This is a genomic window from Microlunatus sp. M237, assembly GCF_056896895.1.
In genome coordinates this window covers 223,688-280,656 of the sequence record NZ_JBXHBL010000004.1, presented here as the reverse complement: position 1 = coordinate 280,656, position 56,969 = coordinate 223,688, and the positions used below count along the sequence as shown (strand labels likewise).

Here is a 56,969-nt window from a genome sequence, read left to right as displayed (position 1 = left end):
CAACGCTGTGACCATGGCGGTCGACCTCGGCAAGTCGTCCTGCCGGGTGGCGCTGATGACCTCCACGGAGGTGCTGTTCCTGGGCCGCAGCCCGGGCGCGCCTGGTCTGGCCGCCGGCGATGGCGAGGAGCTCGCCCTGGCTGCGATCCGTGCTGCGCTCCGCGGAGCACCGACGGACCTCCTGGGCGGCGTGATCGGGGTCGGCGTCGGCGCCGCGGGCGCCGACGCGGAACCGACCCGCGCTCAGGCATTGGCGGAGGCACTGGCCGGCGATCATGACGCCCCTGCCGTCGTCATCTCGGATGTGCTCACCGGCCATATCGGAGCCCTGCAAGGCGGTCCCGGAACCACTCTGGTCGCCGGCACCGGATCCGTCGCCTTCTCCCTGGACGCCCTGGGTCGGCTGTCCCGTGCCGACGGCTGGGGCATGTGGCTCGGCGACGACGGCAGCGGACGGTGGCTCGGCCAGCAAGGGCTGACAGCAGCACTGCGGGCCTACGACGGGCGGGGTGCGGCGACGACGCTCCACGACGCCGCGGCCGAGCTCGTCGGCGGCCACCTCCCCCGGCTGCCCAGCTTCGTGTACGGCCAGGGCGAGCCGTCGCGTACGCTCGCCGCCTTCGCCCCGACCGTCCTGCGTGAGGCCGAGGCCGGTGACCGGGTGGCGAGGTCGATCATGACCGAGGCAGTGGCCCTGCTGACCCGCACCGCCACCACGGTGGCCGTCGCGTCCGAGCCAGTCTGCGTCACCGGTGGCCTGATGGGTCATCATGGGTTCGCGACGGCGCTGACCGCCTCCCTCACCTCGGCCGGCCTCAATGTTCGTCCTCCCCACGCCGACGCCCTCACCGGCGCAGCCATCCTGGCGTCGCGTACCGACCTTCCCCATGAGAGGCATGCCATCCGTGTCCTACCGCAACGCTGACATCTCCCCCAGCTCCGATCGTGCTGATCTGCGCGCCCAGCTCGGCGGCCTTGCCACCGAGGCGGTGGACCCGGCCGGAGCGGCGGTGGACTCGCTGCCCACGCACGACCTCGTGCTCGCGATGAACACCGCAGACGCGACGGTCCCCGCCGCAGTGCGCCAGATCGCCGATCGGATCGCCGATGCGGTCGACGACATCGCCGCCCGGCTGGGCCGAGGTGGCCGGCTGATCTACGTCGGTGCAGGAACGCCCGGACGACTCGGCGTCCTCGACGCCAGCGAGTGCCCGCCCACCTTCGGCACCGACCCGTCGATGGTGCGGGGGGTCGTGGCCGGTGGCGAGAAGGCCATCCGCAACGCAGTCGAAGGGGCGGAGGATGACGAGGAGGCGGGCCGGCACGACCTCGAAGCCTTGGGCCTGGTCGAGGCGGATGTGGTCGTCGGCGTCTCGGCCTCGGGACGTACGCCCTACGTCGCCGGCGCCTTGGACTACGCGAACACGCAGCAGGCGCTGACCGTGGCGCTGGTGTCCAACGCCGGATCGAGGATCGCAGACCTGGCCGACCACAAGCTGGAGGTGGTGGTCGGGCCGGAGTTCATCGCCGGGTCGACGCGGCTCAAGGCAGGCACGGCGCAGAAGCTGGTGCTCAACATGCTGTCGACCTTGAGCATGATCAAGCTCGGCAAGACGTACGGGAACATCATGGTCGACGTACAGGTGACGAACGAGAAGCTCCTCGCCCGCGCAGAGCGGATCGTGATGCAGGTGGCCGGAGTGTCGGCCGAGGAGGCGTCATCGGCCTTGGTGGCGGCCGATGGCTCGGTGAAGGTCGCGCTGTTCACGCTTCTCTCCGACGTCGAGCCGGATTCGGCCCGGGAGCTGCTGGCCCAGCACGGCGGTCACCTCCGTGCCGCCCTGGCCGACTCGCAGCCCCGCGGGCGGCTCTGAGCCGGGCCGACGGGGCGGTCCTTTCTCGCCGACGGGGCGTGTCAGGCTGGGACCGTGCAGCCGGACGCGGACCCGCCCGTCGCGGGATGCCCGAAGAAGATGGTCTTCGGGCCGTGCGGCGGCGTCCGCCCGGACGGCGGCTGCGAGATGGTCCCGGCTCCGTGTGTCTTTCCCACCCTGCCCGACTCCGGCCCGGCTCCCTTGAACCGCTCGGTGGACGTCCAGGCGCCGCTGGTGCTGACCGATCTCAGCGCTCCCCCGGCCGACGCCGCCACCCTGACGGCCACCGCCCGGATCCTGGCCGGCAGCTGCGACGCCGCACTGCTCGGCGACCATCAGGACCGCGCCGACTTCCCGCCGACGATGCTGGCCCGGCTGCTGGCCGAGGTGGACGTCCGACCGTGGGTGACGCTCGCCTGCCGCGACCGTAACCGGGTGGTGTTGGAGCAGGAGCTGCGAGGCCTGCACCACGACGGGCTGGCCACTGTGCTGTGCGTGACCGGCGACGGACGCGCCTTCGACATCCGCCCCGACGTGACCCAGGTGTTCGATCTCGACGGGCCCCGGCTTGCGTCCCTCGCCTCGTCGCTTGGCCTGCCGGTGGCAGTTCCCGAGACCCCGACCGCGCCGCCGCTGCACCTGCGGCCGGCCCGGCTGGTGCAGAAGCAGCGCGCCGGCGCGGGAGCGGCTGTGCTGAACCATGTCCGGACCCCGGCTCAGGTGGCGGCGTTCATGGCGGCTGCGCAGGCCGCCGGGCTGAGCATCCCGGTCGTGGCCTCCGTCGCGGTCTACACCGACGTCCGCTCGGCCGCCGTGCTCACCGCCCTGCCGGGGCTGGAGCTCGATACCGTGACCGTCGACCGGGTGCTGCAGGCACCCGACGCGGTGGAAGCGGGGATCGCGGCGGCGGTCGCGGAGGCGCGGGCGCTGCTGGCTATCGACGGGGTGGTCGGGGTGAACCTGTCCGGGATGGCCTCCGCCCGGGGTACGGCGTACGCCGCGGGGGTACAGGCCGAGACGGGACGACGTATTCAGGAGGAGTGGCGCCGATGAGCGAGGCGATGCAGGCGGAGTTCGACACGGTCGCGGCCTGGACGGCCGACGCCGCCGTTGAGCTCGGCCCCGAGCACTTCCTGCCCGCGGGGTGTCGGGGCAGCGGCAGTCCGGCCGCGCTGCGGTGGTTCGTCGACCGGCTCGGTATCACCCGTACCGATCGGATGCTCGACTGCGGAGCCGGGGTGGGTGGGCCGGCCGCCTTCGCCAACGACGAGACCGGGGTACGCCCGATTCTGAGCGAACCTGAGGTGGGCGCCTGCCGCGCGGCGCGACGGCTGTTCGGCCTGCCCGTGGTCCAGGCGGCCAGCGACCTGCCCTTCGCCACCGGGTCCTTTGACGTGGGCTGGAGTCTCGGCGTGCTCTGCACGGTGCCGGATCAGCCGCGGCTGCTGGCCGAGCTGCGCCGGGTGCTGGCTCCGCAAGGACGGCTGGGCCTGCTGGTGTACGTCGCCCAGCAGGAGCTGTCGGACTCCCCGGATGGCAACAACTTCCCCACCGAGGCGGGGCTGCGGACCATGCTCGATGACGCCGGACTGCGGATCGTCGACAGCGCCACCACCGCCGACTACACCGAGCCGCCCCCGCTCTGGCAGGACCGGGCCGACGCCGTGGACGCATTGCTCGAGCGCCGGCACGGGGATGACCCGGCGTGGCAGACCGCGGAGCGACAGTCGGCGACCATCGGCAGATTGCTGGCCGGTGGTGAGCTGGCCGGCACCATGATCATCACGCTTCCGGCACACTGACCAGGTGATCAGACCTCGCGCTGTCCTCGCCGGCGGTTCCGGCTTCCTCGGCCGTCGCCTCGCCGACGACCTGACGGAGCGGGGCTACCAGCTGGCGTACGTCGGCCGGACCGGCCCGGATGCCCGCTGGGGCGAGGCTGACCGTATCCAGGCACTCGTCGACGGCGCCGACCTGGTGATCAACTTGGCGGGCAAGAGCGTTGGCTGTCGCTACACCGACCGCAACCGCGATGAGATCTATCGATCGAGGATCGACACCACCGCCGAGCTGCACGCCGCCGTCCGAGCCGCCGCCAATCCGCCGCGGCTATGGATGAACGCCAGCACCGCGACCATCTATCGGCATGCGATGGACCGGCCACAGACCGAAGCCGACGGCGAGCTCGGCGAAGGCTTCTCGGTCGACGTCGCCCGCAACTGGGAGCGGGTGTTCTTCGACGGCGAGCTGCCGACCACCCGGCGGGTCGCGCTGCGAATGGCCATCGTCCTCGGGAACGGTCCGGCACTGACCATGCTGGCTCGGGCCGCGCGGTTCGGCTTGGGTGGCCCGCAGCACGACGGCTGGTGGTTCCGGCACGACCGCTACCGCGGCATCGGGCCGGATCCGAGCCCGTCCGCCGGCGCCGGTCACGGCCGGACTCGCGGGGAGCAGAAGTTCAGCTGGATCCATCTTGAGGACCTGGTCGCGGCTGTGACGTTCCTCGACCGGCACGACGACCTCGTCGGCCCCGTCAACCTGGCCTCACCCGGCACCTCCACCAACCGCCGGCTGATGGCTGCCCTGCGCACAGCCGTGCACGCACCGGTCGGGCTGCCGGCATACCGGTGGATGCTGGAGCCGGGGATGTTCGTGCTGCGGCAGGAGTCGGAGCTGGTGCTGAAGAGCCGCTGGGCGGTGCCGGACAAGCTCGCGTCCGCCGGGTTCGCGTTTCGCTGGGACGATCTGGATGCGGCGGTTCGCGACCTCCTCTGAGCTGTCGCCGGATTGGCGCCGATAGGCTGACGGGCATGGGCAAGATCATGCGATTAGTGCTGGGTGACCGCCGCGATCCCCGCAGTGTCTTGGACGAGATCTTCGGCACCCGGACCGATGCGGGCAGTCCCCCACCCCAGGCGCGTGCGTGGGCGGGCGACGTTCTCCGCGCCGCGGGCGTGGACCCGGCGGCGTCGCCTCTGAAAGCGATCAAGGTGCTGCGCGAGGCGGAACCGCGGCTGGAGCTTCGGCCCGCCCAGTATCTCGTGCATCACCTCTGAGCTCCGAGAGACGCCTGGATGACGCCGTTCAAGGCTATAAGCATCCGGTGGTCTGCACCCGATGAGTTCTGCTCCGGGCAGCTGTCTCTCTCGCAGGTGCCCAGCTCGGGCCCGTCGCGAAGGGAGAACCCGCATGTCGACCCAGTCCGCCACCGAAACACCCACGGTCGTCCACCGACCGGCGCAGCCGTACGCAGCCATCCGGCGCGAGGTCGCCATGGCCGACCTGGCCCAGGCCATGCCGCCGCTCAACGATGCCGTCGAGGCTTGGCTGTCCGCTCGAGACGTACGCCCGAGCGGTGCGCCGTTCTGGCGCTATCTGGTGATCAACATGGAGACCGCCTTGGTCCTGGAGGTCGGCAGCCCGACCGCTGAGCTGGCTGTCGCCGACGGCGAGGTGATCACCGGCACACTGCCGGCCGGCCGGTACGTCGAGCTACGGCACACCGGTCATCCGGACACGCTGCTGCAGGTGACCGGAGATCTGTTGGCATGGGCGGAGCAGCAGGGCCTGACTTTCGACTACACCGACACCCCGCAGGGGGAGGAGTGGGGGTGCCGACTGGAGATCTACGAGACCGACCCCGCGGACGAACCGGACCTCAACCGGTGGGTCACGATCTTGGCCTTCCGCCTCGCCGACGACTCCCGCTAGCCCCGACGACCTTCGGAGCGACGCGCCTGAGGTCGTCGTCGACGTCGTCCGACGGGTGCTGACGGCGGACCCGTAGGGGATGCTGGTGCGGTGGAGATCATCGCGGAGGTGTGGCGGCGGGCGCTGTCTGTGCAACCTGTACCCGAGCCCAAGACCGTGGCCCTGATTGCGCTGGTCGCGCTGGCTGTCGTCGTCCTGCCGATGGTGTGGCCACTGACCCGGCTGCTGGTGACGATCACCCACGAGGGCGCCCACGCCGTCGCGGCGGTGCTGGTCGGGCGGCGCCTGCAGGGCATCCGGCTGCACTCCGACACCTCGGGACTCACCGTCTCCCGGGGCCGCCCGTCCGGGCCCGGCATGGTGGCCATGCTCGCCGCGGGCTATCTCGGACCTGCGCTGGTGGGTCTTGGCGCCGCGCTGCTGCTGGTCGCCGGACGCAGCCTCGGCCTGCTCTGGCTGCTGCTGGTGGTGCTGGCGCTGATGCTGTTGCAGATCCGCAACTTCTACGGGCTGGCGGTGGTGCTGATCTGCGGCGCGGCGGTGTTCTACGTCAGCTGGTATCTCTCCCCTACCGCCCAGTCGACGGTGGCGTACCTGATCACCTGGATTCTCCTGCTCGCCGCGCCCAAGCCGGTGCTGGAGCTGATCGGCGAGCGCCGCCGCGGCCGTGGTGGGCAGTCCGATGCCGACCAGCTGGCTCGCCTCACCCGAATCCCCGGAGCGGTGTGGACCGCACTGTTCCTGGTGGCCAACCTCGCCGGTCTCGGGGTCGGCGCAGCGCTGCTGTTGCCCGGCCTGACCGAGCTCGCCGCCACCACTGTCAGCCGCTTCGCCGGCTGAGGTCGCGGCACCGCGGCTACGCGCCGCCAGGCCAGCAAGGGGCGACAGAAACAACTTCGAACAGCACCGGGCTCCCGTCCAGCTGGACGGGAGCCCGGTGCGATGGTGCGGAGATCAGCGGTGAATGCCGATTCCGGTGTTGCGCTGCGCAACGATGACCAGCTCGTCCCGCATGGCGGGGGTGGCGGCGTTGGCGATAGCGCGGTTGAGTTCGTGACGGGCGCGGCGAGTCTCACGGCGGCTCCGGACTACCTTCGCGAGGCGTGACATGGCAGAACGTTCCTTCTTTGGGTCGGCGGCTTCGGAATCGAAACCTTTGATTTCGAACTAATCGTACAACGCTTCGCCGCCGCTCAACATTCCCGAACGATCCGGCTACCGGTGCGGCAATTCCACCGGCAGCCGGCCGGCCGGTCGATGCGTCGGGTCGGTCAGCGCCAGCGCCAGTCCGGCCGCGCTGACGGCGCTGTCGCCGTACGTCAGCAGGACAGTGCGGTCGGGCCCGACCAGCGACGCGTCGTACGGCGCACCGGCGGCGACCAGCACCGCATCCGGCAGCAGGCGCAGCAGCCCGAGTGCCCGTTCCGCCTCAGCAGGATGGCGGCGCAGATCCTTGCCGACCACGAGCACCGCCGCCTCCGGCGGAACGTCAGCCGGTGGCAGGTCGACCAGAACGTCACGGTCGCCCGCCAGCAGCACCGAGGCCAGCCGCACCACGAACGGACTCTGGCCGAACAGCACCACCGGGCGCCCGGGCTCCAGCGAGAAGGTGGGACCGAGCACGGTCACCGCCCGCGCCGCCAGCTCGACGCCGCGGGCCTGGGCAGCCCCCACCTCGACCAGGTCGCCCACCGTCGTCAGCTCCCCCGCCAGCGCAGTCAGCAGACCGAGGCGCTGCTTCAGCTGCAAGACCCGGAGACAGGCCTGATCCACCCGCTCGAGTGGCACCCGACCGTCCTCGACAGCGCGCAGCAGCGCGGCGTGGGCCGCGGCGACGTCCACCGGCATCAGCAGCTGGTCGACACCGGCCAACAGCGCGGCCACTGCGGCCTCGGCAGGGTCTCGCCCCTGCAGCGCCCCAGCCATCTCCAGCGCATCCGAGACCACCAGTCCGCCGAAGCCCAGCTCGTCGCGCAACAGGGTGGTCAGCACCGCCGTCGAGTAGGTCGCCGGCCGGTCGTCGCACCACGGCATCACCAGGTGACCCGACATCACCGCATCGACCCCGGCGTCAATGGCGACCTGAAACGTGGGCAGGTCGCTGCGCCGCCAGGACGCCTCGTCGCGCTCCAGGCTGGGCAGCCCGTGGTGCGAGTCGGTGGCGGTGTCGCCGTGGCCGGGGAAGTGCTTGACGGTGGACGCGACCCGCCCGGAGGCATAACCGGCGATGGCGGCCCGGATGCAGTCCGACACGCGATCGGGATCGCTGCCGAACGAGCGGACACCGATCACCGGGTTGTCGGGGTTGGTATTGACGTCTGCCACCGGCGCGAAGACCTGATGGATGCCCACGGCGCGCAGTTCGGTCGCCACCACCGCGGCCGCCCGCTCGATCGCAGCGAGATCGTCCAGCGCGGCCATCGCCATGGCCGAGGGGAACTGGCTGAACCCCCGCCGCAGCCGGGCGACCGGTCCGCCCTCCTGGTCCACCGAGACCAGCAGCGGGTACGCGGCTGCGGCCTGCAGAGCCGCGAGCGTCTCGGCCACCTCCTCGGGCAGGTTGCCGTCGGGCCTGCCGGCGAAGTAGCAGACGCCGCCGAGCCGCAGGGTGGCGATCTCCTCGGCCACCCGCTCCCGGTCGCGAAGCAGCGCCGCCCGGTGCTCGCGGTCGGTCAGCGTACGTCCGTTGCCGGCATCGATCTGGGCACCGGAATGGTGTCCGACGGAGGTGCAGAGGAGCTGCCCGAGCTTCTCCGCCAGGGTCAGCGAGTCGAGCATGATGGCGGCCGTGGTCACGCGTGTCACCGTACTCGCGGCTGGGCGCCCTTCTCACCGACCCACCAGGCCCTAGGCTCAGGCGCGTGTCCGCTGACCTCTCCGTCTCGATCGACCGGCTGCTCGACTCCGGTCTGGCCGGCTCGCCGCCCACCTTCCCGGGTGCGGTGGTGGCGCTCGACCTGCCATCGGGGTCGGGCCGGACCACCGTGACCCGCTGGGCCGGCCAGGCCCGGCGCTACGCGGACGCCGACGGCACCCTGCTGCCCGCCGACGAGCAGGTGCCCACGGCAGCCGACACCTTGTATGACCTCGCCTCACTGACCAAGCTGTTCACCGCGACCGTGGTGACCCGGCTGGCCGCCGACGGCGTGCTTGATCTGGACGACCCGGTCACGCAGCACCTTGAGGGTTACACCGGGGCCGACAAGGCGATGGTGACGGTCCGCGAGCTGCTCACCCACAGCTCAGGCCTGCCGGCCGAGATCGCCATCTGGCGCGACCAGGCGCCAGCCGACCGCCGCAACGCCGTGCTGCACTGCCCGCTGGAGGCAGCACCGGGGTCGCGTTTTCGTTATTCCTGCGTCGGCTACATCACTTTGGGCCTGCTGGCGGAGCGGCTGACCGGGGAGTCGCTGGACGTCCTGGTCGACCGCCTGGTGACCGCGCCCTTGGGCCTGTCGAACACCGGTTATCGCCCCCGCGGCTGGGCCGACCGCGCCCGGATCGCGGCCACCGAGGTACGCCCGGTGTGGTGGTCAGACCAGATGGACGCCGACGACCTCGACTCCCGCGGCGTGGTGCACGACGAGAATGCCGCCTCGCTGAGCGGCATCTCCGGCAACGCCGGGCTGTTTGGCACGGCCGCCGACGTCGTCACCCTGGGCCGCGCCTTCCTCGACCCGCATCACTCGCCGCTGCCGGCGGAGGTGGTCGCCGCCATGCTGCAGCCCCAGCTTCCCGACGGACTGAACCCCGACTATCAGGCGGGGCTCGGCTTCCGGATCGACGACGCGTCGTTCATGGGCGCCCTGGCCGGGACGGACACGGCGTACGGACACACCGGGTTCACCGGTACGTCGCTGGTGGTCGATCTCGCCCGCGACGCCGTCGTGGTGGCGTTGACCAACCGGGTGCACCCGAGTCGCGCCTGGTCCCAGCTGAGCGACTTCCGTCGTTCGGTGGCCGAACTGGTGCAGGGTTAGGCCGCTCGCCCGTACCGGGGGGTGCTGATCACCAAGCCGGCCCGCTCGAGCTCGGCCTCGATCCGCAGGCGTTCGATGTCGCGCTCCATCCCGCCGGTGTCCGCGGCCAGCTCATGCGGCACGCTCAGCATCGTGCAGGCCTGGATCAACACCCGGTCGTACGCCAGCCGGTTTCCGGTGTGATGGGCGGCGGAGCGGGCGGCGTCGGCGGAGATCAACCGGCGCAGCCGGCGGAGATCAGCGGCCACCTGCTCCAGCGGTACGCCACGCTGGTCCCGCAACGCCCGCACCTGACGCCGGTGCTCGGCGTTCTCCGCGTACGCCTGCCGATAGCGCCCGATGGCCTTGTCCCAGCGACCGGTGACGAGGTCGAAGGCGACCACGCACAAGATGGGGACGCCGATGATCAGCACCACGGCGATCAGGCCGCGGACCACCTCGCCGATGTCCACCATGAACAAACCCTAAGGCTGCCTCTCAGGGTCCACAAGGCGGTTTGAAAGACGCGGTGATCCTCGTGACCAAAGGTTTCTATGAGGTTGCGGAGCTCCCGTAGACCGTGACGTGAACGTGATCGTAATGGTTGGCCGAGGCCGACCCACGGTCCGGCATCGAGCGCCAGCCCTCGGAGCTGCGCTGCACGGTCCAGATCTGCTGGGCGTAGAGCACCTCGCTGACGCCGAGCTTCGCGGCGTTGGCACGTACCCAGCGGGCGATCTCCCAGCCCAGGGCCGAGTCCGACACCATCGCGTCCAGCGCCCGACCTGACGGGTGCTCGGGGAGCGAGTCGGCACGGACGCCGCCGAAGGATGTGACCCCGGGGAACTGCGCGCAGATCGCGCGGTGCACGCGGATGGCATCCGAGGTCAACCCGGACTCCACCGATGAGCCGGACGGACAGGTGCCGTTCGCCAGTCCCTTCGGCGCCGCCTTCTTGGTGGCGAGGTATTGCGCCCGGACCCAGCCGCGCCGGCCGTCGTGGACCACCTGGCGCCACTCGTCGTCGGTGTTGGCGGTGACCGAGACCTTGTCCCCGCTGTCCAGGACCGTCAGCAAGGCGGCCGACGCGCTGGCGTCTTTTCGGAGGTTGAGGTCCACGGTGGCGTAGCGAGTGCCGACGACCTTGGCCTTGGCGAGCTCGGCAGCCTTCTTCTTCTTCTTGGCGGTGTCCGCAGCGGCCTTCTTCTCCGCCGCCTTCCGCTCGGCTGCCTTCCGCTCGGCTGCCTTCCGCTCGGCTGCCTTCCGCTCGGCCGCCTTCTGATCCGCAGCCTTCTGGTCGGCAGCCTTCTTGTCCGCAGCCTTCTTCGCCGCAGCCTGCTTGTCCGCAGCCTTCTTCGCCGCGGCCTGCTTGGCCGAGGCATCGAGCGAGGCCCGGGCGGTGCCACGGTTGGCGCGCTCGGCGGCTGCGGCCCGATCGGCGGCGGAGGGGGTCGACACCGCGGGAGAGACGATCGACGACGGCGCCGGCTCGGCCGCGATGATGTCGGGCTGCGCCCAGGCGACCACCGCCCCCGTCGCGAGCAGGGCCGCCGTTGCGGTCGGAACTCCGACACGGATTGCTCGCGACCTCCAAGAAGGCCTCAGCGCCCGTCGGGGCTGGGGTCGAGACACCGTTACACATCCTCACGCTTCGAGACCGAATCGTTATCTGCGGTGGAGTCTAAGCAGGGATTTCCCCTATCGACGAATCGAGCGCCCTAGATTGTGGATATGACGACGTACGACGCGATCGTGGTGGGCGCCGGCCAGGCCGGACCGGGAGTAGCCGCCGCTTTGGCGGGCGAGGGCAAGAAGGTGGCTCTGATCGAGATGGACAGGGTCGGCGGCACCTGCCTCAACCACGGCTGTCGGCCGACCAAAGCGCTCCGAGCCAGCGCGGTGATGGCGCACCAGGCCAGGCGCGCCGGTGACTACGGAATCGGGACCGGCGAGGTCACCGTCGACTTCGGGGCGGTGATGGCACGGATGCACACCATGATCGACGCGATGCGTGGCAGCCTGACCGACTGGCTGTCCGGCAACGACAACCTTGAGTTCCTGCACGGGACCGCCGAGCTCGTCACCTCGGCGGACGGTCTGCACCAGGTGCACCTGGCCGGCGAGACCCTGGAGTCGACCCAGATCTATCTCGACCTCGGTGCACGGGCTCTGGTCCCGCCGATCGACGGGCTCGACACGGTCGACTACCTGACCGAGGTCGAGCTGCTCGCGCTGGAGGAGCTGCCCGAGCATCTGATCGTGGTCGGCGGTGGCTACATCGGGTTGGAGTTCGGCCAGATGTTTCGCCGGTTCGGGTCCGAGGTGACGCTGGTGGCCGGCGGTGGAGTCGCACCGCGCGAGGACGACGACGTCTCGCAGATCCTCACCGACCTGCTCATCGACGAAGGAGTACGCGTCGTCGCCGCCCGGACGGAGTCAGTAGCACCCGACGGCGACGCGATCGTCGTCACGCTGAGCGACGGCAGCACGGTCACCGGCAGCCACCTGCTGGTCGCCACCGGGCGGGTCTCCAACCTCGATCTGATCGGCGACCGGCACGGGCTGGACGCCGACGACCGCGGGTTCGTCACGATCGACGGGCGGTTCGCCACCTCCGTACCCGGGGTGTGGGCCCTCGGTGACGTCAACGGGCACGGCGCCTTCACCCACACCGCCTACCAGGACAGCCAGATCCTGCTCCAGCCCGACCGCACCGTTGAGGGCAGGGTCAGCACCTACGCCGTGTTCACCGACCCGCCGCTGGGTCGGGTCGGGATGACCAGCCGCGAAGCTCGGGAGTCGGGCCGGCGGGTGCTCAAGGCCGAGGTGGCGATGGACCGGGTCAGCCGCGCGGTCCTGGACAGCGAGACGACCGGTCTCCTCCGGATCCTCGTCGACGCCGACACCGAGGAGTTCCTCGGCGCGACCTTCCTCGGCATGCACGCCGATGACCTGGTTCAGATCATCGGCGTCGCGATGCAGTCAGGCATCCGCTATCCCGCAGTGCGCGATGCCCTGCCCATCCACCCAACGGTCGCCGAGTTCATCCCCTCGATCCTGGGCTCGCTCCAGCCTCTCGACTGACGACCCGTTGGTGGTGCACAGCGTGATCGCCTTCGTCTTCAACACGGTGATCGTTGCCCTGCTGGTGTCAGCGCTGCTGACCATCCCCAGCTGACGTCGCAGCCGCCCGCGGGCTGCGGCGGTAGTCCGACACGTACCGGTCGTCGGTCAGCCAGAACCGCCACGCCACGTCGGCGGCGATGGACACCCCGACGCGTGGTCCCCGGCTGACGGGCCCCACCGATCCGGTCGGCGGCTCCAGCCAGACGTCGTCCGGGCCCGGCTGCCACGACGGGTCGCCCCGCAGCGCAGCCAGCACGTCGGCCCCGCGATGGCGTCCGTCGAGGCCGAGTGCCTGGGTCAGCCGACCGGGGCCGCGAGCCAGGTCGCGGTCCCGAGCGCGGCCCCGCCGTTGCCGGGCCACCTCGATCCCCTGCACCACCTCACCGGAGCGCAGCAGAACGCCCGCGGCGGTGCCGTCCGGCCCGCAGACGACGTTGGCCGCCCAGTGCATCCCGTAGCTGAAATAGACGTACAGCCGACCGGGCGGGCCGAACATCACCGCAGTGCGGTCGGTCGGCCCGCGGAAGGCGTGCGACGCGGGATCGGAGTCCCCGCCGTACGCCTCCACCTCGGTGATCCGGACCGCCACCGGGCCGGCGCAAAGGAAGGCACCCAACAGCCGGGGCGCGACGTCGGTGACCGACCCGGCGAAGTCCGCAGCTCTCAGACCGTGACCCACTGCTTCTCGGCATCCGAGCGCAGCATGGCGTCGCAGATCGCGGCGGCCCGCGCCCCGTCGGCGAAGGTCGGCAGACCCTCGGGCACCTCACCCGAGCCGTTCTGCGCGTCGATCGCCGCGTAGGTGTCAGCGACGAACCCCTCGAAGCACTGGGCGTACCCCTGGGCATGGCCGGCCGGCAGGCTGGACAGTCGGCGCTGCTCCGACGATCCGTGATTCGGATCGCGGACCAGCACGGTGGCACCGCCCTCGGACCCGACCCACAGCTGCTCGGGCAGCTCCTGATCGAAGACCGCACTCTGCTGCGCGCCGTCGACCTCGAGCCACAGCCGGTTCTTGCGGCCGGCGCTCAGCTGGCTGATCACGGCCGAGCCGGCGATGCCGCCGTCGGTCTGGAACAGGATCAGCGCGCTGTCCTCCGTGGTCACGTCGACCAGCGGCGCGTCGCTCTGCACGGCACTGAACGCCTTGGCGGTCGACGCCGGCCGCTGCGGGATCGTGATCGACGTGGTGGACACCAGCTCGGTGATCCGCTGACCGGTGACCCACTCCGCCAGGTCGCACCAGTGCGAGCCGATGTCACCGAACGCCCGAGACGGCCCACCGGCGGCGGGGTCGACCCGCCAGCTGGTGGCCAGCGGGTTCAGCAGCCAGTCCTGCAGATAGGTGCCGTGGATCAGGTTCACGGCACCGAACTCATCGCTGCCGACCCGGGCGCGCATCTCCCGCGCCATCGGGTGGAACCGGTACGCGAACGGCATCGTGTTGACCACGCCGGTCCGCTCCGCGACCGCAGCCGCGTGCTGCGCATCGGCCAGGCTGACGCCCAGCGGCTTCTCGCAGATGACGTGCTTGCCGGCCTCCATCAGCTGGATCGCGTAGGGCACGTGCGAGGCGTTCGGCGTGCAGATGTGGACCACGTCCACGTCCGAGGCCGCAACCTCGTCGATGTCGGTGAACGCACGTTCCACCCGCCATGACGAAGCCACCTCCTGTGACCGCTCGGGGGTGGAGGCCATGACCCCGACCACCTCTGCCCCACCCAGCACCGCGGCGCGTCGGTGGACCTCGCCGATCATGCCGGCGCCAAGAATTGCTACTCGTCGATGAGTTGTGTCTGCCATGGTGCACAGCGTAGGGGGTCTGGATCGACTTATCCTGACCGCGTGACCACTCACAGCCGCCCCGTCCGCGGTCGCCAGACGCTCGTCTTCGACGCGGACGACACCCTGTGGGAGAACAACCGCTACTTCAACCAGGTGATCGAGGACTTCGTCACCTGGCTCGCCCATCCCACCCTCGACCGCGCGGCGATCCGGGTCGTGCTGAACGACATCGAGCGGGTCAACGTCCACACCACCGGCTATGGCACTGCCGCGTTCTTGGACAACCTGGCCGAGTGCTTCGAGCGGCTGCACGCCCGACCGGTGACCGCCGAGCATCGAGGAGAGATCCTGGCGCTGGCGCGGGCACTGACCCACGCCGAGGTCGAGCTGATGCCCGGCGTCGCCGACGTGCTGGACGAGCTCGGTGAGAGGCACGACCTGCTGCTGCTGACCAAGGGATCGGCCGACGAGCAGCAGCGCAAAATCGACGCCTCGGGTTTGGCCGACCGCTTCCAGGCGGTGCACGTGGTGGCCGAGAAGAACCCCGACACGTATCGGTGGCTCACCGCGCACCACCTGCTGACCCCGGCCAGCACGTGGATGATCGGGAACTCACCACGCTCCGACGTCGTCGCCGCCCGGCATGCCGGGCTGAGGGCGGTCTTCATCCCGCACCCGGCCACCTGGGAGCTCGAGCACGCCGAGGTCGACCACACCGACGACCAGGTCCTGGTGCTCGACGCCTTCACCGAGCTGCCGCGTCACTTCTGACGCGTCAGGACAGCGCCACCTCAACGGGCGGCAGACCATACGGCGACAGCTGCGTGACCCGGTCCCCCGGGTGCAGCCGGTCGTCGCCGCGATAGCGAGCCGCCAGCTCCGTCTCGGCCGTCTCGTCACCGGCGTCCGCCCGGACCAGGAGCGCGGCCAGCTGATCGGTCAGCTCGGCGTCCGGCTCCAGCGTCGCGCCCCACTCGTCCCACAGCAGCAGCTCGTCGCCATAGCGGTGCGCCACCTCGAAGATGACGTAGCCCGCGATGAAGTCCGGCCCGCAGAGCTCCGTGCCCCGCCCCACCCCGTACGTCCATGGATCCACCTCGCCGGCCCGATACCGACGCCACACCTCCGCCGCGGTCTCGAACGGCGTTCCCGGACCGGTCGGCATATCGCGGACATCGAAGTCCCGGCTGCCCCTGGCCAGCTCGGGGTCGGTCCGGACCCAGCGGCTGCCCTCGACGTAATCGACCACCACATGGTCGTGGGAGAAGCCATCCTCGAAATAGTTCGCGAAGCCGATCCGGTTGCGGGCCGGCACCCCACGCTCACGCAGCGCGCCGACCAGGAACAGCGAGTGGTCGCGGCAGCAGCCGGCGACCCGCTCGGGCAGCGGCCGCGGGCTGTCCAACGGCAGGCCGAACCGCTGCTGGTCGAGCTCGAGGATCCGGCGCAGCCAGCGGCTGTCGATCTCCCCACGTCGCTCCACGGCCAGGTCGGGTACGTCGCCGCGGTAGTGCGCGATCACGTTCCGGCTGGCGGCGCACAGCGACTCCACGTCATCGGGGAGCGCGCGCAGCAGTTCCGCGTACTGTCCCGGGTCGGAATAGGCGGAATGGCGCGCGGACGAAGCGATTGCGGTCATGCTCGGCATTCTGCAACAAGACCCCGACATCCACCGATCCTGCGGCCTAGCCTGGGGAGGTGACGTCCTCCCCGCACACCACCGGGCGCTGCCCGGTCCGCAAGCTCACGCCGGCAGGCGAGACACCGACCGACCCGTCCGCACCGGGCGTGGAACGTCAAGGCGACGGCTGGGTGGTCCGCGCCTTCGAGCCGGCTCGGACCGTGATGCGTGCCTCGGAGTCGGTGCGTCAGGCCGGCTTCGGCGCGGACACCATGGACCGGGCCGGATCCGGCATGCGACCGCCGATCCTCTACCTCGAAGGTGACGCGCACCGGACCCAGCGCCGGGCCGCGGCCCGGCTTTTCGCCCCCAAGGTGACCGAGCAGTACCGGCCGATGATGGAGTCGCTCAGCGACGAGCTGGTCGGCCGGCTGCGGGCCGACAAGGCAACCGACCTCACCGCCTTGTCGTTGCAGATGGCCGTCGAGGTCGCGGCCCAGGTCGTCGGGCTGCTCAACTCATCCCGGGCGGGGATGGCTCGGCGGCTGGACACGTTCTTCGAGGGCGACCCGACCGAGAGGAAGCGCGACCCGGCGGCGGTGATCGCCATGCTGAGGCGCAACTCCGCTCTGCTCCGCTTCTTCTACCTGGACGTGAAGCCGGCCATCCGGGCGCGACGGCGACACCGGGGCGGCGCTGCGAACCGCGACGACGTGATCAGCCAGCTGATCGACGCCGGCTTTCGCGACCTGGACATCCTCACCGAGTGCGTCACCTACGGCGCGGCCGGGATGGTCACCACGCGCGAGTTCATCACCGCCGCGGCGTGGCATCTGTTGGACGACCCGCAGCTGCTGGACCGCTACCGTCGAGCGGAGATGGACGAACGGCTGGACATCCTGCACGAGGTCCTTCGGCTGGAGCCCGTCGTCGGCCACCTCTATCGGCGGACCACCGCCGCCTTCGAGCTGACCGCCGGCGGCGACACCCACCACCTGCCGGTGGGCACGTTGATCGACCTCGACGTCCGGGCCATCAACGCCGAGGCGGCCACGGTGGGGGCCGAGCCGCTCGGCCTGTGCCCCGGCCGGGCCCTTCCACGGACGGTGCCACCCACCCTGATGGCCTTCGGCGACGGGCATCACCGCTGTCCGGGCGCGCCGATCGCGATCATGGAGACCGAGGTGCTGCTGACCACCCTGCTGCGCCACGACGTGGTCGCCGACGCTCCGCCGAACGTACGGTGGAACCCCGTCACCCAGGGCTATGACCTGGACAGCTTCTTCCTCCGCCTCCGCAGCTGAGGCTGGGCCGGGAGCCTTCAGTCCCGCAGCGAGGCCATCCGTCCGAGGAGATCCTCGAGGGCGTCCTCGAAGTCGTCGCGATAGTCACCTCTGGCGAGCTCATCGGCGAGCCGTCGGATCTCCGGATAGTTGTCGAGATCGCTCTCCTGCGGCTGGGAGTCCTGCTCCAGCGCAACGCCCATGTCGGCGCCGAGCGAGGCCGACTCCAACAGCAGCTCGCCGAGCAGGAAGGTCGAGAAGCCGCGATAGACGGTGGCCCGCTGGGCGTCGCCGAAGCCGTAGCGGCCGAGCGCGTTGAGAAAGGCTTCGACCCAGTCCAGGCTGCGCAACGGTGGCCGCAGCCATGGCGCGGACGGCGGCCGGGTGGCGACCAACGGGAAGATCTGCGGATGGGCCAAAGCCACGTTGCGCACCCCATGGGCCAGCCGTTGCAGATACTCCTGCCACGACGGCGCGTTGGCCTCGGCGTCGGCGTCGACGTACTCGTCCAGCACCGTCTCCACCACGCCGTCCAACAGCTGTTCGCGGCTGGGGACGTAACGGTAGAGCGCCATCGCCTCGACCCCGAGGTGGGTGCCGAGTCTTCGCATGGTCAGCTGCTGCAGACCGTTGCGATCGATGAACCGCACAGCTTCGGTCAGGATCAGCTTGCGGTCGAGTGACCCGCGGGAGGAACCGGTGTCGGCGTCCCGCCGGGTTAGGGTGTCGGACGAGTGCTCCGCACTGTCGCGACTCATGTCCCACTTCCGATCGGTTGAGGGTTTCGCTCTCGGTGGGACACTTTACAAGACGACGTCGCGGCAGCGCCGATTCCCCCGGCGGGCCCGATATCGGAACCTGTGCCCTGGCCTCTGCAGCGACGTTTCTCCCCGATGGACGCTTCGGAGTCCGCTGGTTCGCCGTCGTGACCCGTAGGCTATGCGGATTCAGTTCGCGACGAGAGGCTCGGCATGGCAGGCACGACAGTAATCACCTTCGGTACCTTCGACGTCCTGCACGTCGGTCACGTCCGCGTCCTCAACCGTTCGGCCGAGTTCGGTGACCGCCTCGTCGTCGGCGTGTCCTCCGACGCGCTCAACTTCTCCAAGAAGCAGCGGCAGCCGGTGTTCACCCAAGACGAACGACTCGAGATCGTGGCCAACCTGAAGGTGGTCGACGAGGTCTTCCTCGAGGAGAGCCTGGAGCTGAAGCGTGAGTACGTCCTGCAGCATCAGGCCGACGTCTTGGTGATGGGTGACGACTGGGAGGGGAAGTTCGACTTCCTCAACGACATCTGCAAGGTGATCTACCTGCCTCGGACGCCGTCGATCTCCACCACGGGGATCATCGAGCACATCTCCACCTCAGCGAGCTGACCCATAGTGGCGCGGACCGTCGCCGCACCCACCTGGGTGGAGCACGTCATCTGGTGGCAGGTCTATCCGTTGGGCTTCGTGGGTGCAGAGAAGACGCCTCCGGCGTCCGGCGACGTCCAGCACCGGCTGCCCGGCACCGCATGGCTGGACTACCTCCTCACCCTGGGCGCGAACGGTCTCGCGCTGGGCCCGGTCTTCGCTTCACAGACGCACGGCTACGACACCACCGACTATCTGCGGATCGACCCGCGACTGGGTGACGACACCGACTTCGACCGGCTGGTCGCAGCCTGCCGCGAGCGCGGCATCCGGGTGCTGCTCGACGGGGTGTTCAACCACGTCGGACGCGCGCACCCCCGGTTCGCCGCCGCGGTGGCGGACGGACCGGAGTCGGCGGCGGGCCAATGGTTCCGCTTCGACGGCGACCAGCCCCGAGTCTTCGAGGGCCACGAGCAGCTGGTCGCCCTCAACCACGACCACCCGGCGGTGGAGGACCTCGTCGTCGAGGTGATGTGCCACTGGTTGGAGCGCGGCGTCGACGGCTGGCGCCTCGACGCCGCCTACGCGGTCCCCGCCGGCTTCTGGGCGAAGGTACTGCCCCGGGTCCGCAAGCGCTTCGGCGACGCCTGGTTCGTGGGCGAGATGATCCACGGGGACTACGCCGGCTACGTCGCCGAGTCGGGTCTGGACTCGGTCACCGAATATGAGCTGTGGAAGGCGACCTGGAGCAGCATCACCGAGCGCAACTTCTTCGAGCTGGACTGGACCCTGCGCCGGCACAACGAGCTGTTGGCCCACTTCCTGCCACTGACCTTCGTCGGCAACCACGACGTCACCCGGCTGGCGAGCATCATCGCCGACAACCGGCACCTACCGCATGCAGTGGCGCTGCTGATGTTCCTCGGCGGTGTTCCCAGCATCTACTACGGCGACGAACAGGGCTTTCTCGGGATCAAGGAGGAGCGGTTCGGCGGCGACGACGCCATCCGCCCGACCTTCCCGTCGTCTCCCGACGAGCTGACCGGCTGGGACCACTTCGCCCTGCACCAGCAGTGGATCGGGCTGCGCCGTCGCCACCCGTGGCTGACGCACGCGACGAGCGAGGTGGTGCAGGTCAGCAACACCGCGCTCGCGGTCACCGCCCGGGCGCCCGGGAACGCCGAGGTGTTGACCTTGCTGCTGAACCTCGACGACCAGGAGACGACGTTCGAGGCGGACCTGGGGACCGTTCGCGTGCTCGAGCAGTCGCCGGGCAGCCGGGGCGATGCACAGGTGGTGGCCCCCCACGGCTGGGCCGTGGTCGCGCGCGTAGATTGAGCCCCGTCTCCCTCCCCACGCGTTAGGTCCCGCCTGCCCATGTCCATGCTGTTGGACCTCACTCCGCTGCGCGAAAGCCAGGCCTTCCGTCGGCTGTGGTGGGGGCTCGGGATCTCCAACCTGGGGACGCAGCTGACGGTGGTGGCGGTCGGGCTGCAGGTCTACGACATCACCGGCTCGACGTTGTCCGTCGGCATCCTCGGCATCTGCGCGCTCGTTCCCCTGGTCGCGCTCGGGCTCTACGGCGGGGCGCTGGTCGACGCGTACGACCGGCGCCGGGTCGCGCTGTTCTCCTCGATCGCGCTGTGGCTGATCGCGATCGCGCTGGCCACCCAGGCGTGGTTGCACGTCGACTCGGTCTCGCTGCTCTACGCGCTGGTCGCGCTCCAGTCGGCCGGATTCGCCATCAACAACCCGGCGCGATCAGCCATCGTGCCGCGGCTGATCGACCCCGAGCTGCTGCCGGCCGCCAACGTGCTGCAGACCATCGCCTGGAACATCGCCTTGACCGTCGGCCCGCTGCTGGGCGCCTTCCTGGTCGCCACCTGGGACTTCGCCGAGGCGTACACCATCGATGTGGTGCTGTTCACGGCCACGCTGTGGGCACTGTGGCGACTGCCGGACCTGCCACCGGTCACCTCCAACGGCGAGCCCGCTTCGACGGCCCGCGGCGGGCTGGCCTCGGTGCTGGAAGGGCTGAAGTATCTGGCCACTCGGCCGAATGTCCGGATGACCTTCGTGGTCGACCTGATCGCCATGATCCTGGCGATGCCGCGGGTGCTGTTCCCCGCCGTCGGCGTGGTCTTCCTGGGCGGCGGCGCTGCCACCACCGGCACCCTGAGCGCAGCGTTCGCGATCGGTGCGGTGCTGGCCGGGCTGTTCTCCGGCGGGCTGGTGAAGATCCGCTGGCAGGGCCGGGTGATCGGCGCGGCCATCGTCGCCTTCGGGTTGTCGGTGGCCGGCTTCGGTGCCGTCCTGGTGCTGGTCGGACCGGACTCGCCCGACCAGGTGCTCGTCGGCGCGCTCATCGCCGCCATGATCTTCCTGGCACTGGCCGGTGCGTCCGACGCGGTCAGCTCCGTCTTCCGACAGACGATCTTGCAGTCCGCCACCCCCGACGACATGCGTGGACGGCTGCAGGGCGTGTTCATCGTGGTCGTCGCGGGCGGACCGCGACTCGGTGATCTGGTGCTCGGCAGTGAGGCCACTCTGTTCGGCGAGGGCTGGGCCGCGGTGATCGGCGGCCTGTGCTGCGCCGTCTTGGTGGTCGTGGTGATCGTCGCCCAACGCCGCTTCCTCGCGTACGACGCACGCCACCCGCAGCCCTAAGTCTCGAGTGCGCGCTTGCCGCCCACCCCGCTCACGAGGATGGGCGCGAATAGCGCACTCGGCGCTCGAACAGCTCCGACCACTCCGCGCTGAATCGGGGTGGCGGTCCTTCGTAGCCGGCGACGGCCAGCTGGGCGAAGACCCGGTGAGCCACCTCGCGCGGCTGTCGGAGGCGATCCGCGGTGACGCGGACCACTGCATAGCCTTCGTCGCCGAAGGCCTCCAGCCGCTCGATGTCGCGGTTCCACTGGCGGCGGTCGGTGAGGTGCTGGGCGCCGTCGTACTCGACGATCACGCGGTAGCCGTCGAACAGCAGGTCAACGCGGCCGATCGGCCCGTACGTCCCGCCGAGGGTCGGGTTGCACCGGGGCACCGGTAACCCCGCACAGACCAACAGGAGCCGCAGGCGCGTCTCCCGCGGTGACTCCACGCCGTACTGGACCAGTGCAGCCGCACGGCGGGCACGCCTCGCGCCACGCCCGATCTGATGCTCGGCGTGCGCGACCAGCGACGCGGGTGTGACCCTGCCGAGGTGCACCAGCCAGTCGCCGGCGGCCACCGCGTCGACGAGGTCGAGCTCGGCACAGGCTGACACGAAGGCGTACGGAGCCGCGACGACAGCACCGTTGTTCAGCGGCAGCTGCGCAACACGTACGTAGCGGATGCCTGGGCGTCTCACCTGATGCGGGCTCGTCCCCACCAGTCGTACGGGCTCGACAGCACCGATGTCTGCTCCGAGCAGCTGTAGCGCGGTGGCTCCGGTGGCCACCGCCCCGGCGGGGACCGCGCGGATGGCAGCCGCCACCCGGATCGGGAGGGTCACCTCACACGCAGCCGCGAGATAGATGCCTCGGTGCAGCTGGCGGAAGCGGCTGCCGCGCAGCATCTTCGGGCTGAGTCCCCAGCGTGCGGCGTCGGTCGCCGTGAACGGACGCCCCAGGGCGACGGCAGGTATCGGGCTAGGACCAGGCATGCCAGCACCCTCTCCCCGCCCACCCCATCCCGCCCTCCCCCGACACCACGACTGTGGATAGAGGCTGAGTGCGCGCTTCCCGCCCACACCCGTCAGTACGGTGGGCGCGAGTCGCGCACTCGGGTCACTTCCGCAGGTCCCCCAGCACCCGGGCGAGCTGGGCGACGCCGGAGTCGAGCTGGGACTCGGTGATCACCAGGGCCGGGGCGAACCGCAGCGTCGAGTGGTGAGTGTCCTTGGCCAGGACGCCGTAGTCAGCGAGTCGGTGGCAGACCTCGCGGCCGGTGGCCAATGCCGGGTCGATGTCGATGCCCGCCCACAGGCCGCGGCTGCGTACGGTATCCACGCCGTGACCGACGAGGTCGTCCAGACCGGCGCGGAGCCGCTCCCCCAGCCGGGCCGCCCTGGCCTGGTACTCACCGGTGGCGAGCAGCTGGACCACCGCGTGGCCGACCGCACTGGCCAGCGGGTTGCCGCCGAAGGTGCTGCCGTGCTGGCCCGGCCGCAGCACGCCGAGGACGTCTGCGTTGCCGACCACCGCGGACACCGGGACGATGCCGCCGCCGAGGGCCTTGCCGAGCAGATAGAGATCGGGCACAACGCCCTCGTGCTCGCAGGCGAACGTGCGCCCCGTACGCCCAAGGCCGGACTGGATCTCGTCGGCCACGAACAGCACGTTCTCCCGGCTGGTCACCGCCCGCACCCCGGCCAGGTAGCCGGCCGGCGGGATGAGCACCCCGGCCTCGCCCTGGATCGGCTCCAGCAGCACCGCCACCGTCTCCGCGGTGATAGCTGCCTCGAGCGCGGCCAGGTCACCGTACGGCACGGTCACGAAACCGGGCGTGTACGGGCCGTAGCCGTCGCGGGCATCGGGATCGTCGGAGAAGCTGATGATCGTGGTGGTGCGACCGTGGAAGTTGCCGGCGGCGACGATGATCTGCGCCTGCCCGTCCGGCACGCCCTTCACCTGATAGCCCCATTTGCGTGCCACCTTGATGGCCGACTCCACCGCCTCGGCGCCGGTGTTCATCGGCAGCACCATCTCCTTGCCCACCAGAGCCGCCAGCGCCGCGGCGAACGGGCCGAGCTGGTCGGAATGGAACGCCCGGCTGATCAGCGTGACGCGCTGCAGCTGAGCCGCGGCGGCCGCGACCAGCGCCGGGTGCCCGTGGCCGAAGTTGGTGGCCGAGTAGCCGGCCAGGAAGTCCAGATAGGTACGCCCCGCCACGTCGGTGACCGTGGCGCCGGTCGCGCTGGCCACCACCACCTCGAGCGGGTCGTAGTTGTGCGCCACGTGCTCATCGGTCTGGGCCAGCAGCTGCTCGGTGCGGGTCAGGTCGGACTCGACAGTGGACATGATCAGCCTCTTTCAGGGGGTGGGCAGGGGCGAGGGCGGATCTCCTGGGTGCAGCACTTCACACTGCCGCCGGCCTTGAGCAGCTCGCTCAGGTCGACCGGGACCACCCGGAAGCCGGCTCGACCCAGCTGGGCGACCAGACCGTCGGCGCCGGCGGGGACGAACACGGTGCGACCGTCGCTGACACAGTTGAGGCCGAGCACCAGCGCGTCCGCCTCGGTGGCGAGAATGGCGTCGGGATAGCGGCGGCGGAGCGTACGCCGGCTCTCGTCGCTGAACGCGCCGGGGAAGTAGGCGATCTCGCCGGTCACGTCATCGAGCACGGCCAGCGCCACATCCAGGTGATAGAACCGCGGGTCGACCAGCTCCAGGCTGACGACTTGGCGACCGGTCAGTACCGCCAGCTCGGTGTGGGCGGCTCGGGTGGTGCGAAAGCCGTAGCCGGCCAGCACCCGCTCGGCCAGCACCACGAAGTCGCCCTCGCCTTCGTTGGTCTGCGCGCGCGAAGCAACCGCGCGACCGCCGTACGTGTCGGCGTGCTGCGCGTGCCAGGCGGTGTGGTGGCGCGCCTCGGCGCGACGTTGCGGGGTGGCGAAGCTCGCCGGGTACACGTCACCGCCGACCACTGTGGCGCCGTTGGCGGCGAACACCATGTCGACCAACCCGGGGACCGGCTGCAGCAGGTCGACCCGGTGCCCAGCATCTCGATACGCCGCGACCAGGCTGTCCCACTGTCGATGCGCCCGCGCGCGGTCCACCGGGACTGACGTGTCCATCCACGGGTTGATCGCGTACGTGACGTCGAAGTAGTGCGGTGGACACATCAGGAAATGCCGCGGTCGGGCGACCCGCTCGACCGCAGCCACCGGTCGCGCGGTCAGCATGGTCACCTCTTCAGGGTACGGTGGCCTGAAGCAACGACCATGGCACTTAACGCCCGTACTGAGGTGATTATCTTGCGTCTAGACGACATCGACCGCAATATCATTGCTCACCTGGTGGAGGACGGCCGAATGAGCTTCGCCGCCCTCGGCCAATTGATCGGGCTCTCCACGCCGGCTACCAAACGCCGGGTCGACCGGCTGGTGGCCGCCGGGGTGATTCGGAGCTTCTCGGCCGAGATCGACCCAGGAGCGCTGGGCTGGACCATCGAGGCCTTCGTGGAGCTCTACTGCGAGGGTCGGGTGCCGCCGGAGAAGATGGCCGAGATGGTGCGGGCGATCCCCGAGGTCGTCGACGGCTACACCGTCACCGGTGACGCGGACGGGATCCTGGTCGTCCGGGCGTCGGACCCGTCCCACTTCGAACAGGCCCTGGGCACCATCCGCAACCACCCCGGCGTTAGCCGGACCCGCAGCTCGATCGTCTTATCGCACCTGTGAGACCGGACTCAGCCGACCAGCAGCGATCCGAGCAGCGAGACGACCAGCAGCGGCAGCAGGGTGAGCACCACGGCGAGCACCACGGTGTTGTAGTCGGCGTGCAGCCGGGCCGCGACCAAGGTGGCGCGGCGGCGATCCCCCGAGCGGCGCCACTCGCGACGGTAGACCGCCATGAAGACGCCGCCCACCACGCACAGCAGCCCCAGCGTGCCGACCGCGACGATCAGGTTGGCGAGGTGGGCCACGCCGAACAGTAGGCACGAGGTGACTCGCTGACGCAGTGTCCATGCCTCGCTTCCGGTCCGAAACCACAGCTCCTCGGCCAGGGCGGCGGCGAACAGCCGCTGCCGTGCCCGGGCCCAGCGGAGCCGGAACAGCGCGACCACCACCACGGCCAGCACCACCGCCACGACCACTGACCGGACAACGTCGGCGCGGCCCTGGCCCGCAGCGTCACTCCCGGTGACCAGGTTGATCGGGGTCCACTGGGTGGCCGGCAGATACCAGGCCAGTGTCCCGACACAGGTGAGCACCGCCGCAACCAGCACGACAGCCAGCCAGCGGTACGTCGGCAGCCCGGCCAGCTCGTCGGGGTGGTAGCGGATCGGAGCCTGTCCCTCGGGCAGCGGTGGCAACAAGGCGTTGATCGGCTTGTGCAACCAGCGGTTCGGCCGCCGATAGAGGGTACGACCGACTGCCGGCTCGAGACGACCAGAGGCAGGCACCCGACCATTGTGCCCGGGCGGCGCCGGTCGCTGCCAACGGTGCCGACCGGTCCGGCACCATGGGGTGCATGGATCTGGACTCGGTGGCCGCGGAGCTCTACGCCGCCGCCCCGGAGGACTTCCTCACGCTGCGGACCGAACGGGTGAAGCAGGCGCGGGAGGCCAAGGACCGCGATCTGGCCAAGCAGATCGGAGCGCTGCGCAAACCCACCCGATCGGCCTGGCTGGTGAACGTGCTCGCCCGGGAGGCGGCCGAGGAGCTTCAGGCGCTGCTCGACCTCGGCGACGCGCTCCGTGAGGCGCAGGAGCAGCTGTCCGGGCCGGACCTGCGGCGGCTCTCCGGTGAGCGGCACCGGGTGGTCGACGCCCTGGTCCGCCGGGCGGCTGCGCTCGGGGTGGACCACGGCCACCGGCCCAGCGAGAGCACCCGGACGGAGGTGGCCCAGACGCTGCAGGCCGCGCTGGCTGACCCAGCTGTCGCGACCGAGGTGCGCGCCGGCCGGGTCGTGCAGTCGACCAGCTATGGCGGGTTCGGCACCGTGATGCCCGGTCCGCCGACGCTGTCGGTGGTGCCCCCGATGGCCGACGAGCCCGCCGCCGATCCTTCGGCAGAGCCGAAGAAGGCCACGGACGCGCGCGCCGCAGAGCTGGCCGCTCGTCGGGCCGAGCTGGTGGCTGAGGCGGAGCAGGCCGCCCGGCTGCTGGACGAGGCAAGAACGGCGCACTCGACTGCAGCCGAGGAGCTGGACAAGGCCGACTCCGGGTTGGCCGACATCCGCACCGAGCTGGAGGAGCTCCGCCGCCGGCTGGACAGGTTGACGGCCGACGAGCAGCAGGCGGTGGTCAAGGTCGCGGACCGCGCTCGGCGACTGCGGGACGCGGAGCGAGGCGAGGAAGCAGCGGCTGCGGCCGCCGAGCAGGCCGGTGCCGCCCTGGAGCAGCTCAGCGGCGGGTGATGTGGGTGGTGAGCTGGGCCTCGATAGAGCGATCGCCCCGCGAGTCCGGTCACACTCTGCGCCGCTAGCGCGTCAGTGAAGTGACCGAACAAGGTGAGAGGGTGCAATCCGTGGACCAGACAGATCTGTTCGAAGCCGAGCGCCCACGCCTGCTGGCCCTGGCGGAACGGATCCTCAGCGACCATGCCGAAGCCCAGGACATCGTGCAGCAGGCGTGGCTGCGGCTGGATGGCACCGATGCCGTGATCGAGAGCTTGCCGGCGTGGCTGACGACGGTGACCACCCGACTCTGCCTCGACCGCCTGCGGTCGCGAACCCCCGTCCCGGTCGATGAGGTCAGATCGTCGGAGTCCGTCGGCGACCCCGCTGATGACGTCGCGCTTGCTGACACCGTCGGTCAGGCCCTGCAGGTCGTGCTCGACCGACTCGCCCCACACGAGCGCATCGCCTTCGTGCTGCACGACAGCTTCGGCTTCGAGTTCGCGACCATCGCGGCGATCCTCGACACCACGCCGGTGGCCGCCCGCAAGCTGGCCTCCCGTGCGCGGGCCAAGGTCGCCCAGCCGCGTCGGGAGGACCGGCTGGCCGACTGGGAAGTCGTCGATGCCTTCATGGCGGCCGCCAAGAAGGGCGAGTTCGACCGCCTGCTCCAACTTCTCGCACCCGACGCGAAGGTGACCGCCGACGACGCGGCGATCCAGGTCGGCACGCCGCGGAGGCTCGAGGGCCGTGACCAGGTGGCGACGTTCTTCAGCGGAAGTGCCCACGCCGCCCTGCCGGTGTTCGTCGGTGACCGGCCGGCGAGTGCGTGGTTCCACCTCGGCGAGGCCAAGGTGCTCTTCGACTTCACGGTCACCGACGGCCTGGTGCGGGCCATCACCTTCCGCGCCGCGCCGGACGTGCTCGGGCAGGTCATGCGCCGTGACGGCGACCAGCCGCGTGGCTGATCCGGTCACACCCGTCGGATCCCAGACGTCAACACAGTGAACCCGAACAGAAGGAGACACCATGAAGACCATGACCTGCCGCGCCCTCGGAGGGCCGTGCGATGTGGAGCACCGGGGCGAGAGCGCCGACGCCGTCATTCAGGAGCAGGACCGCCACCTCAAGGAGGCAGTGCAGGGCGGTGACGCCACCCACCAGGAAGCCCGCGACGCGATGAAGGGCCGCTGGCGACATCCCAAGAAGTCGATGGACTGGTATCGCGAGGTGAAGGAGACCTTCGCCGCGCTGCCCGAACACTGACCCACCCCAGCGTCCCCGGGGACCTCCTCGGCCGAGGACCGCGGCGCTAGCATGACGGGGCTGACCCCTTGCTCTGGAACGGACGCATGAAACCCGCCAATCTGCACGACGTGGCCCGGCTGGCAGGCGTCTCGCACCAGACGGTGTCGCGGGTGATCAACCACCACCCGAGCCTGCGACCGGACACCCGGGACCGGGTGCTGGCCGCGATCGCCGAGCTCGGCTACCGGCCGAACAACACAGCCCGGACGCTGGTGACCCGGACCAGCCGGACCGTCGGCGTCGTCTCGAGCGGTGACCCCCACTACGGTCCGGCGAGCACCTTGTCGGGATTCATCGCAGCCTGCCGGGCGGCGGGGTACGCCGTCCAGGTCGCCACCGTGCCCGAGACTCCGACGTCCTGGCCGGAAGCGGTCGCCGACCTCGTCGACCGCGGCGTCGATGGGGTGGTCGTGGTCGCCGCCCGGGTCCCCGAGCTGGCCTCGCTGCGGACTGTGCCTTTCGCCTCGCCCCTGGTGGCGGTGACCAGCGCCTCGGACACGCCGCTGCCGACGGTGTCGGTCGATCAGCGGGCCGGAGCGGCACTCGCCACCCAGACCCTGATCGCCGCCGGGCACCGGGAGATCGCCCACGTGAGCGGACGGTCGGACTTTCCCGACGCCATCGCCCGGGAAGACGGGTGGCGGACCGAGCTGGCGGCGGCCGGACTGCGGGTCCGCCGTCCGATGGCCGGCGACTGGTCGGCGAGCAGCGGCTATCGCATCGGCACCGAGCTGTTGGCCGACCGCGACGTGACCGCGGTCTTCAGCGGCAACGACCAGATGGCCCTGGGCCTGTTGCACGCCTTCGCCGCCGCCGGGGTGCGGGTGCCCGAGGACATCAGCGTGATCGGGTTCGACGACATCCCCGAGGCCGAGCACTTCTGGCCGCCGCTGACCACGATCCGGCAGGACTTCACCGAGGTCGGCCACGCCACCATGGCGCTGTTGCTCGCCCTGCTGGCGGGTGAAGAGGTGTACGACGTGACGATCCAGCCCGAGCTGGTCGTCCGCGCGTCCGTGCGACCCCGCTGAACCCCTGAACCCCTGAACCCGCTGAACCCCTGAACGTCAGCCTTGGGCCGGCGGCGGATTCCGCAGCGTGGCCGAGTGCAGCCGGAACCCTGCACCGGTCGGGTCGGTGACGTCGGCGATCCGGCCGAACGGCGTGTCCTCCGCGGGTCGCTGCACACTGCCGCCCAGCGACTGGACGGCCGCTTGGGCTGCATCGGTGTCCACGACGTTGAAGTAGACGACCCAGTGGGACGAGACGTCGGCGGGCAGGAATCCGGCGGAGTCCATCATGCCGGCCACCGGGTGCCCCCCGAGCTGGCCGTTGTAGTAGCGGAACTCGTCGGTGTCCGACATCTTCGCCACCTCCCAGCCGAACAAGGTGGGATAGAAAGCGGTCGTGGTGGCGAAGTCCTTGCTGTGATATTCGTTCCAGGTCACGGTGTTGGGCTCGTCGTACTTGGTGAACCCGGTGTGGGTGCCGCTCTGCCACAGCCCGAAGACGCCGCCGCCGGGATCGGCGAGGGCCGCCATGCCGCCCAGGTCCCCGACGCCCATGGGTGGCGCGATCACGCTGGCCCCGGCGCTCACCGCCGCCGCCAGGGTGGCGTCCAGATCGGCGCTGGAGAAGTAGGTGCTCCACATGTCCGTGCCCGGTTGCTGGTTGACCATCATCCCCGCCACCCGGTGTCCGCCGGAGCGGAAGGTGACGTAGCCGCCGAACTCCGGACCCGAGCTCTCAGCGTCCCAGCCGAAGAGCGAGCTGTAGAAGGGGACGGAGCGGTTCGGGTCGGAGCTGAACAGATCGATCCAGCACGGCGTACCGGGCGGGAAGGGCGTGTCGCGAGTCGTCATCCTTCGACGATAGAGCGCGGCGAGATTCGCGGCGGTCAAGTCGGCAGATTCGTTGGGCGTTGCCTCAGACCGGCTCGCTGCGGGTCGGTACGACCCCGGCGCGGAAGAGATAGGAGGTGAACAGGGTGACGCCGGTGACGTAGAGGACGCCGAGGAAGATGTGGGCACCGGCCGCCCCGGTCGAGCCGAGGATGAGCTGAGTGACGGTCAGCAGCAAGACGAGGATCGCCGCCAACGCTGTCCAGCGCGGGCCTCCGGAGCGGGCGTACAAGACGGCGGTGGCGACGGTGAGCAGGGCGACGACCCCGACGACGATGCCGTTCACCCCGTGTCCGTCACGCAGCGAGGGGCCGCCACCGGAGAGGAAGCCGGCGGCCAGTCCGGCCTGGCCGATGGCCAGCGACATCAGAATCGTCGCCTCCGTCTGCAGCAGCACCAGCAGTGGCGGTCTCTTCGGGCGAGGGGGCATGGCCGACAGTATGGCCGAGCCCGGTCGGAGCCGCAGCGATCGACGCGAGGCGAAAACCCTTGCCTTTGTTACTGGCCAGTAGCATAATCTAAGTTACTGGTCAGTAACTTCTGGCCGTCGCCCCTTTCGCACCGAGGTGTCCTTTCGTGAGCCACTACAAGTCCAACCTGCGCGACATCACGTTCAACCTCTTCGAGGTGCTGGGGCGCGGGGAGATCCTCGGCCACGGCCCGTACGAGGAGCTGGACCGAGAGACGGCCGAGGCGGTGCTGGCGGAGGTGGATCAGCTGGCCCGTACCAAGCTGGCGGAGTCGTTCGCGGTCTCCGACGCCGAGCCGCCGGTGTTCGACCCGGCGAGCCACAGCGTGACCTTGCCGGAGGCGTTCAAGAAGTCCTACCAGGCCTACATGGACGCCGGCTGGTATCGGCTCGAGCTGCCCACCGAGCTGGACGGCCAGCCCACGCCGCCGTCGCTGCAGTGGAGCGTGGCCGAGCTCATCCTCGGGGCCAGTCCGGCGACCTACATGTATGCCTCCGGCCCGACCTTCGGCTACGTCATGTGGGCCAACGGCACCGAGCGCGACAAGCGGATCGCCAAGATCATGATCGACCGGCAGTGGGGCGGCACCATGGTGCTGACCGAGCCTGACGCCGGCTCGGACGTGGGCGCCGGTCGCACCCGGGCGTACCCCCAGCCCGACGGCAGCTGGCACATCGAGGGCGTCAAGCGCTTCATCACCTCCGGCGAGCACGACCTGAGCGAGAACATCATGCATCTGGTGCTGGCTCGCCCGGTCGGGGTGGACGGCATCGGTGGCCCGGGGACGAAAGGGCTGTCGCTGTTCATGGTCCCCAAGCACCACTTCGACCTCGAAACCGGTGAGCTGACCGGTGAGCGCAACGGCGTCCACGTCACCAATGTCGAGCACAAGATGGGCATCAAGGTGTCCACCACCTGCGAGCTGACCTTCGGTGACGGCGCGCCGGCCAAGGGCTGGCTGCTGGGCGAGGTGCACGACGGCATCAAGCAGATGTTCCAGGTGATCGAACACGCGCGGATGCTGGTCGGCACCAAGGCCATCGCCACCTTGTCGACCGGCTATCTGAACGCGCTCGAGTATGCGAAGACCAGGATCCAGGGTGCGGACCTCACCCGGGCCAACGACAAGACCGCGCCCCGGGTGACGATCACCCACCACCCGGACGTACGCCGGTCACTGATGACCCAGAAGTCTTTTGTGGAAGGGATGCGGTCGCTGGTGCTCTACACCGCCAGCATCCAGGATCGGGTCTCGCTGGCTCGCGCCACCGGCACCTCAGACGCCGAGGCGGTGGCCCTCAACGACCTGCTGCTGCCGATCGTGAAGGGCTACGGCTCGGAGCGGTCGTGGGTGCTGCTGGGCACCGAGTCGTTGCAGACCTTCGGCGGCTCGGGCTTCCTCACCGACTACCCGCTCGAGCAGTACGTCCGTGACGCCAAGATCGACACTCTCTATGAGGGCACGACAGCCATCCAGGGCCAGGACCTGTTCTTCCGCAAGATCATCCGCGACCGCGGCCGGGCACTGGGCACCATCTCCACCGAGATCGCCGCCTTCGTGGCCCGCGGCGCAGGCAACGGTCAGCTCAAGGTGGAGCGCGAGCTCTTGGAGCGGGCCTTGGAGGATGTCGGGGAGATCGTCGGTGCCATGATCGGCGACCTCCAGTCGGCCGCCCCGGACGCGCCCCAAGGTGACGTCCGCAACGTCTACAAGGTCGGCCTGAACACCACGCGGTTGCTGATGGCGATGGGCGACGTGATCTGCGCCTGGTTGCTGCTGCGCGGTGCCGAGGTGGCCCTGGAGCGGCTGGGCACCGAGCTCAGCCCGGCGGAGCAGCGCTTCTACGAGGGCAAGGTGGCGTCGGGGCGCTGGTTCGCCCGGACGGTGCTGCCGCGGCTGGCGGCCGAGCGAATGATCGCCGAGAACACCGACCTCGCCGTGATGGATCTGGCCGAGGGCGCTTTCTGACGACACCCGTCCGATCGCTCAGACCAGCAACTGGTGCCGGGCCAGCTCGGCGTAGAGATCGCTGCTCTCAAGCAGGTGGCGGTGGGTGCCGGTCGCGACCACCCGACCGGCGTCCAGCAGCACGATCTGGTCGGCGTCGGCCACGGTGGCGAGGCGGTGGGCCACGATGATCACGGTGCGCCCGACCGCCGCCGAGCCGATCGCCTGCCGCATCGCCTGCTCGTTACGTCCGTCCAGGCTGGCGGTGGGCTCGTCCAGCAGCAGCAGTGGCGCGTCCCCGATCAGGGCGCGGGCGATCGCGAGCCGCTGACGCTCCCCACCGGACAGGCCGACGCCGTCGTCGCCCACCACGGCGTCCAACCCGTCAGGGTGCTGATCCACCCGCCCCAGCAGGTTGACCGACGCGAGGACGTCCCGGCTGCGCTGCTCGTCGGCGCCGGGAGCGGCCAGCAGCAGGTTCTCCCGGATGGTGCCGGCCAGCACCGGGGCGTCCTGCTCGACGTAACCGATCCGGGCCCGCAGCGCGGCCCGCGACATCGACGTCACGTCCACGCCGTCGATCCGGATGGTGCCCGACTGCGGCTCGTAGAACCGCTCGATCAACGCCAGCAGGGTGGACTTGCCGGATCCGGACGGTCCGACGATCGCCGTGGTCGAACCGCGCGCGACCCGCACGCTGACGTCGGCCAGGACCCTCTCGCCGTCCCGGTAGGCGAAGCAGACGCCGTCCAGGGCCAGTGCCTCCTCCCCGTCGCGGGCGAGCCCCGGGTGGTAATCCGGCTCGGCGGAGGGCTGGACCGCGTCGTCGTCCTCGGGCGTCAGGTCGAGGATCTCCTGGATCCGGGCCAGCCCGCCCAGGGCGCTGCGGACGGTGACGACGGCGCTGAACGCACTGCCCAGCGGCATCAGCATCATGAAGAGGAACAGGATGAAGGTGATCAGGTCCGCCACCGAGAGCGAACCGACCGCAACCCGATAGCCGCCAACACCCAGCACGGCGAGGAACGCGCCCTGGACCGCGAGGCCACTGATCGGCCAGAGGATCGCCCCGAGGCGGGCGATCTGGATGCCGAGTCGGTACGCCCCCTCGGCGTCGGACTCGAGCCGGCGGCCCTCGCGCTCGGTCGCGCCCGCGGCCCGGATGGTACGGATCCCGGAGAGGGCCCGCTCAACACCCGCCGCGACCAGACCCACAGCAGCCTGGGACGCCGAGGTGAGGGACTGGATCCGGGCGCTGGTGAGCACCACGCTGACCACCGCAACGGCGATGACCGCCACGGTGATAGCCAGCAGCATCGGGTCAAGCACGGCCATCGCGACCAGCGCCCCGACGAAGACCACGCCACCGCTGACGGCGTCCACCAGGCCGCCGGTCAACGCGGCCCGGATCAGCGTGGTGTCCGAACCGACCCTGGACACGAGATCGCCGGTCCGGCGCTGGTCGTACTCGGCGATCGGCAGCCGAAGCAGGCTGCGCAGGAGCTGACGGCGCGCGTCGAGCACCACCCCCTCGGCGGTCCGCTCCAGCAGGTATTGCTGGACGGCGCCCACCAGGCCCGCGCCGACGACGAGCGCCACCAGCGCCACCGCCGTTGAGCGGAAGCCCTGTCCGGCGCTGACGGCGGAGATGACCCGGTTGACCATCACCGGCTGAGCCAGCGTCAGCGCTGCACCCAGCAGGGACAGGGCCAGCACCAGGCCCAGGGTCCGGTGGTGCGTGCGCAGATAGCCCAGCAGCATCCGCAGTCGGGCCGGTGGCGGCTCGGCCGTCGAGATGGCCGCCGGGTCGGCGCCGTCATTCACGGGTGAACCGCGTGCCGCCGTACTTCTTGTGCACGGCCTGACGACTGACGCCGAGCACCCGGGCGATCTCCGCCCACGAGGCACCCCGGGTCCGCGCCCGCCGCACCACCGTCGCTTCAGCGCGGTTGATCTCGCGCTGCAGTTCTGCCACCGCAGCCAGGGCCCGGAGCGGGTCCTCGTCGCCGGCCTGAGCCACCAGTGCGCTCATCTGCTCATCCACCTCGCGATCCTCTCTGCCAGAACAACAATGTCAATCTAGATTGACGAATCCCGAGCTGTCAACCAAATATGACGATGTTGTCCTGGCGGAGAGGTTACGAGTGGGCTGGCGATGCGCCGTTCAGCGCTCCCCCGCCCGCGGGCGGTGCTCGAACGCAGCCGGCTTGGTCTGCATCGCCCGGATCCGCTCGACATCCAGCTTGCGTCCGCGCCGGAAGTCGAAGATGCCGTTCTGCTCCTGGAACACGTCAGTCAGCTGGGTGTAGCAGTAGCCGAACATGTTGGGGTCACTGAGCAGGACGTCGAAGAGGCCTTCGAGGCGCTGATAGAAGTCCTCCTCATCGGCCACCCGCTGGCCGTAGCCCCACGACTCGGTCGAGATGTCGCCCGCGGCGGCCGGGTCGGCGTTGGGGTCCCACCAGATGCCACCGAACTCGGACACGAAGTACGGCTGGCCGGCGTACGGGAGGGAGATCGCCGCCCCGTCGTGCTCGTTGGTGTAGGGCTGACCGGTGGACAAGCCGAGCATCTGGTCGGCGAACTTGGCCGGGTCCTGCTCGTAGTTGTGTGAGTCGTAGACGTCGGCCCCGCGGACCCGGTGGCTGTAGCCGGAGGTGTCCAGCACCGGTCGGGACGGGTCGGCGAGCTTCGTCGCGAGGTACATCGCGTGCGTCACGTCGTCGAGGACGGTGATCCGGTCATGGATGGGCTGGTAGGTCTCGTTCAGCGGGCACCAGCCGATGATGGACGGGTGGCTCTGGTCACGCTCCACCGCTTCCAGCCACTGGGTGACGAAGCTGGCCGTGGGCTGCTGGTGATCCCGCGGATGTCCGTACCCGCCGGCGCCCCAGTCGCCGAACTCGCCCCAGACGAGATAGCCCAGCCGGTCGGCGTGATAGAGGAAGCGCTCCTCGAATACCTTCTGGTGCAGCCGAGCGCCGTTGAAGCCAGCTTCCTGGGACAACGTGATGTCGGCGATCAGCGCCGCCTCGTCGGGGGCGGTCATCAAGCTGTCGGGCCAGTAACCCTGGTCGAGCACCAGCCGCTGGAAGATCTGCCGGCCGTTGATCAAGACGGCGTTACCGTCGATGGCCACCGAGCGGAGACCGGCATAGCTGGTCACGGTGTCGATCACCTGCTGGTCGCGCCCGATCAGCTCGATCCGCAGGTCGTACAGATGCGGGTCCTCCGGCGACCAGGTCCGCCGCTGGGAGGCAGGCACGGTGAGCACCACGGTCGGGGCCAGGTCCAGGTCCGCCGACACCGTGGCCTCGACCACGTCCAGGCCCCCGGTCGAGACGACCACCCGGACCGACGATCCCGGCAGGTTCTGGGTGAGCGGGGTGGTCACCGTGAACGACCCGCTGGCCAGCTGCGGCACGATCCGCGGCCGCCGCAGTGACACCGCCGGGACCGGCTCCAGCCACACGGTCTGCCAGATCCCCGTGGTCCGGGTGTAGTTGCAAGCGGCATTGGCGTACGCCACCGACTGCTTGCCACGGGCCTGTGGGCCGCTGCGCGGGTCACGGGCGCGGACGACGATGGTCGCCTCCTCACCCGGCGTCACCACGCCATGCAGGTCAGCGCTGAACGGGGTGAAGCCGCCGCGGTGCCGGGCGACCTCGACGCCGTTCACCCAGACCGTCGCGTCATGGTCGACGGCGGCGAAGTGCAGCAGGACATGGTCTGAGCCCCACTCGGCCGGCACGGTCACCGTGCGGCGATACCAGACGGCATGCAGGAAGTCGGTGTCGCCGATGCCCGACATGACCGACTCCGGCGCGAACGGGACCAAGATCTCCGACTTCAGCGGTCGCTCGCGCAGTCCCCGCTCCAACCCGCTGTCGCCGCGGTCGATCTCGAACTCCCAGGTGCCGTTGAGGCACAGCCAGCGGTCGCGGACCATCTGCGGACGGGGGTACTCCGGCTTCGGGCAGGCCTGGGTCGTCGCGCTGCTCTCAGCGGCGGGTGAGCTCATCGAATCATCCTTCGTTGCATGGTCGGTCGGCGATCGTGGCGACGACTCTAACCACTCCCGCCGATCACGCAACTCGGCCCCTTCCACCGTTGTAAATCGTGACGCCCGGCTCGGTCTCCATTCGTGGACATCTCGGCGAACAAGTCCAGTTGGGGCGCCGAAACTCTTGCGGGATAGGCGTCGGGCTTGAGAAGTTGGGGTCGCGTTGCTGACCGGACGCCCCCACCACGAGGAGAACGCCGCCATGGACCACTTTCCACGATGGAGGCGTACGGCGGCCGCCGCTGCCGCCCTCGCTCTGGCCGCGGGAATGCTCGCCGCCGCCCCCACCACGGCGACCGCCGCCGCGCCACTTCCCATCGCCGCCATCCAGGGCACCGGGGCGACCACCCCCTACGCCGGCCAGGCAGTGACCACCACACCGTCGGTGGTCACCGCGGTCTACGGCCAGGGCAGCACCGCGGAGCTGCGGGGATTCGTCATCCAGACTCCGGGCACCGGCGGCCGCAAGAACCTCGACTCCGCCTCCGACGCGGTGTTCGTCTTCATGAACAACACCGCGTTCGACGTGAAGATCGGCGACCAGGTCAAGATCACCGGTACGGCCGGCGAGTTCAACGGATTGACCCAAATCGCCGGATCGGTCGCCATCACCAAGGTCCCGGGCCGCTACGCACCGGTGCGGCCGGTGACCAGCAGCTGGGCGAGAACCGTGGCCAAGCGCGAGAACCTGGAGTCGATGCTCTACCGGAGCAGCGAGAAGTTCCTGGTGGCCGACACCTATCCCCTGCTGCGCTTCGGTGAGATCGGACTGGCCGCCGGCACCAAGCTGCCGGTGCAGCCCACCGACATCGGCGCCCCGAACAGCGCCGAAGCTGCCGCGCAGGTGGCACGCAACGCCGCCATCCGGGTCACCCTCGACGACGGCAGCAACCGGGGCTACACCCGCACCGAAGACCTGCCGGGGCGGACCCTGCCGTACCTGGGCGCACGTTCTGGGGTCACCGTCGGCGACAGCGCGACGCTGGACGAACCGGTGATCGTCGATTTCCGCAACAACGCGTGGAAGTTCAACCCGACCCGCCCGATCGTGGCCGGGGACGAGGTCGCCTCGATCCGCGCCGCCAGGACGGAGAAAGCACCCCGGGTCGGCGGCGCATTCTCGGTCGCCTCCTTCAACGTGCTGAACTACTTCACCACCACTGGCGAGGGACGCAACGGCTGCGTCGGGGAGAACCTGGACACCGAGGACAGCTACAACGTGTCCGCCGACTGCGACGCTCGCGGTGCGTGGGACGTCGCGGACCTGCGCCGGCAGCAGGACAAGATCACCACCGCGATCAACTCCTTGAACGCATCGGTGGTCGGACTGATGGAGATCGAGAACTCCGCCAAGCTCGGCGAGCCCGCGGATGAGGCGACGGCCACCCTGGTGCGGGCCCTCAATGCCGCGGCGGGTGAGCGGAAGTGGGCGTACGTACGCTCCTCTGGCCAGCTGCAGGCGGTGGCGGATCAGGACGTGATCACCAATGCGCTGATCTACCAGATCGATGAGGTGAAGCTGAACGGCACGGCGTACGCCCTCGGCGCCGAAGCCGGCAGCGACGGCGCCTTCGCCAACGCCCGCACCCCGATCGCCGCGTCCTTCACCGACCGCGCCGGCGGCCAGCCGATGCTGGTCGTGGTGAACCACTTCAAGTCCAAGAGCAGCAGTGCCGACGCCACCGGGAACAACGCTGACGTTGGCGACGGCCAGGGTGCGTTCAACGGCGACCGCGTCCGGCAGGCGAAAGCCCTGCTCGACTGGCTGCCCGGCCTGCAGGACGCCGCCCGGACCGACGCCACCGTGCTGCTCGGGGATTTCAACGCCTACACCGCCGAGGACCCGATGCGGGCGCTCTACGCCGGTGGGTATCGCAACGCCGCCCCTGCCGACGACTACTCATACAGCTTCTCCGGCCTGGCCGGGTCACTGGACCACATCCTCGTCAACCGTGACGCTCGCCAGCGGTTGACCAGGGCTGCGGTGTGGAACATCAACGCCGGCGAGTCGCCGGCCCTGGAGTACTCGACCTATCGGACCACTTCCCGCAACTACTACACCTCCGGCCCGCTGCGCTCCTCCGACCACGACCCCGTGGTCGCCGGCTTCAGCAAGGGACGACGCAGCGGCGAGACCGACCTGACGTTGCTCAACTTCAACGACTTCCACGGCCGGATCGCCGCCTCCAGCCCGAACACCGTCGGCTTCTTCGGCACCATCGAGGAGCAGCGGGAACTGGCCGGCGACGACAACACCTTGGTGCTGTCCGCGGGTGACAGCATCGGCGGTTCGCTGTTCACGTCCTCGGTCCAGCAGGACCAGCCGACCATCGACGCACTCAACGCCATCGGCCTGGACGCATCAGCGGTCGGCAACCACGAGTTCGACAAGGGCTTCGAGGACCTGACCGGCCGGGTGGCCACCGAGGCCGACTGGAGCTATCTGGGAGCCAATGTGTATCGCAAGGGCACCACCACCCCGGCCCTGCCCGAGTACGCCAGCTTCAAGCGGGCCGGCCTGACCGTGGCCGTCGTCGGTGCGGTGACCCGGGAGGTCCCGACGCTGGTGGCCGCGGGGGGTGTGGCCACGCTCGACTTCGGCGACCCCGTTGACGCGGTGAACCGGGTCGCCAAGAAGCTGAGCGACGGCAAGCGGTCCAACGGCGAGGCCGACGTGATCATCGCCGAATATCACGAGGGCGCGATCGAGGGGGCGGTCACCTCCGACCTCGCCGACCAGGTCGCCCGGGGAGGGATGTTCGCCAAGATCGTCCAGAACACCTCGGGCAGCGTGGACGCGATCTTCACCGCGCACACGCATCAGGCGTACGCCTGGGACGGGCCCGTTCCCGGCCACGCCGACCGCACCCGGCCGATCCTGCAGGCGGAGTCCTACGCCGCACTGCTGGGCAAGGTGACGCTGACCATCGACAAGCGCAGTGGTGAGGTGGTGGCCTACGACCACGAGAACCTCACCGTCACCACCACCCCGAACGCCGAGCTGGTGGCGGCCTACCCGCGGATTCGGACCATCAGCGGGATCGTCGACGCCGCCCTGGCCAAGGCGGCCGAGGTGGGCAATGTGGTCATCGGCTCAGCGACGGCGCCGATCACCCGGGCCTTCACCACCAACGCCCAGGGGCAGGCGGTGGAGGACCGGTCGGCTGAGTCCACGATCAGCAACCTGGTGGCGAACATGCTGCGCGACCAGCTGGCCGACCCGGCCCGGGGCGGTGCGCAGATCGGGATCCAGAACCCCGGCGGCAACCGCGCCGACCTCGATGCCGGCGACGTCACCTTCGGTGAGGCCGCGGCGGTGCTGCCGTTCGCCAACTCGCTGTTCACCGAGTCGCTGACCGGGACACAGTTCGAGACGCTGCTCGAGCAGCAGTGGCAGACCAACGAGGACGGCTCGCCGTTCACCGGCAGCCGGCCGTACCTGCAGCTCGGCCTGTCCGACAACGTCAGCTACAGCTACGACGCCTCGCTGCCGTGGGGCGCCCGGATCACGTCGGTCACCATCGACGGCAAGCCGCTGGACCCGAGCGCCACCTACCGGGTGGCGATGCCGAGCTTCCTCACCACCGGCGGGGACAACTTCCACGTCCTCAAGTACGGCGCCGACCGGCGCGACTCCGGCCTGATCGACCTCGACTCGTGGACTGACTACGTCACAGCCAAGAGCCCGCTGTCGCCGTCGTTCGCGAAGCGGTCGGTGTCGGTCAGCCCGTCTCCCTCGGCGCTCGCGCCGGGTCAGACGGTCACGTTCACCGTCAGCCGACTGGACCTGACCAGCACCGGCAGCCCGGCGACCACCTCGCTGACCGCGAGCCTGGCCGGGGAGCCGCTGGCCACCACACCGGTCAGCAACGGCTCGGCGACCGTCCAGTTCACCGTGCCTCCCGACTCCGCTCCGGGCAGCACCACCCTGGTGCTCACCACCGACACCCAGACCACGGTGAGCATCCCGGTCACCATCGGCTGAGCCCGCCGAGATCAGGGCCGCGGTCAGAACAGGAGTCTCTCGGTCAGAAGAGCAGCCCCAGGGCGGGATCGCACAGGATGGCGGCCACGTCAGCCAGGAACCGCGAGCCCTGTTCACCGTCGACCACCCGGTGGTCGAAGGAGACCGAGAGCGTGGTGACCCATCGTGGCTCGATTCGCTCCGTCTCGCCGGTGCCGATCACCCACGGCCGCCGGTCGATGGCACCGAGACAGAAGATGCCGGCCTGTCCGGGGTTCAGGATGGGGGTTCCGGCGTCGACGCCGAACACACCGACGTTGGTGATCGTGAACGTTCCCTGGGCGGTGTCGGCGGGCTGGGTGCGTCCCTCTCTGGCGGTGACCACCAGCTGGTTGATCGCCTGCGCCAAGCCCAGCAGGTCCAGCGAGCCGGCGTCCTTGACGTTCGGCACCAGCAGGCCTCGGGGGGTCGCCGCGGCGATGCCGAGGTTGACCGCGTGCTTGATCACGATCTCCTGCGCGGTCTCGTCCCAGCTGGCGTTGAGCTGCGGGTTGCGCCGCAGGGCGACCAGCACCGCCTTGGCCACCAGCAACAGCGGGGAGATCCGTACGCCGGCGAACTCCGGCCGTGCCCGCAGCCGCTCGACCAGCTCCATCGTCGCCGTGACGTCGCAGGTCAGCCACTCGGTCACGTGCGGTGCGGTGAACGCCGAAGTCACCATCGCCTCGGCGGTGATCTTGCGGACACCCTTGACCGGGACTCGGGTCTCGCCGGCGCTGGTCGACGCTGTCGCAGCCGGGGCGGCGGACGGCTCCGCGGCGCGTTGGACATCCTCGCGGGTGATCACGCCCCCGGTGCCGGATCCGGTCACCGCCGTCAGGTCGACGCCCAGGTCCTTGGCCAGCTTCCGCACGGGCGGCTTGGCCAGCACCGCGCCACCGCGAGCTCGTGGTCCGGCCGGCGTGGCCCCGGGCCCGGGCAGCGGCTCGCCGACCGGACGGGACTGGTGTGCCGTCAGCTCGGTGCGCCCGCCGGCCGGGCGGGAGACCGGCTGTTCGGTGGAGAAGGTGTCGGCCAGCTGCGCGTGAGCACGTTCGGGCACCGGCTCCGCCCGGCGTGGGCGCCGCTTGGTGTCGGGAGTCCGGGGACCGTAGCCGACCAGATTCGCCACCCGCGCGCCGTCGGCGGCCACGGTCTCGGTGCCCGGGGCGGCCGGGGTCGGGGCGTCCGCGGACCCGTCGTCGATCCGGATGATCGGAGCACCGACATCGACGGTCTGACCTTCCTCGACCAACAGCGCGGTCACCGTGCCCGCATAGGGCGTCGGCAGCTCGACCAGGGACTTGCTCGTCTCCACCTCGACGACGATGTCGTTCACCTCGACCCGGTCGCCGTTCTTGACCCGCCAGGTGACGATCTCGGCCTCGACCAGGCCTTCGCCGGGATCGGGCAGGCGGAACTCTCTCATCGACTTCTCCTGTGCGTTCAGTAGGCCAGCGAGCGGTCGACCATGTCGAGCACCCGGTCAAGATCAGGAAGGTACTCCTCCTCGATCCGACTGGCGGGATATGGCATGTCGAAACCGCCGACGCGGAGCACCGGGGCCTCGAGGGAATAGAAGCACTGCTCGGTGATCCGCGCCGACAGCTCCGCCCCCAGCCCCAGGTTCACCGGGGCCTCGTGAACGGTCACCACCCGGCCGGTCCGCTGGGCCGACTCGACCACCGGGGCGAGGTCCAGCGGGGACAACGAGCGCAGGTCGATCACCTCGAGCTCGTGGCCCTCCTCGGCGGCGGCCGCGGCGGCATCCAGGCAGGTCTTCACCATCGGTCCGTACGCGAGCACGGTGACGTCACTGCCCGGGCGGACGACTCGCGCCGCGTGCAACGGCATCGGAGACGCGGCCTCGTCCACCTCCGCCTTCTCGTGGTAGCGACGCTTCGGCTCGAAGAAGATCACCGGGTCGTCGGAGGCCACCGCCTGCTGGAGCATCCAGTACGCATCGACGGGGTTGGAGCAGGTGACGACCTTGAGCCCGGCGGTGTGGGAGAAGTACGCCTCCGGCGACTCGCTGTGGTGCTCCACCGCGCCGATCCCACCCCCGTAAGGGATCCGGATGACCAGCGGCATCTTGATCTTGCCGGATGAGCGGAAGTGCATCCGGGCGACCTGGCTGACGATCTGGTCGTACGCCGGATAGACGAAGCCGTCGAACTGGATCTCGCAGACGGGCCGGTAGCCCCGCAGGGCCATGCCGACCGCGGTGCCGATGATGCCCGACTCGGCCAGCGGCGAGTCGATCACCCGGTGGTCGCCGAAGTCCTTCTGGAGACCCTCGGTGACGCGGAAGACGCCACCGAGCTTGCCGATGTCCTGACCGGCCAAGATCACCTTGGGATCGGCCTCGAGCGCGCGGCGGAGCCCGGCGTTGAGCGCCCGGGCCATTGTCATGGCGGTCATGCCCGTCCCCCTCCGACGTGACCGGACTCGGCGAACGAGTCGACGTACTCCCGATAGCGCGCCTTCTGCTCCTGCAGGTGTGGTGTCTGCTCGGCGTAGACGTGGTCGAAGGCGTCGAGCATGGAGGGGTCGGGCAGAGTCAGACAGCCCGCCCGCAGCACCTTGGCCATGGCCTCGGCCTCGGCCTCGACCGAGGCGAAGAAGGCGTCGTCCGCTGCGCCGGTACGGTCCAGGTAGGCCTTGACCCGCGCTATCGGGTCCTTCAGCCGCCAGTGCTCCAGCTCGTCGGCCAGCCGATACTTGGTCGGGTCGTCCGACGTGGTGTGGGCACCCATCCGATAGGTGTAGGCCTCGATGAAGGTTGGACCGTTGCCGGACCTGGCCCGCTCCAGCGCCTCGGCCGTGACGGCCTGCACGGCCAGCACGTCGTTGCCGTCGACACGGACGCCGGGGAAGCCGAAGCCGGCTGCCCGCTGGTAGAGCGGGATCCGTGACTGTCGCTCGATCGGCTCCGAGATGGCCCACTGGTTGTTCTGGCAGAAGAAGACGACCGGAGCGTTGTAGGAGCTGGCGAAGATGAACGCCTCGTTGACGTCGCCCTGGCTGGTCGCCCCGTCGCCGAAGTAGCAGACCACGGCGGCGTCGCGGGCCGGGTCGCCGGTGCCGACCAGTCCGTCGCGCTCCAGCGCCATGGCGTACCCGGTGGCGTGCAGGGCCTGTGCCCCGATGACGATCGTGTAGAGGTGGAACCGCGCTTCCTCGGTGTCCCAGCCGCCGAGGTCGGTGCCGCGGAACAGCCCGAGGAGCTTGAGCGGCTCGATGTCCAAGCACCAGGCCACGCCGTGCTCGCGGTAGGTGGGGAAGACGTAGTCGTTGTTGTTCAGCGCCCGCCCGGACCCCACCTGGGCCGCTTCCTGCCCGAGGCAGGAGGCCCACAGACCCAGCTCACCCTGACGCTGCAGGGCGGTGGCCTCGGTGTCGATGCGACGGGTCATCACCATGTCGCGGTAATAACCCCGGACGGACTCGTCGTTCCCGGCGAAGGCGTAGTCGGCGTGCTCGACACGCTCACCCTCGGGACTCAGCAGTTGGACCAGGTCAACCTCGGCGCTCACGCCGCTGACATCGCTCACTTCCAGGCATCCTCTCGTCCTCATGCGGGGGGTCATCCCGCATCCAAGTGGTCCCGCCGCAGGATCACCGCGGTGGAGGTGGTGCGTCGTGGAGCCGGTCGGGCTGGGTGTGGCCCGGAGCACAGTCCATTTCGTTCAACGTACCGCGAGATCTTGGGCGATGAGAAAACAAGTTGCATGTCCTATTTGTTTGACTCATCCTTGCCAGAACTGCGGTCCCAGAGCGGACCCGAGGAGCCGAAGGGGGTGTGGACATGGTGAACGCCGTCCGGGCGATCGTCTCGCGCCCACCCTCGTCCCTTCGCTTCAGGAGCACCGCAGATCATGTCTTCTCAGGACCCTTCTTTCCCTGATCCCACGTCCCCGTCGGCTCCGTCCGACTTCACCTATCTCCCCACCGACGAGCTCGAACCGGGCCAACGTTGGTCGACCTGGGACGAGATGGGCATCGTCGCCGGGCCTGAACCGTGGCCCGACTGGGTGATCACCGCCGACGCCGCCATCGACACCGAGCTCGGCATCCTCAAGACCGGCAAAGAGGCCGACGTCTTCTTGCTGGAGCGCGCCACCGCAGACGCGTCGGTCGTCCTGGCCGCCAAGCGGTACCGCTCGCACGAGCGGCGCCAGTTCCACCGTGACTCCGGCTATGTCGAGGGTCGACGGATGCGCAACAGCCGTGACCGCAGGGCCGCGGCCAAGGGCACCCGCCACGGCCGCAGCGTCCAGGCCGGCGAATGGGCGATGGCCGAGTTCGGCTATCTCGCATCCTTCTGGTCGGCCGGACTGCCGGTGCCCTATCCCGTCCAGCTGGACGGGACGGAGATCCTGATGGAGCTCATCACCACCGCGGATGGCGCGGGGGCTCCCCGGCTGGCGCAGACCCGGCCCGACCCCGAGCTGCTGGCCGCGTACTGGGAGCAGCTCCACCAAGCCCTGATCGTGATGGCCGGCTTCGGGCTCACCCACGGTGATCTGTCCCCGTTCAACATCTTGGCCACGGAGCACCGGATCGTGATCATCGACCTGCCGCAGGCGGTGGATATCGTCGCCAACCCCTCGGGGATGGAGTTCTTGTCCCGCGACTGCCGCAACGTCTGCACCTGGTTCACCGCGCGGGGCCTGCCGCGCGACGGCGACGAACTGATGGCGGAACTGGTCGCGTACGCCTTCTGACGGCCCGGGTCAGCTCGGCGGCGGCGGGCCGTCAGCGCGCTGGGACCGGCGGGCGCGGTACGCGGCGACGTGCATCCGGTTGGCGCAGTTGCCGGAGTCGCAGAACCGCTTCGACTTGTTCTTGGACAGGTCGACGAGAACGTCGTGGCAGTCAGTGGCCTGGCAGATCCTGAGCCGGTCAAGGTCCTGCATCCGGATCAGGTCCAGGAAGCCCATCGCCGCCTCGGCGGCGATCCGGTCGGCCAGCGGGGCGTCGGGGGCGGTGACGTGCAGGTGCCAGTCGTACGCGTCGTGGCGGGTCAGATAGGGGCGTGCGTCCGCCTCGGTGAGGATCTCGTTCACGATCAACGCGGCGGCGTCGCTGTCCGGCGCCTCCCAGACGGTCCTCAGTCGGGACCGCAGCGCCCGGACCGCCTGCAACTCCTCCTCCGTGCCCAAGTGCACCCCGGAGTAGGGGTGGGCAGCCAGGAAGGTGTCGAGACCGGCGCGGTCGACGATGACGTCCTTGTCGTCGCTCAGCGTGTTGACCAGCGCCGCCGCCTCAACCAGTGCCTCTTGCGTGTCATGGGCAAAATGCATCTTGACTCCTGACATGCGGTGCCTCTAGTGTCATGAGCATACCGACTTTCGCTAGTGACACCCTTCCGGACTCCTCCAGGATCACGATGACCACAGCCTCTCGCCCCACCCATGCGACCCGCAGCCACGTCTCCGCGCGGGGCCTCGGGTGGGCTCTTAGCTCGGCGGCCGCGTTCGGGATTTCGGGCCCTCTGGCCAAGTCGCTGCTGGGTTCCGGCTGGTCACCGGGTGCCGTGGTGGCCGTGCGGGTGGGCGGCGCCTTCCTTGTGCTCCTCGTGCCCTGTCTGATCCTGCTGCGGCGTACCGGACTTCCGACGGCGTTGCAGGGTCGGCGGATGGTCGCGTACGGCGTGATCGCCGTCGCCGCCGCGCAGCTGTGCTATTTCAGCGCCGTGCAGTATCTGTCCGTCGGGGTGGCGCTGCTGCTGGAGTATCTGGCGCCGGTGATGCTGATCGGGTGGCACTGGTGGCGTCGGCGCACCCGTCCGGCAGGCACCGTGTTCGCCGGGGCGGCAGTCGCGATCGTCGGGATGGTGCTGGTGCTGGATCTCACCGGCGACCTGGTGATCTCGGTCGTCGGCGTGCTGTGGGGGCTCGGTGCGGCGGTGGGCCTTTGCGCCTACTTCGTCCTCGCCGAGGAGTCCACGACGGGACCCTCCGTGCCGCCGCTGCTGATGACCACAGCCGGCACCGGGATCGGCGCCCTGGTGATCGTGCTGGTGGGACTGACCGGGGTACTGCCGCTGGCTGCGAGCACCAACAGCACCAGCCTGGCCGGTGAGACCATCGCCTGGTGGGTCCCGCTGGCCGCCCTGGTGCTGATCGCCGCGACCTTTGCCTATCTCAGTGGCATCGTCGCCGTGCGCCGACTGGGCAGCTCCGTGGCCTCGTTCGTCGCCCTCTCCGAGGTGGTGTTCGCGGTGATCTTCGCCGCTGCCCTCGTGGGCCAGCGTCCCTCCGCGGTGCAGATCATTGGCGGCGCGCTGATGCTGGTCGGCATCGCCATCGTGCAACGTCCGCAGCGCCCGGGCGCCGACAGCCTGACTCAGCCGGTCGTAGCGGACTCCACGTCGAGCTAGTCAGGCGGCGCTGGCCGCGGGCGCGGCCCGGGCTGGTCGGCGTTGCAGGGCGGTGGCGGTGTGCCAGATGCGGTCGGTGAAGGCGTTGTTGCCCAATGCTTGGGTGCCTTGGTTGGTGACCAGATACACCCAGCCGTGCGGTGATCGCCAGAGGTATTCGCCCGGGACGGGTTGTCGGAGTCGCCAGCGGCCGTGGGTCTTGAGGCGGTGGTGTCGTCGGTCGAGGGGTCCGAGGTTGGCCAGGCTGGTCTGTTGGGGTGGGCCTGGGTTGGCGTAGGGGATGGTGTGGTCGAGGTCCATGGTGCGGCTGAGGCTGGTGCTGTAGGGGAAGGCGTCGGCGGGGTTGCGGAGTCGGAGGGCTTCGCGGTGGCGGTGGGGGATCTCGTAGGCGTCTACCGGTGCTGGGTTCGGGTCGAGGACCGGGCGGACGGTGATGGTGTTGGGGGTGTTGGCGAGGAACCGGCGGATCTGGTCGATGGTGACGGGGCCGTCGCCTTCGATCCGGCCCACGTAGCCACCGATGGTGCCCGGGTCGTCGCCTTCGGCCCCACCGACGTAGCTGCGGACGCCACCATCGGTCACACGGTCATGAGGTCCGGCGCCGCCGGTGTCGGGGGCGCCGGCGTTGGTTGCGGTCATCAGGGCTTCGTGGCTGAGGTGGATGTAGAGCGTGGTCTGCGGTCGAGCCTTCACAGGATCCACCACCGGTCCGTCGAACCGCACCGACTGATGCGTGTCCACCGGCTCCGGTCCTTCGGCGGTCGGTTCGACCTGATCACACGGGTCACCCTGGTGTGTCTGCAGCAGCGCCAACGCTGTCGCCGGCTGACCGAGAATCCCGATCGCCTTCGATCGGCGGACCCCGACGGGACCGGTATCGCCTTCCAATTGAAGGATTTCGGCGATCCGGTTGACCATGGCGACGAACCAGACCACATCACCGGCATTGGCCCGGGCGACCAGCACCTTCAGTCCGCCCACTTCGGTCCGGCCGGCGCGGACGAACCGCTCGGCTTCCCACAACCTCGCCCGCGCTTCCGCTCCTACGGGGTCGGCGCTCATCACGGCCGCCTGCAGCAGGTTCTCAAACCGTGCCCAGGAGATCGCCCCGATCGGACCGCACACCATGGCGTCGACCATGCTGGCTGCTTCGGCTGACAGGTGGCGGGTGTGCTGGGCGACCTTACGGGCCTTCCACCCGCGGACCTCCCCGGCCAGCACTCGTGCCCAGAGCCGCGGGAAGCGGTGCCGCAGATCCAGTGCATCGGCCATCTGCGCCGACGCAGCACCGGTGGTGGTCTCCTGCAACGTCCCGAGTTCGCCGGCGGCGTATTCCGAGACCAGCGGCGTACCGTCGCCACCGAGCTGGCGAAAGTGTTCCGTGTTCGGTCCGGAATCAACCACAGGTTCAGGTCCTGGTCCGTGCAGGTCAGCCCAGTGCGCGGCGACCACCAACAACCGCGTCTCCGCCATCACCACCATCCGGTGCAGCTCAGCGACACACGTCGCAGTCGCCGACCTGTCAGCCGGCAACTCCATCCTTAAATCGAACATACGTACAATTTACGATCCGCCACTGACAGTTTTCTCGCGTCGTGACGACCTTGCACAACCGCCACCGCAGCAGCGGCTGGCGACCGAGGCAGCCGCCTGACTAGTTCCCGTTCGTCACGTCGGTAAGCCCGTACATGCACTGGCTGCCCCCGCTAAGACACCGTCAACGCGCGCCAAGATGGCGTTAAGAGAAGCTGCTGTCGACGACCCGACGGCTGGGATGGCCTCATGAGTCTCTTGCCTATCGGCCTGGTTGCGGCTGCCGCGCAGGCCGTCTATCTCCCGATCGGCCCGGACCGGATCTGATGCCCGCCCTCTCCGCCTGCGGCTCTCTGCTCCTGGTCGCCAGCACCGTCCGCGGCTCCGACGCCGACCCGCCGGAGGCCGAGCTGCCGACCGACCGGGTGGCTGAGCAGGCCCCGGCGACCTCCGACCGCAGCCTCGGCGAACCACGGGGCGACGTGGTCACGCCGAACGCTGCCCTGGCCGCACAGCGCTGAGTGCGACGACAGTGAGCCGACCCGAGCTGGGCACCTCGGCGGTCGACCTCCCCAGGCTGAGGCAGACTGAGGGCATGGCAGAAGGTCAGCTCCGGGTGTATCTCGGGGCCGCGCCCGGCGTCGGCAAGACGTTCGCCATGCTCGAGGAGGGTCGACGGCGGCTCGAACGCGGCACGGACGTCGTCATCGCCTACCTGGAGACCCATGGCCGGGTGCGAACACAGGAGGCCGCGCACGGCCTGGAGGCCGTACCGCGCAAGGCGGTCCGCTACCGGGGCGTCGAGATGAGCGAGCTGGATCTTGACGCCGTTCTCGCCCGTAGACCCGAGGTCGCGCTGGTCGACGAGCTCGCCCACAGCAACGCCTACGACGCCGACTATCTCGCGTCGCACCCCGGTGCGCACGCGAAGAGATGGCAGGACGTGCAGGCTCTGCTGGCGGCGGGGATCCATGTCATCACCACCGTCAACGTGCAGCACCTCGAGTCGCTCAACGACGTCGTCGAGTCCATCACCGGCGTCCGCCAGCACGAGACGGTCCCCGACCAGGTGGTCCGCGACGCGGCCACGGTCGAGCTGGTCGACATGAGCCCGCAGTCGCTGCAGCGGCGGATGGCCCACGGCAACATCTACGCCGCGGACAAGATCGAGCACGCCCTGACCCACTATTTCCGCGAGGGCAACCTCGCGGCGCTGCGCGAGCTGGCGTTGTTGTGGCTCGCAGACCGGGTCGACGAGGCACTGGACCACTACCGCACTGCCCACGGCATCGACGCCACCTGGGCCACCCGAGAGCGCATCGTCGTCGCAGTGTCCGGACGGGAGGAGTCGGCGGCACTGCTGCGCCGGGCCGCGCGGATCGCGTCCCGCAACACCGGGGGCGAGTGGATGGCGGTGTATGTCACCCGGCGGGATGGACTGAGCGGGGTCTCCGCGGTCCAGCTGGAGCAACTGCGAGCGAAGACAGCCCAGCTGGGCGGCACCTTTCACGCCGTGGTGGCCGCTGACGCCGCCGAAGGTCTGCTCGATTTCGCCCGCGGAGTCAACGCGACCCAGGTGCTGATCGGCGCCAGTCGCCGAAGCCGGGTGGCCACCTTGCTCCGGCCCGGCGTGGGCGAGGTGGTGATCGCGGAGTCCGGGAACATCGACGTTCACGTGGTCACGCATGCGTACGCCCGTCGGGGATCCGGCCCGGCCCGACGCCGCACCACAGTGAGCCGACAGCGGCTGGTCGGCGGCTACGTGATGGCGGTCGCCGGGACAGCGGCGCTGGCCACCGGGCTGGCGCTGACGCCGCACCTGCACGGGCTGCCGACCGAGTCCATGCTGTTCATGGGGCTGGTGGTCGCCACCGCGCTGGTCGGCGGGCTGCTGCCGGCGGTTCTCGGAGCGGTGCTCAGCGGAGTGCTGCTCAACTATCTCTTCGTCGCTCCGACCGGCACCCTCACGATCGCGAGTCCCGAGAACGCGCTGGCGATCGCCGTGTTCTTGGTGACCGGGGTCTCGGTGGCGACCGTCGTCGACCGGGCGGCCCGGCGTACCACCGAGGCGGTCCGCGCCCGAACCGAGGCCAACGCCTTGGCCGTGCTGTCGCACACGCTGCTGCACACCGGCGACGACCAGACCGAGCTGCTCAGCAAGGTCTGTGAGGTCTTCAACATGTCGGGGGCCGCGGTGCTGCACCGCAGCGAGGACGGCTGGGTGGTGGAAGCCGACTTCGGCGACGCACCGACCACCATCACCGGCTGCGACGCCACCATCCAGGTCTCCCCCGAGGTCGCCGTCGTCTTCCGTGGTCATCCGCTCGACGCCGCGGACCGCCGACTGCTGTCGGCCTACGCCGCTCACTTCGCCGTGGTCCGCGAGCGCCGTCAGGCTCTGGCCGAGTCCCGACACGCAGCCGAGCTGGCCGAGGGCAACCGCACCCGTACGGCCCTGTTGGCTGCCGTCTCACATGACCTGCGTACGCCGCTCGCCGCGATCAAAGCGGCGGTCAGCAGCCTGCGTGATCCGAGCATCACCTGGTCGGCCACCGATGAGGCCGAGCTGCTGGCCACAGTGGAAAGCGGTGCCGACAGGCTGGAGAACCTCATCGACAACCTGCTCGACCTCAGCCGGCTGCAGATGGGGACGGTCAACCCGCTGCTCGGCGACGTCGACCTGACCAGCTCCGTCGCCTGGGCGCTGGAGCCGCTGCATGCAGGGGAGCGGATCGAGGTCCGGCTGGAGGCTTTGGACCGCTCGGTCCTGGCCGATCCAGGGCTGCTGGATCGGGTGATCGCCAACCTGGTCGAGAACGCTTTGCGGCACACCCCCGATGGGACGCCGGTCGAGATCACCGCCCAGGCTCCCGCCGAGGACCCCGACCGCGTCCAGCTGCTGGTGATCGACCACGGGCCGGGTATCCCACCCGGCTCGCGCGAGGCCCTCTTCGCACCGTTCCAGCGGCTCGGAGACGTTCCGAACGGCGACGGCCTGGGGCTGGGGCTGGCCGTGGCGCGAGGGCTGACCGAGGCCATGCGCGGCAAGATCAGCGCCGTCGACACTCCGGGCGGCGGCCTCACCATGGTCGTCGACCTCCCAGCCGTCCCCCGATCCGGCGAGGACGACCCCGGCGATCGCCACACCCCTGACTCCGACGCCACCGATCGTGAGCCCGCCCTCCCCGGTGCATCTACGGTGGTCGCACCATGACCTTCGTGCTGGCCGTCGACGACGACCCCTCCCTGCTGCGGACTCTCACCATCAACCTGCGCGCCCGCGGGTACGAGGTGGAGACGGCAGCCGACGGACGCTCGGCCCTGCAGGTGGTCAGCGAGCGGATGCCCGACCTGGTCCTGCTCGACCTGGGCTTGCCCGACCTCGACGGGATGAGCGTGCTGCGCCAACTGCGTTCGTTCGCCGAGGTCCCGGTGCTGGTCCTGTCGGCGCGGCACGCCTCTGACGACAAGGTGGAAGCACTCGACCTCGGGGCCGACGACTACGTCACCAAGCCCTTCGGCATGGAGGAGCTGCTGGCCCGGATCCGCACCGCGCTGCGGCACAGCCCGCTCAACGCCGAAGCACCGGCTCGGGTGGTCCAGGCCGGCGATCTGCATCTGGACCTCACCGAACAGCAGGCCACCCGCGCCGGAGCGCCGGTGCATCTCACCCCGACGGAGTGGCGCTTGGTGGAGGTCCTCACCCGCCAACCGGGCCAACTGGTGCGACAGACCGAACTGCTCCGTGAAGTCTGGGGCCCGAGCTATCACCGCGAGACCAACTATCTGCGGGTCTACCTGGCGAATCTCCGCCGCAAGCTGGAGGCCGAGCCCGGCCGGCCCCGGCACTTCCTCACCGAGCCGGGCGTCGGCTACCGCTTCGTGCTCTGATCACCGGGTCCGCCCGCGGGCACTCAACACGCCGCCGTGTGTCTCATCACCGTGCGAATGATCAGTAGTCTGAGCCCATGTCTGCCGATACACCGCACGATCCGGTGCACGACATCTCTGTCGTCATCCCGGTCTACCAAGGCGAACGACACCTCGCCTCCGTGGTGGACCAACTGGCGCCGTATGTCGAGGAGTTCCGCACGCCTGACGGCCACCGCTGCCGCGTGGGCGAGATCGTTCTCGTGTGGGACAACGGCCGCGACGACTCGCCTACGGTGATGCGAAAGCTAGAGCAGCATTACGACTTCGTACGGACGGTATGGCTCAGCCGCAACTTCGGTCAGCACTCGGCGACACTGGCCGGGATGTCGTCGTCGGGAGGCGACTGGATCGTCACCGTCGATGAAGACGGCCAGCAGGACCCGGCCGACATGGCAGCGATGCTGGACACCGCACTACGGCAGTCCGCTGCTGTGGTCTACGGCGCCCCGGTCAACCCACCGCCCCACGGTTGGCTGCGCAACGCTGCCTCGCGTGGCGCCAAGTGGACCGCTGGACGACTGGGCGGCGCCGGTGACGTCGCGAAGTACAACAGCTACCGCCTGATCCTCGGCGAAGTCGGCCGCAGCGTCGCCGCGTACGCCGGAGCGGGGGTCTACCTGGATGTGGCTTTGGGCTGGGTCGCCGCCCCCGTTGTCACGTGTCCCGTGACGCTGCGTGACGAGGGCGACCGCGTCTCCGGGTATCGGCTGCGGTCCCTGATCTCCCACTTCTGGCGACTGGTGCTGACCAGCGGAACCCGCGGGCTCCGCGTGGTGAGCGTGCTGGGCGTGGCATTCGCGGTGTTGGGGCTGGTCGTCGCGGTGGCACTGGTGGTCGCGCGGCTCGCCGGCAACGACATCGAGCCGGGCTGGACGTCACTGGTCACCATCATCCTCATCACCACCGGCGCCATCCTCTTCGCCTTGGGAACACTGGCGGAATACCTCGGCGTCGCGGTCAACATGGCCATGGGTCGCCCTCCCTATCTGATCGTTCGCGACCCGGCCGATGGTCCGCTCGGCTGGGGCCGGCCGCCGCAGCTGACCGAAGACGGCAGCTGACGTGCCGGTCACCTGGGTCGTCGGTGCCTCAGGTCTGCTCGGTCGCTCGACCTCGGCGCTGGCCCATCACCGGCACCACGACGTCCTCCGTAGCGCTGTCCCGTGGGAGGAGGACCGAGACGTCGTCGTCGCGGCACTGCTGGATGGTGCAGAGCGAATGATCCGCCAGGCCGGTCACGACCGATGCAACCTCGTCTGGGTGGCCGGAGCCGGCGTGGTCGGGTCATCGGCTGAGTCGCTCGCCCGCGAGGTGGCGGTCTACGAGACGTTCCTCGCAGAGCTGGAACCGCTGCTCGATCGCCGGCGCAATGTCTCGATGTTCCTCGCCTCCTCGGCCGGCGGCGTCTACGCCGGCGCCACTGGACCGCCCTTCACCGAAACCACTGCCGTCGCCCCGCTGGCCGCCTACGGGCACACGAAGCTGGCGATGGAGGCCGCGACCCAGGCCTTCGTCGAGCGAACCGGGCTGCCTGCCATGATCGGTCGAATCTCGAACCTGTACGGGCCGGGGCAGAACATCGCCAAGCCCCAGGGTCTCATCTCGCAGCTGGCCAAGGCCTACCTGCTGCGGTCCCCGATCCTGCTCTACGTCTCGCTGGACACGATCCGCGACTATCTCTATGTGGGTGACTGCGCCCGGATGGTGGTGCGCGCGGTTGAGCTCATGCGCAGCGATGTGCCGGCCACGACGCCCATCGTGAAAATCCTCGCGTCGGGGCGGCCGACGACGATTGCCGAGCTGCTCGGGATCTTCCAGCGTCTGTTCAAGCGTCGCGCCCCCCTGGTCATCGGCGACTCGCCGAACCGAAAGCTGCAGGTGCGCGACCTGCGGATGCGATCACAGGTGTGGACCGAGCTCGACCACTTCCTGTCCACGCCACTGCCGGCCGGGATCGGTCGCACCATCGACGACCTGGCAGCACGGCAACGCAGCGGGGAGCTCAGCCGCGCTTCCTGATCCGCGGATCGGCGCTACAGCGCGAATACGCCCGGCCAGAATTCTGCGCCATCGCGCGCGCCAACATCCGTGCGGCGCGGCAGCGATCCTCTATGGTGAACTGCGTGAAGCAGCCTCAGATCGAGAATATGGCCAACCTCGAGGACGACCACTGGTGGTTCCGCGAGCGGCGGCACATCATCGCCCAGGCTATCGCGGACGTGCCGCCGTCGCGGGCTCTCGACATCGGAGCAGGAGCCGGTGGCAACACCCGGGTGCTGGAAGCGGCGGGCTGGGAGTCCACCGCATTGGAGTTCTCCCCGGCCGGTGTTGAGCTGGCGCGGGCGCGTGGGCTGACTGTGGTGCAGGGCGACGCTCGCGCCATCCCGTTCCCGGACGACCACTTCGGGCTCGTCGTGGCGTACGACGTGCTGGAGCACATCGACGAGGACGACCAGGTTGTCGCGGAGATCGCTCGGGTGGTCCGCCCCGGCGGCAAGGTTCTGATTGCTGTCCCGGCAGACATGCGGCTGTGGAGTGCTCACGATGAGGCGATCGGCCACGTCCGGCGCTACACCCGGGAGTCGCTGGTTGCCCTGTTCGACAACGACAACTTCGTCATCGACGAGGTCCGCTCGTGGAACGTCCTGCTGCGACCGGTGGTCGCCTTCCGGCGCCGTTCCATCACCGACAATGACCTCACCCCTGTCCCCCGGATCGTCAATGCCTGCCTCTCCGCGGTGATCAAGGCGGAACGCTTCCTTCCGGTCGGCAAGCGATCGGGCGTCTCGCTGTTGCTGACCGCCACGGTGCGGTGACCTGGCGTACGACGCTGAGCGGTTTTCTCTCCAGCGACCGCGGACGAAAGCTGCACACGGCCGCACGGTTCCTGGTCGTCGGCGGCCTGTCCACGGTGGTCACCATCGGCTTGTTCAACCTGTTGGTGCATGTCGGCGATGCACCTCTCCTCGCCAGCCACCCGATCACGGGCTACGCCGTGGCCATGCTGGCGGGCCTGGCCGTCAACTACGCCGGCAACCGGTTCTGGGTCTTCGGCGGTACGTCCGCCGGCAGCCGCTGGGCCGAGATCGTCGGCTTCGTGGTGACCAACGCGGTCGCTGTGGCGATCCCGTCACTGTGCCTTGCGATCAGCAGGTACGTTTTGGATCTCGACTCGGCCTGGGCTGACAATGTGTCAGCCAACGGAGTCGGGCTCGTGCTGGCCACGTTGTCCCGCTGGCTCGCCTATCGCTACTTCGTCTTCAGCCGTCCCGGCTCGACCGACGACGCCCGCGAGATCGACCAGCCGACGTCTGACCGCGCCGTGTGATCGGGGCGCCACGAGCAGGCAGCAGACCCAGCCCGCTCGGCGGGTCCATGTCGATCACGATCAGCGCGGCTCGATAGCCCACTGGAGGAACCCATGCCCAACTCCCACGTTCACCCGTCGCCGGGGCGTATCAACGTCTCGGTCGTCGGCGTGGCCGCCGCCTGGCTGGGCATTCTCTCCGTCGCGTTCGTCAGCCTGCATCAGGCCGGCGCTCCTGCCCTTTCGATTGTCGCCTTCCTCGGCGCCTGGCTGGTCGGTTGCACGTTCCCCGGCGTGATGCTGTGGCGTGCGCTGGTCGGAACCAGCACGCTGGTCAAGGAGCTCGGGTTCGGGTCGGTCCTGGGAATTGTGGCGCAGCTGATCGCCTGGGCAGTCAGCACGGCTGTCCATCAGCCGCTCCTGATGTGGGCTCTGCCCGCGGGCGTCGCGATCGCGTTCGCCGCAGCCCCCGGACTGCGGCACCACTGGTGGCCGCATCGGAGCCCAGAACTGCGGACGCCGGCGCGCTGGCACCTCGCCATGGCTGTCGTGATCGCGCTGGCGGTGTACCGCTTCTATCGCCTCACCATGGTGCGCCGCGCACTGCCAACCGAACCGAGTCTGGTCGCCCGAGACACCTGGTACAACAGCGCCGTCTCCTACGAGCTGAGCCGTACTCTTCGACCGCAGGACCCCTTCGCGGTCGGGGAACCGCTGCGCTATCACTGGTTCGCCGACGCCCATGTGACCGCTACTGCACAACTCAGCGGGACGCCGATCGCCGACGCGATGATCACCTACTGGTTGATCCCGATCCTCATCGTGCTGCTGCTGGCCATCGCCGCGGCTGCGCAGCAGTTCATGGACGGGCCGCGGCTCGTGGGGCGCGACGGGGCGCCGCTGAGCGATGCCCGCCGCTGGTGGGTGGGTCCGGTGGCGGCGTTCTTCTCGATGGCCGCTCCGGCCATCTGGCGCCTCGGCAGTCCTGGCACGCAGCGCGTCGGCGACGGGTTCGTCGCTAGCAGCCCGTCCGGCATCCTGGCCATGATCTTGATCCTCGGGTTGGCGGGCCCGGTGCTCGATCTGCTGCGGAGACGATCGCGGCGCGGCACCTGGGTGGTGCTCACGCTCCTGCTGCTCACCTGCGTCGGGACCAAGCCCAGCATTCTGCCGGTGGTCGCCTGCGGCGCCGTGACCGTTCTCCTCTTCGATCTCGTCCGCAGCCGCCGCATCAACTGGCCCATGGTTTACGTCGTCGGGGCTTCGGCGGTGATCGGGCTCGTTGGGGCGCCGATCCTGACGGGGAGCACCGGCGGCAGCCATTTCCAGCTGTTGGCGTTGGTCTCCATCGATAGCTCGTACGCC

General features: G+C 69.7%; 53 protein-coding genes (2 of these 53 running past the window's edge). 32 read left to right on the top strand and 21 right to left on the bottom strand.

The window, feature by feature from the left end; all coding sequences use genetic code 11:
* The 8 genes from AC1XX3_RS17160 to AC1XX3_RS17125 form a co-directional block, all read left to right on the top strand.
* Positions 1 to 925 carry the 3' portion of an N-acetylglucosamine kinase gene (locus tag AC1XX3_RS17160; protein ID WP_483322390.1) on the top strand. Its footprint begins 41 nt before the window's first position, so the window shows 925 of its 966 coding nt (coding positions 42-966); the start codon falls outside the window, past its left edge; the stop codon is at positions 923 to 925.
* Positions 897 to 1,874, top strand: coding sequence for an N-acetylmuramic acid 6-phosphate etherase (murQ, locus tag AC1XX3_RS17155; protein ID WP_483322389.1), 978 nt, complete (start codon positions 897 to 899; stop codon positions 1,872 to 1,874). The genes AC1XX3_RS17160 and murQ overlap by 29 nt, the downstream gene beginning before the upstream one ends.
* 54 nt (positions 1,875 to 1,928) lie before the next feature.
* Positions 1,929 to 2,927: a methylenetetrahydrofolate reductase C-terminal domain-containing protein gene (locus AC1XX3_RS17150; RefSeq protein ID WP_483322388.1), complete on the top strand. Its 999-nt coding sequence runs from the start codon at positions 1,929 to 1,931 to the stop codon at positions 2,925 to 2,927.
* Positions 2,924 to 3,676, top strand: a complete 753-nt coding sequence (locus AC1XX3_RS17145; protein WP_483322387.1) for a class I SAM-dependent methyltransferase — start codon at positions 2,924 to 2,926, stop codon at positions 3,674 to 3,676. Before AC1XX3_RS17150 ends, AC1XX3_RS17145 begins: the two co-directional genes overlap by 4 nt.
* Before the next feature lie 4 nt (positions 3,677 to 3,680).
* Positions 3,681 to 4,649: an epimerase gene (locus tag AC1XX3_RS17140; RefSeq protein ID WP_483322386.1), complete on the top strand. Its 969-nt coding sequence runs from the start codon at positions 3,681 to 3,683 to the stop codon at positions 4,647 to 4,649.
* 35 nt (positions 4,650 to 4,684) lie between these two features.
* The gene (locus tag AC1XX3_RS17135; protein WP_483322385.1) at positions 4,685 to 4,930 is read left to right on the top strand and encodes a hypothetical protein; all 246 of its coding nucleotides are present in this window, start codon (positions 4,685 to 4,687) and stop codon (positions 4,928 to 4,930) included.
* A gap of 133 nt (positions 4,931 to 5,063) precedes the next feature.
* Complete coding sequence (locus AC1XX3_RS17130) at positions 5,064 to 5,585, top strand: GyrI-like domain-containing protein (protein ID WP_483322384.1); 522 nt, start codon at positions 5,064 to 5,066, stop codon at positions 5,583 to 5,585.
* Positions 5,586 to 5,675: 90 nt separating this feature from the next.
* Positions 5,676 to 6,425, top strand: coding sequence for a M50 family metallopeptidase (locus AC1XX3_RS17125; protein WP_483322383.1), 750 nt, complete (start codon positions 5,676 to 5,678; stop codon positions 6,423 to 6,425).
* Between the two features lie 375 nt (positions 6,426 to 6,800).
* Here AC1XX3_RS17125 and AC1XX3_RS17120 read toward each other — a convergent pair whose 3' ends face one another.
* Entirely contained in the window at positions 6,801 to 8,381 is a 1,581-nt protein-coding gene (locus tag AC1XX3_RS17120) for a glycoside hydrolase family 3 protein (protein WP_483322382.1), read from the bottom strand.
* Between the two features lie 65 nt (positions 8,382 to 8,446).
* Here AC1XX3_RS17120 and AC1XX3_RS17115 point away from each other — a divergent pair, with 65 nt between their 5' ends.
* The gene (locus tag AC1XX3_RS17115; protein WP_483322381.1) at positions 8,447 to 9,565 is read left to right on the top strand and encodes a serine hydrolase domain-containing protein; all 1,119 of its coding nucleotides are present in this window, start codon (positions 8,447 to 8,449) and stop codon (positions 9,563 to 9,565) included.
* On the opposite strand, the gene AC1XX3_RS17110 is transcribed toward AC1XX3_RS17115, so the two are convergent.
* Positions 9,562 to 10,020, bottom strand: a complete 459-nt coding sequence (locus AC1XX3_RS17110; protein WP_483322380.1) for a hypothetical protein — start codon at positions 10,018 to 10,020, stop codon at positions 9,562 to 9,564. The genes AC1XX3_RS17115 and AC1XX3_RS17110 overlap by 4 nt on opposite strands.
* 76 nt (positions 10,021 to 10,096) lie before the next feature.
* Positions 10,097 to 11,071 (bottom strand): SH3 domain-containing protein, encoded by a 975-nt coding sequence (locus AC1XX3_RS17105; RefSeq protein ID WP_483322379.1) that lies wholly within the window; start codon positions 11,069 to 11,071, stop codon positions 10,097 to 10,099.
* 204 nt (positions 11,072 to 11,275) lie between these two features.
* On the opposite strand from AC1XX3_RS17105, the gene AC1XX3_RS17100 reads away from it, so the two are divergent.
* Complete coding sequence (locus AC1XX3_RS17100) at positions 11,276 to 12,628, top strand: FAD-dependent oxidoreductase (RefSeq protein WP_483322378.1); 1,353 nt, start codon at positions 11,276 to 11,278, stop codon at positions 12,626 to 12,628.
* A 67-nt stretch (positions 12,629 to 12,695) separates the two neighbouring features.
* Here the strand turns inward: AC1XX3_RS17100 and AC1XX3_RS17095 are convergent, their stop codons facing one another.
* Complete coding sequence (locus tag AC1XX3_RS17095) at positions 12,696 to 13,349, bottom strand: DNA-3-methyladenine glycosylase (RefSeq protein ID WP_483322377.1); 654 nt, start codon at positions 13,347 to 13,349, stop codon at positions 12,696 to 12,698.
* Positions 13,334 to 14,473: a Gfo/Idh/MocA family protein gene (locus AC1XX3_RS17090; RefSeq protein WP_483322376.1), complete on the bottom strand. Its 1,140-nt coding sequence runs from the start codon at positions 14,471 to 14,473 to the stop codon at positions 13,334 to 13,336. Before AC1XX3_RS17090 ends, AC1XX3_RS17095 begins: the two co-directional genes overlap by 16 nt.
* Before the next feature lie 42 nt (positions 14,474 to 14,515).
* On the opposite strand from AC1XX3_RS17090, the gene AC1XX3_RS17085 reads away from it, so the two are divergent.
* Positions 14,516 to 15,226 carry an HAD family hydrolase gene (locus AC1XX3_RS17085; protein WP_483322375.1) on the top strand — a complete coding sequence of 237 codons (711 nt, stop codon included), beginning with the start codon at positions 14,516 to 14,518 and terminating at the stop codon, positions 15,224 to 15,226.
* Between the two features lie 4 nt (positions 15,227 to 15,230).
* Here AC1XX3_RS17085 and AC1XX3_RS17080 read toward each other — a convergent pair whose 3' ends face one another.
* On the bottom strand, positions 15,231 to 16,094 hold the full coding sequence (locus AC1XX3_RS17080) for a transglutaminase-like domain-containing protein (protein ID WP_483322374.1): 864 nt from the start codon (positions 16,092 to 16,094) through the stop codon (positions 15,231 to 15,233).
* Positions 16,095 to 16,153: 59 nt separating this feature from the next.
* On the opposite strand from AC1XX3_RS17080, the gene AC1XX3_RS17075 reads away from it, so the two are divergent.
* On the top strand, positions 16,154 to 17,380 hold the full coding sequence (locus AC1XX3_RS17075) for a cytochrome P450 (protein WP_483322373.1): 1,227 nt from the start codon (positions 16,154 to 16,156) through the stop codon (positions 17,378 to 17,380).
* 17 nt (positions 17,381 to 17,397) lie between these two features.
* Here the strand turns inward: AC1XX3_RS17075 and AC1XX3_RS17070 are convergent, their stop codons facing one another.
* Positions 17,398 to 18,117: a TetR/AcrR family transcriptional regulator gene (locus AC1XX3_RS17070; RefSeq protein ID WP_483322372.1), complete on the bottom strand. Its 720-nt coding sequence runs from the start codon at positions 18,115 to 18,117 to the stop codon at positions 17,398 to 17,400.
* Between the two features lie 213 nt (positions 18,118 to 18,330).
* Here AC1XX3_RS17070 and AC1XX3_RS17065 point away from each other — a divergent pair, with 213 nt between their 5' ends.
* The 3 genes from AC1XX3_RS17065 to AC1XX3_RS17055 are packed head-to-tail and all read left to right on the top strand — an operon-like array spanning position 18,331 to position 21,381.
* A complete protein-coding gene (locus AC1XX3_RS17065; RefSeq protein WP_483322371.1) occupies positions 18,331 to 18,735 on the top strand; it encodes an FAD synthase family protein in 405 nt (134 codons plus the stop codon).
* 6 nt (positions 18,736 to 18,741) lie between these two features.
* A complete protein-coding gene (locus AC1XX3_RS17060; RefSeq protein ID WP_483322370.1) occupies positions 18,742 to 20,052 on the top strand; it encodes an alpha-amylase family glycosyl hydrolase in 1,311 nt (436 codons plus the stop codon).
* Positions 20,053 to 20,091: 39 nt separating this feature from the next.
* Complete coding sequence (locus AC1XX3_RS17055) at positions 20,092 to 21,381, top strand: MFS transporter (RefSeq protein ID WP_483322369.1); 1,290 nt, start codon at positions 20,092 to 20,094, stop codon at positions 21,379 to 21,381.
* A 31-nt stretch (positions 21,382 to 21,412) separates the two neighbouring features.
* On the opposite strand, the gene AC1XX3_RS17050 is transcribed toward AC1XX3_RS17055, so the two are convergent.
* The 3 genes from AC1XX3_RS17050 to ddaH form a co-directional block, all read right to left on the bottom strand.
* Complete coding sequence (locus AC1XX3_RS17050; RefSeq protein WP_483322368.1) at positions 21,413 to 22,354, bottom strand: endonuclease domain-containing protein; 942 nt, start codon at positions 22,352 to 22,354, stop codon at positions 21,413 to 21,415.
* Between the two features lie 124 nt (positions 22,355 to 22,478).
* Complete coding sequence (gene rocD, locus AC1XX3_RS17045; RefSeq protein WP_483322367.1) at positions 22,479 to 23,711, bottom strand: ornithine--oxo-acid transaminase; 1,233 nt, start codon at positions 23,709 to 23,711, stop codon at positions 22,479 to 22,481.
* Positions 23,712 to 23,713: 2 nt separating this feature from the next.
* The gene (ddaH, locus tag AC1XX3_RS17040) at positions 23,714 to 24,595 is read right to left on the bottom strand and encodes a dimethylargininase (protein ID WP_483322506.1); all 882 of its coding nucleotides are present in this window, start codon (positions 24,593 to 24,595) and stop codon (positions 23,714 to 23,716) included.
* 39 nt (positions 24,596 to 24,634) lie between these two features.
* Here ddaH and AC1XX3_RS17035 point away from each other — a divergent pair, with 39 nt between their 5' ends.
* Positions 24,635 to 25,093, top strand: coding sequence for an Lrp/AsnC family transcriptional regulator (locus AC1XX3_RS17035; RefSeq protein ID WP_483322366.1), 459 nt, complete (start codon positions 24,635 to 24,637; stop codon positions 25,091 to 25,093).
* A gap of 8 nt (positions 25,094 to 25,101) precedes the next feature.
* On the opposite strand, the gene AC1XX3_RS17030 is transcribed toward AC1XX3_RS17035, so the two are convergent.
* The gene (locus AC1XX3_RS17030) at positions 25,102 to 25,818 is read right to left on the bottom strand and encodes a hypothetical protein (protein WP_483322365.1); all 717 of its coding nucleotides are present in this window, start codon (positions 25,816 to 25,818) and stop codon (positions 25,102 to 25,104) included.
* A 68-nt stretch (positions 25,819 to 25,886) separates the two neighbouring features.
* On the opposite strand from AC1XX3_RS17030, the gene AC1XX3_RS17025 reads away from it, so the two are divergent.
* From AC1XX3_RS17025 to AC1XX3_RS17010, 4 genes are all read left to right on the top strand, one after another.
* A complete protein-coding gene (locus AC1XX3_RS17025; protein ID WP_483322364.1) occupies positions 25,887 to 26,774 on the top strand; it encodes a hypothetical protein in 888 nt (295 codons plus the stop codon).
* 110 nt (positions 26,775 to 26,884) lie between these two features.
* Positions 26,885 to 27,721, top strand: a complete 837-nt coding sequence (locus tag AC1XX3_RS17020) for a sigma-70 family RNA polymerase sigma factor (protein ID WP_483322363.1) — start codon at positions 26,885 to 26,887, stop codon at positions 27,719 to 27,721.
* A 61-nt stretch (positions 27,722 to 27,782) separates the two neighbouring features.
* Positions 27,783 to 28,019 (top strand): DUF1059 domain-containing protein, encoded by a 237-nt coding sequence (locus AC1XX3_RS17015; protein ID WP_483322362.1) that lies wholly within the window; start codon positions 27,783 to 27,785, stop codon positions 28,017 to 28,019.
* 86 nt (positions 28,020 to 28,105) lie between these two features.
* The gene (locus AC1XX3_RS17010; RefSeq protein ID WP_483322361.1) at positions 28,106 to 29,092 is read left to right on the top strand and encodes a LacI family DNA-binding transcriptional regulator; all 987 of its coding nucleotides are present in this window, start codon (positions 28,106 to 28,108) and stop codon (positions 29,090 to 29,092) included.
* Positions 29,093 to 29,128: 36 nt separating this feature from the next.
* On the opposite strand, the gene AC1XX3_RS17005 is transcribed toward AC1XX3_RS17010, so the two are convergent.
* Together AC1XX3_RS17005 and AC1XX3_RS17000 are read right to left on the bottom strand one after the other, a co-directional pair.
* Complete coding sequence (locus tag AC1XX3_RS17005; RefSeq protein ID WP_483322360.1) at positions 29,129 to 29,923, bottom strand: VOC family protein; 795 nt, start codon at positions 29,921 to 29,923, stop codon at positions 29,129 to 29,131.
* 64 nt (positions 29,924 to 29,987) lie between these two features.
* Positions 29,988 to 30,392, bottom strand: coding sequence for a hypothetical protein (locus AC1XX3_RS17000; RefSeq protein ID WP_483322359.1), 405 nt, complete (start codon positions 30,390 to 30,392; stop codon positions 29,988 to 29,990).
* Between the two features lie 146 nt (positions 30,393 to 30,538).
* Between AC1XX3_RS17000 and AC1XX3_RS16995 the strand changes: the two genes are divergently transcribed.
* Positions 30,539 to 32,401, top strand: a complete 1,863-nt coding sequence (locus AC1XX3_RS16995) for an acyl-CoA dehydrogenase (protein ID WP_483322358.1) — start codon at positions 30,539 to 30,541, stop codon at positions 32,399 to 32,401.
* 18 nt (positions 32,402 to 32,419) lie between these two features.
* Here the strand turns inward: AC1XX3_RS16995 and AC1XX3_RS16990 are convergent, their stop codons facing one another.
* From AC1XX3_RS16990 to AC1XX3_RS16980, 3 genes are all read right to left on the bottom strand, one after another.
* Positions 32,420 to 34,204: an ABC transporter ATP-binding protein gene (locus AC1XX3_RS16990; RefSeq protein ID WP_483322357.1), complete on the bottom strand. Its 1,785-nt coding sequence runs from the start codon at positions 34,202 to 34,204 to the stop codon at positions 32,420 to 32,422.
* Positions 34,197 to 34,424: a hypothetical protein gene (locus tag AC1XX3_RS16985; protein ID WP_483322356.1), complete on the bottom strand. Its 228-nt coding sequence runs from the start codon at positions 34,422 to 34,424 to the stop codon at positions 34,197 to 34,199. The genes AC1XX3_RS16990 and AC1XX3_RS16985 overlap by 8 nt, the downstream gene beginning before the upstream one ends.
* Positions 34,425 to 34,544: 120 nt before the next feature.
* Positions 34,545 to 36,401, bottom strand: coding sequence for a glycoside hydrolase family 2 protein (locus tag AC1XX3_RS16980; protein WP_483322355.1), 1,857 nt, complete (start codon positions 36,399 to 36,401; stop codon positions 34,545 to 34,547).
* A gap of 244 nt (positions 36,402 to 36,645) precedes the next feature.
* Between AC1XX3_RS16980 and AC1XX3_RS16975 the strand changes: the two genes are divergently transcribed.
* A complete protein-coding gene (locus tag AC1XX3_RS16975; RefSeq protein WP_483322354.1) occupies positions 36,646 to 40,428 on the top strand; it encodes an ExeM/NucH family extracellular endonuclease in 3,783 nt (1,260 codons plus the stop codon).
* Between the two features lie 43 nt (positions 40,429 to 40,471).
* On the opposite strand, the gene AC1XX3_RS16970 is transcribed toward AC1XX3_RS16975, so the two are convergent.
* From AC1XX3_RS16970 to pdhA, 3 genes are read right to left on the bottom strand one after another with little or no spacing between them, the layout of a single operon-like run.
* A complete protein-coding gene (locus tag AC1XX3_RS16970; RefSeq protein WP_483322353.1) occupies positions 40,472 to 41,875 on the bottom strand; it encodes a dihydrolipoamide acetyltransferase family protein in 1,404 nt (467 codons plus the stop codon).
* Between the two features lie 17 nt (positions 41,876 to 41,892).
* Positions 41,893 to 42,867 (bottom strand): alpha-ketoacid dehydrogenase subunit beta, encoded by a 975-nt coding sequence (locus AC1XX3_RS16965; RefSeq protein ID WP_483322352.1) that lies wholly within the window; start codon positions 42,865 to 42,867, stop codon positions 41,893 to 41,895.
* Positions 42,864 to 44,024, bottom strand: a complete 1,161-nt coding sequence (gene pdhA, locus AC1XX3_RS16960) for a pyruvate dehydrogenase (acetyl-transferring) E1 component subunit alpha (protein WP_483322351.1) — start codon at positions 44,022 to 44,024, stop codon at positions 42,864 to 42,866. The genes AC1XX3_RS16965 and pdhA overlap by 4 nt, the downstream gene beginning before the upstream one ends.
* Positions 44,025 to 44,324: 300 nt before the next feature.
* On the opposite strand from pdhA, the gene AC1XX3_RS16955 reads away from it, so the two are divergent.
* Positions 44,325 to 45,173 (top strand): serine protein kinase RIO, encoded by an 849-nt coding sequence (locus AC1XX3_RS16955; protein WP_483322349.1) that lies wholly within the window; start codon positions 44,325 to 44,327, stop codon positions 45,171 to 45,173.
* A 9-nt stretch (positions 45,174 to 45,182) separates the two neighbouring features.
* On the opposite strand, the gene AC1XX3_RS16950 is transcribed toward AC1XX3_RS16955, so the two are convergent.
* The gene (locus tag AC1XX3_RS16950) at positions 45,183 to 45,752 is read right to left on the bottom strand and encodes a CGNR zinc finger domain-containing protein (protein ID WP_483322348.1); all 570 of its coding nucleotides are present in this window, start codon (positions 45,750 to 45,752) and stop codon (positions 45,183 to 45,185) included.
* Positions 45,753 to 45,838: 86 nt separating this feature from the next.
* On the opposite strand from AC1XX3_RS16950, the gene AC1XX3_RS16945 reads away from it, so the two are divergent.
* Positions 45,839 to 46,831: an EamA family transporter gene (locus tag AC1XX3_RS16945; RefSeq protein ID WP_483322347.1), complete on the top strand. Its 993-nt coding sequence runs from the start codon at positions 45,839 to 45,841 to the stop codon at positions 46,829 to 46,831.
* Here AC1XX3_RS16945 and AC1XX3_RS16940 read toward each other — a convergent pair whose 3' ends face one another.
* Positions 46,832 to 48,385, bottom strand: coding sequence for an HNH endonuclease signature motif containing protein (locus AC1XX3_RS16940; protein WP_483322346.1), 1,554 nt, complete (start codon positions 48,383 to 48,385; stop codon positions 46,832 to 46,834).
* 305 nt (positions 48,386 to 48,690) lie between these two features.
* Between AC1XX3_RS16940 and AC1XX3_RS16935 the strand changes: the two genes are divergently transcribed.
* From AC1XX3_RS16935 to AC1XX3_RS16900, 8 genes are all read left to right on the top strand, one after another.
* Positions 48,691 to 48,885, top strand: coding sequence for a hypothetical protein (locus AC1XX3_RS16935; protein WP_483322345.1), 195 nt, complete (start codon positions 48,691 to 48,693; stop codon positions 48,883 to 48,885).
* Between the two features lie 74 nt (positions 48,886 to 48,959).
* Positions 48,960 to 51,578, top strand: coding sequence for an ATP-binding protein (locus AC1XX3_RS16930; protein ID WP_483322344.1), 2,619 nt, complete (start codon positions 48,960 to 48,962; stop codon positions 51,576 to 51,578).
* Complete coding sequence (locus AC1XX3_RS16925) at positions 51,575 to 52,255, top strand: response regulator (protein WP_483322343.1); 681 nt, start codon at positions 51,575 to 51,577, stop codon at positions 52,253 to 52,255. Before AC1XX3_RS16930 ends, AC1XX3_RS16925 begins: the two co-directional genes overlap by 4 nt.
* Positions 52,256 to 52,332: 77 nt before the next feature.
* Positions 52,333 to 53,358 carry a glycosyltransferase gene (locus AC1XX3_RS16920; protein WP_483322342.1) on the top strand — a complete coding sequence of 342 codons (1,026 nt, stop codon included), beginning with the start codon at positions 52,333 to 52,335 and terminating at the stop codon, positions 53,356 to 53,358.
* Between the two features lies 1 nt (position 53,359).
* A complete protein-coding gene (locus AC1XX3_RS16915; protein WP_483322341.1) occupies positions 53,360 to 54,316 on the top strand; it encodes an NAD-dependent epimerase/dehydratase family protein in 957 nt (318 codons plus the stop codon).
* Between the two features lie 104 nt (positions 54,317 to 54,420).
* The gene (locus tag AC1XX3_RS16910; RefSeq protein WP_483322340.1) at positions 54,421 to 55,113 is read left to right on the top strand and encodes a class I SAM-dependent methyltransferase; all 693 of its coding nucleotides are present in this window, start codon (positions 54,421 to 54,423) and stop codon (positions 55,111 to 55,113) included.
* Positions 55,110 to 55,625, top strand: a complete 516-nt coding sequence (locus AC1XX3_RS16905; protein ID WP_483322339.1) for a GtrA family protein — start codon at positions 55,110 to 55,112, stop codon at positions 55,623 to 55,625. The genes AC1XX3_RS16910 and AC1XX3_RS16905 overlap by 4 nt, the downstream gene beginning before the upstream one ends.
* A 93-nt stretch (positions 55,626 to 55,718) precedes the next feature.
* Positions 55,719 to 56,969, top strand: the 5' portion of a protein-coding gene (locus tag AC1XX3_RS16900; protein ID WP_483322338.1) for a hypothetical protein. Its footprint extends 1,134 nt past the window's final position; 1,251 of the gene's 2,385 nt are visible here — the first part of the coding sequence; it begins with the start codon at positions 55,719 to 55,721; its stop codon lies beyond the right edge, outside the window.

Coding starts and splice junctions, on each gene's coding strand:
- murQ (WP_483322389.1), top strand. CDS start 897: ATGCCATCCGTGTCCTACCGCAACGCTGACATCTCCCCCAGCTCCGAT.
- AC1XX3_RS17145 (WP_483322387.1), top strand. CDS start 2,924: ATGAGCGAGGCGATGCAGGCGGAGTTCGACACGGTCGCGGCCTGGACG.
- AC1XX3_RS17135 (WP_483322385.1), top strand. CDS start 4,685: ATGGGCAAGATCATGCGATTAGTGCTGGGTGACCGCCGCGATCCCCGC.
- AC1XX3_RS17130 (WP_483322384.1), top strand. CDS start 5,064: ATGTCGACCCAGTCCGCCACCGAAACACCCACGGTCGTCCACCGACCG.
- AC1XX3_RS17110 (WP_483322380.1), bottom strand. CDS start 10,020: ATGGTGGACATCGGCGAGGTGGTCCGCGGCCTGATCGCCGTGGTGCTG.
- AC1XX3_RS17100 (WP_483322378.1), top strand. CDS start 11,276: ATGACGACGTACGACGCGATCGTGGTGGGCGCCGGCCAGGCCGGACCG.
- AC1XX3_RS17090 (WP_483322376.1), bottom strand. CDS start 14,473: ATGGCAGACACAACTCATCGACGAGTAGCAATTCTTGGCGCCGGCATG.
- AC1XX3_RS17080 (WP_483322374.1), bottom strand. CDS start 16,094: ATGACCGCAATCGCTTCGTCCGCGCGCCATTCCGCCTATTCCGACCCG.
- AC1XX3_RS17070 (WP_483322372.1), bottom strand. CDS start 18,117: ATGAGTCGCGACAGTGCGGAGCACTCGTCCGACACCCTAACCCGGCGG.
- AC1XX3_RS17065 (WP_483322371.1), top strand. CDS start 18,331: ATGGCAGGCACGACAGTAATCACCTTCGGTACCTTCGACGTCCTGCAC.
- AC1XX3_RS17055 (WP_483322369.1), top strand. CDS start 20,092: ATGTCCATGCTGTTGGACCTCACTCCGCTGCGCGAAAGCCAGGCCTTC.
- AC1XX3_RS17050 (WP_483322368.1), bottom strand. CDS start 22,354: ATGCCTGGTCCTAGCCCGATACCTGCCGTCGCCCTGGGGCGTCCGTTC.
- rocD (WP_483322367.1), bottom strand. CDS start 23,711: ATGTCCACTGTCGAGTCCGACCTGACCCGCACCGAGCAGCTGCTGGCC.
- ddaH (WP_483322506.1), bottom strand. CDS start 24,595: ATGCTGACCGCGCGACCGGTGGCTGCGGTCGAGCGGGTCGCCCGACCG.
- AC1XX3_RS17035 (WP_483322366.1), top strand. CDS start 24,635: ATGGCACTTAACGCCCGTACTGAGGTGATTATCTTGCGTCTAGACGAC.
- AC1XX3_RS17025 (WP_483322364.1), top strand. CDS start 25,887: ATGGATCTGGACTCGGTGGCCGCGGAGCTCTACGCCGCCGCCCCGGAG.
- AC1XX3_RS17015 (WP_483322362.1), top strand. CDS start 27,783: ATGAAGACCATGACCTGCCGCGCCCTCGGAGGGCCGTGCGATGTGGAG.
- AC1XX3_RS17010 (WP_483322361.1), top strand. CDS start 28,106: ATGAAACCCGCCAATCTGCACGACGTGGCCCGGCTGGCAGGCGTCTCG.
- AC1XX3_RS17005 (WP_483322360.1), bottom strand. CDS start 29,923: ATGACGACTCGCGACACGCCCTTCCCGCCCGGTACGCCGTGCTGGATC.
- AC1XX3_RS17000 (WP_483322359.1), bottom strand. CDS start 30,392: ATGCCCCCTCGCCCGAAGAGACCGCCACTGCTGGTGCTGCTGCAGACG.
- AC1XX3_RS16980 (WP_483322355.1), bottom strand. CDS start 36,401: ATGAGCTCACCCGCCGCTGAGAGCAGCGCGACGACCCAGGCCTGCCCG.
- AC1XX3_RS16975 (WP_483322354.1), top strand. CDS start 36,646: ATGGACCACTTTCCACGATGGAGGCGTACGGCGGCCGCCGCTGCCGCC.
- AC1XX3_RS16970 (WP_483322353.1), bottom strand. CDS start 41,875: ATGAGAGAGTTCCGCCTGCCCGATCCCGGCGAAGGCCTGGTCGAGGCC.
- AC1XX3_RS16965 (WP_483322352.1), bottom strand. CDS start 42,867: ATGACCGCCATGACAATGGCCCGGGCGCTCAACGCCGGGCTCCGCCGC.
- pdhA (WP_483322351.1), bottom strand. CDS start 44,024: ATGAGGACGAGAGGATGCCTGGAAGTGAGCGATGTCAGCGGCGTGAGC.
- AC1XX3_RS16955 (WP_483322349.1), top strand. CDS start 44,325: ATGTCTTCTCAGGACCCTTCTTTCCCTGATCCCACGTCCCCGTCGGCT.
- AC1XX3_RS16950 (WP_483322348.1), bottom strand. CDS start 45,752: ATGCATTTTGCCCATGACACGCAAGAGGCACTGGTTGAGGCGGCGGCG.
- AC1XX3_RS16945 (WP_483322347.1), top strand. CDS start 45,839: ATGACCACAGCCTCTCGCCCCACCCATGCGACCCGCAGCCACGTCTCC.
- AC1XX3_RS16940 (WP_483322346.1), bottom strand. CDS start 48,385: ATGTTCGATTTAAGGATGGAGTTGCCGGCTGACAGGTCGGCGACTGCG.
- AC1XX3_RS16935 (WP_483322345.1), top strand. CDS start 48,691: ATGCCCGCCCTCTCCGCCTGCGGCTCTCTGCTCCTGGTCGCCAGCACC.
- AC1XX3_RS16930 (WP_483322344.1), top strand. CDS start 48,960: ATGGCAGAAGGTCAGCTCCGGGTGTATCTCGGGGCCGCGCCCGGCGTC.
- AC1XX3_RS16925 (WP_483322343.1), top strand. CDS start 51,575: ATGACCTTCGTGCTGGCCGTCGACGACGACCCCTCCCTGCTGCGGACT.
- AC1XX3_RS16920 (WP_483322342.1), top strand. CDS start 52,333: ATGTCTGCCGATACACCGCACGATCCGGTGCACGACATCTCTGTCGTC.